Source organism: Phycisphaeraceae bacterium (assembly GCA_019454185.1).
Lineage (GTDB): Bacteria > Planctomycetota > Phycisphaerae > Phycisphaerales > UBA1924 > JAHBWV01.
In genome coordinates this window covers 1-57,671 of record CP075368.1, presented here as the reverse complement: position 1 = coordinate 57,671, position 57,671 = coordinate 1, and the positions used below count along the sequence as shown (strand labels likewise).

Annotated in this window: 51 protein-coding genes and 1 riboswitch (1 of these 52 running past the window's edge); of the genes, 29 read left to right on the top strand and 22 right to left on the bottom strand. The window is 65.2% G+C overall.

The annotated features are described in order from the left end of the window. Positions 1-239 carry the 5' portion of a hypothetical protein gene (locus tag KF838_00255; protein ID QYK48299.1) on the bottom strand. Its footprint begins 292 nt before the window's first position, so the window shows 239 of its 531 coding nt (coding positions 1-239); its start codon is at positions 237-239; the stop codon falls past the left edge of the window. Positions 240-652: 413 nt separating this feature from the next. Between KF838_00255 and KF838_00250 the strand changes: the two genes are divergently transcribed. Both KF838_00250 and neuC read left to right on the top strand, forming a co-directional pair. Beyond that, positions 653-1,681, top strand: a complete 1,029-nt coding sequence (locus KF838_00250; GenBank protein ID QYK48298.1) for a nicotinate-nicotinamide nucleotide adenylyltransferase — start codon at positions 653-655, stop codon at positions 1,679-1,681. Beyond that, on the top strand, positions 1,678-2,886 hold the full coding sequence (neuC, locus tag KF838_00245) for a UDP-N-acetylglucosamine 2-epimerase (hydrolyzing) (protein ID QYK48297.1): 1,209 nt from the start codon (positions 1,678-1,680) through the stop codon (positions 2,884-2,886). Before KF838_00250 ends, neuC begins: the two co-directional genes overlap by 4 nt. A gap of 6 nt (positions 2,887-2,892) precedes the next feature. Here neuC and KF838_00240 read toward each other — a convergent pair whose 3' ends face one another. Continuing rightward, a complete protein-coding gene (locus tag KF838_00240; GenBank protein QYK48296.1) occupies positions 2,893-4,464 on the bottom strand; it encodes a serine/threonine protein kinase in 1,572 nt (523 codons plus the stop codon). A 158-nt stretch (positions 4,465-4,622) separates the two neighbouring features. Here KF838_00240 and KF838_00235 point away from each other — a divergent pair, with 158 nt between their 5' ends. Further along, positions 4,623-5,372, top strand: a complete 750-nt coding sequence (locus KF838_00235; protein QYK48295.1) for a sigma-70 family RNA polymerase sigma factor — start codon at positions 4,623-4,625, stop codon at positions 5,370-5,372. Positions 5,373-5,423: 51 nt separating this feature from the next. On the opposite strand, the gene KF838_00230 is transcribed toward KF838_00235, so the two are convergent. Continuing rightward, positions 5,424-5,954, bottom strand: a complete 531-nt coding sequence (locus KF838_00230; GenBank protein QYK48294.1) for a carboxymuconolactone decarboxylase family protein — start codon at positions 5,952-5,954, stop codon at positions 5,424-5,426. A 139-nt stretch (positions 5,955-6,093) separates the two neighbouring features. Here KF838_00230 and KF838_00225 point away from each other — a divergent pair, with 139 nt between their 5' ends. From KF838_00225 to KF838_00205, 5 genes are all read left to right on the top strand, one after another. Further along, positions 6,094-6,852, top strand: coding sequence for a hypothetical protein (locus KF838_00225; protein ID QYK48293.1), 759 nt, complete (start codon positions 6,094-6,096; stop codon positions 6,850-6,852). 55 nt (positions 6,853-6,907) lie between these two features. Beyond that, entirely contained in the window at positions 6,908-7,177 is a 270-nt protein-coding gene (locus KF838_00220) for a ribosomal protein L7/L12 (protein ID QYK48292.1), read from the top strand. 253 nt (positions 7,178-7,430) lie between these two features. After that, positions 7,431-8,186, top strand: coding sequence for a glycosyltransferase family 2 protein (locus KF838_00215; GenBank protein ID QYK48291.1), 756 nt, complete (start codon positions 7,431-7,433; stop codon positions 8,184-8,186). Continuing rightward, positions 8,186-9,697: a hypothetical protein gene (locus tag KF838_00210; protein QYK48290.1), complete on the top strand. Its 1,512-nt coding sequence runs from the start codon at positions 8,186-8,188 to the stop codon at positions 9,695-9,697. The genes KF838_00215 and KF838_00210 overlap by 1 nt, the downstream gene beginning before the upstream one ends. Continuing rightward, entirely contained in the window at positions 9,694-10,644 is a 951-nt protein-coding gene (locus KF838_00205; protein ID QYK48289.1) for an ABC transporter substrate-binding protein, read from the top strand. The genes KF838_00210 and KF838_00205 overlap by 4 nt, the downstream gene beginning before the upstream one ends. A gap of 98 nt (positions 10,645-10,742) precedes the next feature. Here KF838_00205 and atpA read toward each other — a convergent pair whose 3' ends face one another. The 3 genes from atpA to KF838_00190 form a co-directional block, all read right to left on the bottom strand. Then, positions 10,743-12,299 carry a F0F1 ATP synthase subunit alpha gene (atpA, locus tag KF838_00200; GenBank protein ID QYK48288.1) on the bottom strand — a complete coding sequence of 519 codons (1,557 nt, stop codon included), beginning with the start codon at positions 12,297-12,299 and terminating at the stop codon, positions 10,743-10,745. A 228-nt stretch (positions 12,300-12,527) separates the two neighbouring features. Then, complete coding sequence (locus KF838_00195) at positions 12,528-13,601, bottom strand: hypothetical protein (GenBank protein QYK48287.1); 1,074 nt, start codon at positions 13,599-13,601, stop codon at positions 12,528-12,530. Continuing rightward, entirely contained in the window at positions 13,601-14,485 is an 885-nt protein-coding gene (locus tag KF838_00190; protein ID QYK48286.1) for a diadenylate cyclase, read from the bottom strand. Before KF838_00190 ends, KF838_00195 begins: the two co-directional genes overlap by 1 nt. 133 nt (positions 14,486-14,618) lie before the next feature. Here KF838_00190 and KF838_00185 point away from each other — a divergent pair, with 133 nt between their 5' ends. Beyond that, a complete protein-coding gene (locus tag KF838_00185) occupies positions 14,619-14,903 on the top strand; it encodes a NifU N-terminal domain-containing protein (protein ID QYK48285.1) in 285 nt (94 codons plus the stop codon). Next, on the top strand, positions 14,893-16,014 hold the full coding sequence (locus KF838_00180) for an A/G-specific adenine glycosylase (protein QYK48284.1): 1,122 nt from the start codon (positions 14,893-14,895) through the stop codon (positions 16,012-16,014). The genes KF838_00185 and KF838_00180 overlap by 11 nt, the downstream gene beginning before the upstream one ends. 18 nt (positions 16,015-16,032) lie before the next feature. Here the strand turns inward: KF838_00180 and KF838_00175 are convergent, their stop codons facing one another. Then, the gene (locus KF838_00175) at positions 16,033-16,434 is read right to left on the bottom strand and encodes a DUF3568 family protein (protein QYK48283.1); all 402 of its coding nucleotides are present in this window, start codon (positions 16,432-16,434) and stop codon (positions 16,033-16,035) included. A 64-nt stretch (positions 16,435-16,498) separates the two neighbouring features. Between KF838_00175 and KF838_00170 the strand changes: the two genes are divergently transcribed. After that, on the top strand, positions 16,499-17,260 hold the full coding sequence (locus tag KF838_00170; GenBank protein ID QYK48282.1) for a glycosyltransferase family 2 protein: 762 nt from the start codon (positions 16,499-16,501) through the stop codon (positions 17,258-17,260). On the opposite strand, the gene KF838_00165 is transcribed toward KF838_00170, so the two are convergent. After that, the gene (locus KF838_00165) at positions 17,242-18,117 is read right to left on the bottom strand and encodes a hypothetical protein (GenBank protein QYK48281.1); all 876 of its coding nucleotides are present in this window, start codon (positions 18,115-18,117) and stop codon (positions 17,242-17,244) included. The genes KF838_00170 and KF838_00165 overlap by 19 nt on opposite strands. Before the next feature lie 288 nt (positions 18,118-18,405). Between KF838_00165 and KF838_00160 the strand changes: the two genes are divergently transcribed. From KF838_00160 to KF838_00150, 3 genes are read left to right on the top strand one after another with little or no spacing between them, the layout of a single operon-like run. Continuing rightward, the gene (locus KF838_00160) at positions 18,406-20,847 is read left to right on the top strand and encodes a hypothetical protein (protein ID QYK48280.1); all 2,442 of its coding nucleotides are present in this window, start codon (positions 18,406-18,408) and stop codon (positions 20,845-20,847) included. Between the two features lies 1 nt (position 20,848). Further along, a complete protein-coding gene (locus KF838_00155) occupies positions 20,849-22,576 on the top strand; it encodes a type II/IV secretion system protein (protein QYK48279.1) in 1,728 nt (575 codons plus the stop codon). Between the two features lie 46 nt (positions 22,577-22,622). Next, a complete protein-coding gene (locus KF838_00150; protein QYK48278.1) occupies positions 22,623-24,128 on the top strand; it encodes a glycosyltransferase family 39 protein in 1,506 nt (501 codons plus the stop codon). 317 nt (positions 24,129-24,445) lie between these two features. Here KF838_00150 and KF838_00145 read toward each other — a convergent pair whose 3' ends face one another. Continuing rightward, positions 24,446-25,855: a hypothetical protein gene (locus KF838_00145; GenBank protein ID QYK48277.1), complete on the bottom strand. Its 1,410-nt coding sequence runs from the start codon at positions 25,853-25,855 to the stop codon at positions 24,446-24,448. Between the two features lie 197 nt (positions 25,856-26,052). On the opposite strand from KF838_00145, the gene KF838_00140 reads away from it, so the two are divergent. The 3 genes from KF838_00140 to KF838_00130 are packed head-to-tail and all read left to right on the top strand — an operon-like array spanning position 26,053 to position 28,513. Continuing rightward, positions 26,053-27,327: an aminotransferase class V-fold PLP-dependent enzyme gene (locus KF838_00140; protein ID QYK48276.1), complete on the top strand. Its 1,275-nt coding sequence runs from the start codon at positions 26,053-26,055 to the stop codon at positions 27,325-27,327. Continuing rightward, complete coding sequence (locus tag KF838_00135) at positions 27,324-27,953, top strand: GNAT family N-acetyltransferase (protein ID QYK48275.1); 630 nt, start codon at positions 27,324-27,326, stop codon at positions 27,951-27,953. Before KF838_00140 ends, KF838_00135 begins: the two co-directional genes overlap by 4 nt. Further along, positions 27,950-28,513, top strand: coding sequence for a hypothetical protein (locus KF838_00130; GenBank protein ID QYK48274.1), 564 nt, complete (start codon positions 27,950-27,952; stop codon positions 28,511-28,513). The genes KF838_00135 and KF838_00130 overlap by 4 nt, the downstream gene beginning before the upstream one ends. A gap of 52 nt (positions 28,514-28,565) precedes the next feature. Here KF838_00130 and aroC read toward each other — a convergent pair whose 3' ends face one another. After that, positions 28,566-29,759, bottom strand: coding sequence for a chorismate synthase (aroC, locus tag KF838_00125; GenBank protein ID QYK48273.1), 1,194 nt, complete (start codon positions 29,757-29,759; stop codon positions 28,566-28,568). Between the two features lie 310 nt (positions 29,760-30,069). Between aroC and KF838_00120 the strand changes: the two genes are divergently transcribed. Further along, a complete protein-coding gene (locus KF838_00120) occupies positions 30,070-30,663 on the top strand; it encodes a hypothetical protein (protein ID QYK48272.1) in 594 nt (197 codons plus the stop codon). A 124-nt stretch (positions 30,664-30,787) separates the two neighbouring features. Then, complete coding sequence (locus KF838_00115) at positions 30,788-31,432, top strand: hypothetical protein (GenBank protein QYK48271.1); 645 nt, start codon at positions 30,788-30,790, stop codon at positions 31,430-31,432. A gap of 580 nt (positions 31,433-32,012) precedes the next feature. Here the strand turns inward: KF838_00115 and KF838_00110 are convergent. Together KF838_00110 and KF838_00105 are read right to left on the bottom strand one after the other, a co-directional pair. Further along, complete coding sequence (locus KF838_00110; GenBank protein ID QYK48270.1) at positions 32,013-32,150, bottom strand: hypothetical protein; 138 nt, start codon at positions 32,148-32,150, stop codon at positions 32,013-32,015. Positions 32,151-32,270: 120 nt separating this feature from the next. Continuing rightward, positions 32,271-34,508: a fused MFS/spermidine synthase gene (locus KF838_00105; GenBank protein ID QYK48269.1), complete on the bottom strand. Its 2,238-nt coding sequence runs from the start codon at positions 34,506-34,508 to the stop codon at positions 32,271-32,273. Between the two features lie 94 nt (positions 34,509-34,602). Here KF838_00105 and KF838_00100 point away from each other — a divergent pair, with 94 nt between their 5' ends. After that, positions 34,603-35,391: an HAD family phosphatase gene (locus KF838_00100; GenBank protein QYK48268.1), complete on the top strand. Its 789-nt coding sequence runs from the start codon at positions 34,603-34,605 to the stop codon at positions 35,389-35,391. 38 nt (positions 35,392-35,429) lie between these two features. Next, positions 35,430-35,747 carry a (2Fe-2S)-binding protein gene (locus KF838_00095; protein QYK48267.1) on the top strand — a complete coding sequence of 106 codons (318 nt, stop codon included), beginning with the start codon at positions 35,430-35,432 and terminating at the stop codon, positions 35,745-35,747. Here the strand turns inward: KF838_00095 and KF838_00090 are convergent. The 7 genes from KF838_00090 to KF838_00060 form a co-directional block, all read right to left on the bottom strand. Continuing rightward, positions 35,729-36,817, bottom strand: coding sequence for a class I SAM-dependent methyltransferase (locus tag KF838_00090; GenBank protein QYK48266.1), 1,089 nt, complete (start codon positions 36,815-36,817; stop codon positions 35,729-35,731). The two genes, KF838_00095 and KF838_00090, sit on opposite strands and share 19 nt — an antisense overlap. A gap of 179 nt (positions 36,818-36,996) precedes the next feature. After that, positions 36,997-38,661, bottom strand: a complete 1,665-nt coding sequence (locus tag KF838_00085) for a hypothetical protein (protein QYK48265.1) — start codon at positions 38,659-38,661, stop codon at positions 36,997-36,999. 74 nt (positions 38,662-38,735) lie between these two features. Beyond that, the gene (locus KF838_00080) at positions 38,736-39,320 is read right to left on the bottom strand and encodes an NfeD family protein (protein ID QYK48264.1); all 585 of its coding nucleotides are present in this window, start codon (positions 39,318-39,320) and stop codon (positions 38,736-38,738) included. A gap of 155 nt (positions 39,321-39,475) precedes the next feature. Continuing rightward, positions 39,476-39,895: a VOC family protein gene (locus KF838_00075; protein ID QYK48263.1), complete on the bottom strand. Its 420-nt coding sequence runs from the start codon at positions 39,893-39,895 to the stop codon at positions 39,476-39,478. A 51-nt stretch (positions 39,896-39,946) separates the two neighbouring features. Then, positions 39,947-40,330 carry a hypothetical protein gene (locus KF838_00070; GenBank protein ID QYK48262.1) on the bottom strand — a complete coding sequence of 128 codons (384 nt, stop codon included), beginning with the start codon at positions 40,328-40,330 and terminating at the stop codon, positions 39,947-39,949. Next, complete coding sequence (locus tag KF838_00065; protein QYK48261.1) at positions 40,327-40,890, bottom strand: sigma-70 family RNA polymerase sigma factor; 564 nt, start codon at positions 40,888-40,890, stop codon at positions 40,327-40,329. Before KF838_00065 ends, KF838_00070 begins: the two co-directional genes overlap by 4 nt. Before the next feature lie 91 nt (positions 40,891-40,981). Next, the gene (locus KF838_00060; GenBank protein QYK48260.1) at positions 40,982-41,560 is read right to left on the bottom strand and encodes a carboxypeptidase regulatory-like domain-containing protein; all 579 of its coding nucleotides are present in this window, start codon (positions 41,558-41,560) and stop codon (positions 40,982-40,984) included. 51 nt (positions 41,561-41,611) lie between these two features. Continuing rightward, positions 41,612-41,717: riboswitch (TPP riboswitch) on the top strand. Between the two features lie 273 nt (positions 41,718-41,990). On the opposite strand from KF838_00060, the gene thiC reads away from it, so the two are divergent. The 6 genes from thiC to KF838_00030 all read left to right on the top strand — a co-directional run bounded on the left by thiC (position 41,991) and on the right by KF838_00030 (position 48,406). Further along, complete coding sequence (gene thiC, locus KF838_00055; GenBank protein ID QYK49798.1) at positions 41,991-43,880, top strand: phosphomethylpyrimidine synthase; 1,890 nt, start codon at positions 41,991-41,993, stop codon at positions 43,878-43,880. A gap of 51 nt (positions 43,881-43,931) precedes the next feature. Continuing rightward, on the top strand, positions 43,932-44,234 hold the full coding sequence (locus tag KF838_00050; protein ID QYK48259.1) for a DUF433 domain-containing protein: 303 nt from the start codon (positions 43,932-43,934) through the stop codon (positions 44,232-44,234). Between the two features lie 5 nt (positions 44,235-44,239). Next, positions 44,240-44,842, top strand: a complete 603-nt coding sequence (locus tag KF838_00045) for a hypothetical protein (GenBank protein ID QYK48258.1) — start codon at positions 44,240-44,242, stop codon at positions 44,840-44,842. Positions 44,843-44,903: 61 nt separating this feature from the next. After that, entirely contained in the window at positions 44,904-46,448 is a 1,545-nt protein-coding gene (locus KF838_00040; protein ID QYK48257.1) for a hypothetical protein, read from the top strand. A gap of 445 nt (positions 46,449-46,893) precedes the next feature. Beyond that, on the top strand, positions 46,894-47,862 hold the full coding sequence (locus KF838_00035) for a hypothetical protein (protein ID QYK48256.1): 969 nt from the start codon (positions 46,894-46,896) through the stop codon (positions 47,860-47,862). Further along, positions 47,762-48,406, top strand: coding sequence for a transposase (locus KF838_00030; GenBank protein QYK48255.1), 645 nt, complete (start codon positions 47,762-47,764; stop codon positions 48,404-48,406). Before KF838_00035 ends, KF838_00030 begins: the two co-directional genes overlap by 101 nt. A 280-nt stretch (positions 48,407-48,686) precedes the next feature. On the opposite strand, the gene KF838_00025 is transcribed toward KF838_00030, so the two are convergent. The 3 genes from KF838_00025 to KF838_00015 are packed head-to-tail and all read right to left on the bottom strand — an operon-like array spanning position 48,687 to position 52,662. Continuing rightward, the gene (locus KF838_00025) at positions 48,687-50,246 is read right to left on the bottom strand and encodes a SpoIIE family protein phosphatase (GenBank protein ID QYK48254.1); all 1,560 of its coding nucleotides are present in this window, start codon (positions 50,244-50,246) and stop codon (positions 48,687-48,689) included. Positions 50,247-50,295: 49 nt separating this feature from the next. Further along, on the bottom strand, positions 50,296-50,865 hold the full coding sequence (locus KF838_00020; GenBank protein ID QYK48253.1) for a methylated-DNA--[protein]-cysteine S-methyltransferase: 570 nt from the start codon (positions 50,863-50,865) through the stop codon (positions 50,296-50,298). A gap of 36 nt (positions 50,866-50,901) precedes the next feature. After that, positions 50,902-52,662 carry a hypothetical protein gene (locus KF838_00015; protein QYK48252.1) on the bottom strand — a complete coding sequence of 587 codons (1,761 nt, stop codon included), beginning with the start codon at positions 52,660-52,662 and terminating at the stop codon, positions 50,902-50,904. Between the two features lie 165 nt (positions 52,663-52,827). Between KF838_00015 and KF838_00010 the strand changes: the two genes are divergently transcribed. Both KF838_00010 and KF838_00005 read left to right on the top strand, forming a co-directional pair. Beyond that, a complete protein-coding gene (locus KF838_00010) occupies positions 52,828-55,950 on the top strand; it encodes a ThuA domain-containing protein (GenBank protein ID QYK48251.1) in 3,123 nt (1,040 codons plus the stop codon). Positions 55,951-56,061: 111 nt separating this feature from the next. Then, the gene (locus KF838_00005; protein ID QYK48250.1) at positions 56,062-57,612 is read left to right on the top strand and encodes an endonuclease/exonuclease/phosphatase family protein; all 1,551 of its coding nucleotides are present in this window, start codon (positions 56,062-56,064) and stop codon (positions 57,610-57,612) included. The last annotated feature ends 59 nt before the right edge of the window (positions 57,613-57,671 follow it).

Genomic DNA, 57,671 nt, shown 5'->3' with positions numbered 1-57,671 from the left:
TCGAAACCGGTCGCGGCGGCGATGATGTCGAAGATCACCGATGCGTTGATGTTGGTGTACATCGGAATGACTTCGTACCGCACGGCCGTTCCGACGCCGGAGAGGCCTGTCGGAGGGTTGCCCGCGAGAGCGCGGTTGAATGTCGAGCCGCCGGTCGTGTCACCGCTGTACTCCTCAACATCCGCCATCACTGAACCGGCGAGAAGCGCGAACGCGCACAGAGAAACCACCTTCTTCATGTTCAAGGCCTCCTCGTATGAGAGTGGATAGCTGTCTCGGACGGCTCTCAAGGAACACATGCCACTGCGCCCACCACGGACGCCACGAACCGACCGACCAGTCTCCCCTCAGAAATAACTTGCAGATTCTGAACGTCTTGCCCTCGGAACGAGCATACCCGACCAGCCATGCATGAAGAAGCCCAAATCTCACACGTACCTGCGATTGTCTGTGCATACCGCCCATAACCGGCACGCGGACTCAGCAATCACGCGTCGTGAACGTCTTGACCACCGTGGCATCCGTGTTTCCCTGGTGTGGGCGCACACGTCCGAGAATCACACGCGGCATCGGCCTTTCAGCAGCAGCTCTCACTGCGAGATCGTCGGGACGAGTACCACACAGCCGTTCCCGTTCCCCTAACATCAGTCGAGTGAGCAAACGATCCGCAAAGCCCGCTGCCTCCGCAACACGTCCCGCCCAACGTGGCACACCCGGCGAGGCCCCCATCACACCCCTCGAAATCCCCCGCAATGTGAAGACCCTCGTCGTCTTCGGCGGCTCGTTCGATCCCCCCCACTTCATGCACATCGCGGCACCGATCATGACCGTGGTCCGAATGTACGGGCCGAAGGAAGGGTGGCTCCTGTATGTGCCCGCAGCCCGCAGCCCACACAAACAGTCCGTCGTCGCCCCTGATGACCATCGGCTCGCGATGCTCCGCCTTGCCATCGACATCCCCGGGCCGCGCTCGATCTGGACCGACGAGCTCGATCGCGCCCGCTGGCAACGTGAGCACAAACGCAAGCCGTCTCCCTCCTACACCATCGACACGCTCCGGCGCCTGCACAGCATCGTTCCCGCTCGCGTCAAGCTCCGCTTGCTGATCGGCTCCGATCAGGTGTGGGAGTTCCACCGCTGGAAAGAGCCGCGCGAGATCATCCGGCTGGCCGAGCCGCTCGTGCTGGCGCGCGAGCCGACGGGAAGCGTCAGTTCGGTGTATGCCGCGCTCGACGACGAGTTCTGGACGCGTGAAGAGAAACGCGAGTGGTGCGCGCGGTTGGCTCCCAACTTCCCGCTTGAAGCGGCATCGACCTCAGTGCGGCTCGCGATTCCCGGCGCGCCCCACAACGCCGAAGCATGGAAGCGCCGGAAGGCCCTCCGCGATATCCCTACTCCCGTCGCTCGCCACATCATCGCTTCCAACCTCTACGGGTTTCGCGCCGGCACACCGCGCGACCTCGCGCCAGAAGAGATGCCGCAGACGCTGACGGGCGACACGCCCGGTACGATGGAGCGGGTGCGAAACTCGCTGATCCTGCAGCTCGCGAAGAACGTCGCATCGCCGACCGGCTCCAGGAAGCGAAAGCGGCGCCCGAAACCGACTTCAAAGCCCCATGGCGCACGCACGCCTCGCAACACACTCCAGAACAAGAAGTCCTTAAGGAGCAAGAACCGATGATCGGCGACGGCTGGGATGGCGAACCCTCGGTCCGACCCGGCGAGTACGCCGAGCCGCTCGGCGCGCCGAGCGCGGGCACCAAGCGAATCCTCGTGGTCACCGGCTCGCGCGCCGACTTCGGCCTCCTCGTCCCCGTCATGCGCGAGATCGAGACCAAGCCGGGGCTCGAACTCCTCGTCGTCGCCGCGGGCTCCCACCTCGTCACGCCCGCACTCACCTATCGCGACGTCAAGAAGCTCTTCCCCGTCGCCGACGCCGCGATCATGCAGACACCCGGGCGCACCACGCGTCTCGATGATGCCGAAGCCACCGGCCGGGGCGTCCACCGCTTCGCCCGCATCTACCGCCGTCTTCAGCCGACCTGGGTCCTCGTCCTCGGCGATCGCATCGAGGCCTTCGCCGCCGCGTCCGCCGCGGCGATCGCCGGCATCCCCATCGCGCACATCCACGGCGGCGACCGCGCCGAGGGAGTCGCCGACGAATCGCTCCGCCACGCCATCACCAAGCTCGCGCACCTGCACCTCGCGGCGACCGCCGCGTCGGCGCAGCGGATCGTCCGCATGGGCGAACGCCCCGAGACCGTTCACATCGTGGGTTCCCCGGCGATCGACGGCCTCTCGCGTGTCCAGCCGATGAGCGACGATGCGTCACGATCATTCGGCGATCCGGACACGCTCCTGCTCATGCATCCGATCGGCCGACCCGCGGAGCACGAAGAGGCGAGCGTGTGCGGCGTCATCGATGCCCTTTCCGGCAGGCGCGTCCTCGCCCTCGATCCAAACCTCGATCCAGGGCGCGACGGCATCATGCGGGCCCTCGACGCGAGCTCGACCTCTGCGATCGTGCATCGCCTGGCCCACATGGAGCGCCCGCTCTTTCTCTCGTTGCTGAAGCGGCTCGCGGTCTCGGGAGGGCTGATCGTCGGTAACTCATCCGCAGCATTGATCGAGGCCGCGGCCCTCAAACTCCCCGCGGTCAACGTCGGCCCGAGACAAGCGGGGCGGGAGCGTCCTCCGAATGTCGTGGATGCACCCTCGGAGACAACGCACGAGGTTCGCCAGGCGATCCAGCTCGCGATGTCGATCGATCGCGAGGCGATCACGCATCCGTACGGCGACGGCCACAGCGGCGCGAGAATCGCCGATCTGCTGGCCCAGGCACCGCTTCCCGATGAACGCACGCTCAGAAAGCGGAACGCGTACTGATCGCACTCACGGGCGCTCCTCGATCCTCTCGGCGAATGTCTTGGTGGGCGGCTCGGCGAGGATGTGCCCCTTGCCCGCCTCGCCCGGCTTGAAGACCAGCCGCTCGCGGATCATCTTGCGGAGCCGGGCGCGCAACGCCGGATCCGCCCTGGACTGCCGGAGCGCATCGTCCATGTCGCGGAGAAGCCGGCGCGTCATCCGCTTCAAGGCCATCAGTTCTTTCTCGACCGATGCCCGCTCGTTCTCCGCGCCGCGCCGCCGGGCACGCTCGCCCGCCAGAAGTTGCCCCGTGTGGTTCTGTTTCGCGCGGAGCTCGTCGCGTTCGCGCCGCAGCCCGAGCGCAGCCGCTCCGAGCCCCGCAGCAGGAAGCAGCATCGCCGCAACAACAGCCCCCGCGCGGACGACATCGGCAACCTGCACGATGAGCGAGACCGCCAGCATCACCGCCAGTCCGCCGAGGATCACCACAGGCAGCAGGGCACGGCGCTTGAAGACCTCACGAACCAGCCGCCCCGCCGCGCCCCCCGCGCTCGCGTGGACGGCATGCCCGGCGAGACAGCGGCGGATGTCCTCTGCCAGATCCTGCACGCTCTGGTACCGCTTCGAGGGATCCTTCTCGAGCGCACGCATCACGATCGCGTCCAGATCGCGGCTGATCGCCCTCGAAACACTGCGCGGGCGAGGCGGGACCTCATCGGTCACCACCTTCATCGCCTGGTGCACAGGCAACTCGGACACCTTGTATGGCAACTGCCCGCACACAAGCTCGTACAGCACCACGCCGAGCGCGTAGACATCCGCCCGGGCGTCGAGCATCAACGGATCGCCGTGGCACTGCTCCGGCGACATGTACTGGATCGTGCCGAGCACCTGCCCCATGTCCGTGCTGGTCGTCGCGGCGACATCCGCGTCGGTCGTCTTGGCGATGCCGAAATCGATGATCTTCGGCCAGCCCGTGTCGTCCACAAGGATGTTCGCCGGCTTGAGGTCGCGATGCACCACGCCCTGGCGGTTCCCGTGATGGACGCCGTCGCAGACATGCAGGAAGAGCCGCAGCTTCCGGTCGAGTTCGAGCCCGCGATCAGAGGCGTAGAGCGTGATCGGCCTTGCCAGCGGGATCAGCTCCATCGCGAAATAGGGCAGACTCGATCCTGTCGGCTCGTCTCGATGCACGCCCGCGCCGAAGATCGTCGCGATCGCCGGGTGACGCAGCTTCCCGAGGATCGCGCACTCGCTCTGGAAGCGACGCAGATTGGTCGGCGACATCGCGTTGGATTTGAGCACCTTGAGCGCGACGCTGCGGTGAGGGTTCTCCTGGCGCGCCTCGTACACGGTCCCCATGCCGCCGGAGGCGATCGTCCGCACGATCGAGTACTCACCGATCCGGGGCGAAGCCGAGAGCACAAGCCCCGGCGCATCCAGGTCCTCCGAGAACACATCCTCCATCAACTGCCCCGCGGCATCGGCGGTCAGTGCGCCCTCATCGCCCGGCCCGAACTCGGCGCGCACCGGCTCTTTCGGCGGCTCGTCACGCGACACCGGAAACCCGTTCCAGTCTTCTTCGCTTCGCTCGGACATTCGCTCCCGGTCCAAGCCCACCCGCCCCGCTACCCCTTCCGAACCGGCACCCACCGATTCGCACCCCGACGAGATCCGATCCACTCGCCCTGAGCATCTTACCACATACACTCCCTACCGATTGGCGAACCCGGTCAATCATGCGGGGAGATGCTGCCATGCCTGATTCGTCGGCCGCCGCCTTTCGCACCACACGATGGTCGCTGGTGCTGAGGGCCCAGGGGAGCGGGACCGAACTCGACCAGCTCCTTCGCCTCTACTGGCGGCCTGTCTACGCGTGGCTCCGACGTCAGCGCCGATCCAGGCACGACGCATCGGACCTCACACAGTCCTTCATCTGCGATGTTGTGCTCGCCCGCGATCTCTTGGCAAAGGCCGAGAAGGGAAGGGGACGGTTCCGGTCGTACCTGCTCACCGCGCTCTCCCGATTCCTGATAGACGAACACCGCCACCGGACGGCCTCGACCCGCGCGCCGGCCACGCCCGTGCGCTCGCTCGACGCGCCCGCCTTCGCGCACCCCGAGCGAGGCAGACCGCTCCTCGACGCCGCGGAGCCCTCTCCGACGGATGATCCTGTCAGAGCGTTCGAACGCCAATGGGCGACAACCGTGATCGAACTCGCGCTCGAACGCTTCGAGCGGAAGTGTGTCGAAGAAGGGCTGGATGCGCAGCACACGGCGTTCATGCTCAACGTCGTCGCGCCCGCGACGCGAGGGAGCAAGAGCCAGTCTCTCGAAGCCCTGGCCAAGTCTCTCGGCTTGAGCGATTGGACCAAGGCCGGATCGACGATCCAGACCGCCAAGCGACGCTTCCGCAGGGAACTCGAGCGCGTGGTCCTAGAGACGCTCGAAGACCCCCGCGATCTCGCAGACGAGTTGCGAGCGATCCGAGATGCGCTCAAGCAGTGAGGCCGTCGCGCGACTCGGTCTCACTCGTCGCAGCAAGATGGAGCGAGCGGTTCAGATGCTCGGAGCGGGCGGGAAATCGATCGGTGTCTGCGCGATGTGATTGAAGTAGTTGGTGTAGACCGCCAGCGCGTACCCGGCCACGACCTCGGCGATATGGCCATCGCCGTACCCGGCGCTCTTGAAGGCCCGGATGTCGTCGTCGCTGATGTGGCCGCGCTTCTCGTGGATCGCAACGGTGAACCGCGCGAGCGCGTTGAGTTTCGGATCGCTCATGGTGCCGCGCCGCGCTTCGATCGTCTGTGCCTCGGTCAGCCCGACGGACTTCCCGATCGCCGTGTGGGCCGCCTCGCAGTATCCGCAGCCGTTCAGCGAGCCGACAGCCAACTGAACCACTTCACGCTCCTTGCCGCTGAGCCCGCCATGGCCGAGCGCGCCGGACAACCCGAGATATGCCTGCAGGGCGGCCGGCGAGTTGGCCATGGCCTTGAAGATATTGAAGTGCTTCCCGGCCAGAGGCCCGTCCAGAATCTCCTTGACCTTGCCGGTGGACGAGGCGGGATCGATCAATGACAGGCGGGCCATGCGCGTGCTCCTCTCAACGTGTGGTGCTCATCGTAGAGTCGTGCGGCAAAGGCAACCTCTGCCGCACACCGCCTGAGATGCCGCCTGAGCCCCGGCGGTTCCCGGATTCTCCGCGTCGCACGGGACATATCCTCCGATTGTGGCACATCCGCAGCGTGTCCAACCCGTCATCCTCGCGATCGAGACCAGCAACCCGACCGCTGATCCCGGGCACTCGGCGTCGGTTGCGGTGGCCCAGCTCGAGGGGCCCGGCGCCGGCAACCCTCGACACCTCTCCAGCGTGACGCTCGGTCCGGACGAGTCACAGGGCCTCCTCCCGTCGATCGATCGCTGTTTCAGGGGGTGCTCGCTCACGCCCCATGCGCTGCGCGCGCCCGGCTCACGGATCGTCGTCTCCATCGGTCCTGGTGGTTACACATCCATCCGGCTCGCCGTCACCGCCGCCAAAATCCTGGCAGAATCGACCGGCGCACGCTGCATCCCCGTGCCGACCGCGCACGTCGCTGCGGCTCGCGTCAGCAACCCGCGCCCGTTCGCCGTCGCGCTCGCTTCCAAGCGGGAGACCGCGTGGGTCGCGGCGTTCAATCCCGACCGGACCGAGCATCGGGTGATCGGTATCAGCGATGAGCGTGTGATCGAGACCCTTGTCTCCATCGGTGTCGATCTCTTGGTGGTTGATCGATTCGCGCCGCCCGCGATGGTGGAGCGTGCGAGGGCGTGCGGCGTTCGGATCCAGCCGCCGACGTTCGATGCGATGGCATGCTGCGACCTCGGGGCGCGATACCAACCCCTTGACCCCATCGAACTCGAACCGCTCTATCCGAGGGAGCCGGAAGCCGTCACCAAGTGGCGCGTCCTGCATGCCGCAGCGAAGGGTCCGCCACCGCAGCCCGGGTGAGTGCGGCTCATATCAGTCATCCGAGTCGCCGCACAAAGAACGAAAGGACCGAAGCATGGGTCTCTTCGGCAGAAACAACGACGCCATCCTCAATGTTCGGCTCGCGCGCATCGAGCAGAAACTCGATGCCATCATCGAGTCGCTGGGGATCGAGGTCCCGGACCGAATGACCATGCCCGCAGGGGTCGCGCTGAACCCCGAGGCGGTCGAGGAGATACGAGCCCTCATCCTCTCGAACCGCAAGATCGAAGCGGTGAAGCGCGTGCGTGATCTGACCGGGCTCGGCCTGAAAGAGGCCCTGGACCTCGTCGAGGCCGGCCTCTGACACGCCACGCTCGACCCGCGCACCCTTCGCCTTCTCCCCGGCAGCCGTTCGCCGCTTCTGCGCCCCACCCCCCACCCCCCGCCACACCCACGATCCCGATCACGAACCGTCCGTTCGGTTGTCATAGAGTTGCGAGAGCGCGTGTCTTCTTGTCCCGATCCTTCATCCAACAAGGGTCTTGCAGCCGCTCTCACTCTCCGCTCGCCCAGTCCGGAAACCTGATTCGTTCGAGAACGCCTTTCGGAAGCCCCACATGCGAGTCCTCGTCGCGATACCCGTCTACAACGAGCAGCGATATGTCCAGCAGGTGCTCGAGCGAGTGCTCCGCCACGCCCCCGACGTGCTCGTCATCGACGACGGATCGACCGACGCAACGCCCCTCCTCCTCAGCCAGTTCCCGGTCGAGGTCATCCGCCACGCCAAGAACCGCGGCTACGGCCGCAGTCTCATGGATGCGTTCCGCTGGGCCTCCGTCGATGGCTTCGACTGGGTCATCACCATGGACTGCGATGAGCAGCACGAGCCCGCCTCCATCCCGAGTTTCATCGACGCGATCGCGCGGAACGACTCGGACATCGTGAGCGGCAGCCGATACCTCGCGCCCACACCCGAGGACGACCGCCCCCCGCCGGAGCGTCGGCGCATCAACGCGGAGATCACTGAAGAGCTGAACCGACGCCTCGGGCTTTCGATCACCGATGCGTTCTGCGGGTTCAAGGCGTACAGGATCGACGCCGTTCGGTCTCTGACGCTCACGGTCGATGGATACGCCTTCCCGCTCCAGTTCTGGGTGCAGGCAGTCGCTTCGGGGCTTCGCATCAGCGAGATCCCCGTCAAACTGATCTACAACGATCTGAATCGATCCTTCGGCGGACCGCTCGACAACCAGCAGATCCGTCTGGCCCATTACCGCACGGTGCTCTACAAAGAGCTCGAACGCTGCGCAGACAGACTCCTGCCGTCCGCGCTGCTCGGGCTCGCCCACCCCGCCCCTGGAGCATCCGCCTGATGGAGATCAGGACCCGTCAGTCCGACGACGAGAGCGCGCCGGCGGACGATGCGTGTACCCCGTCGCTCATCGACCACGTCCGCTTCGAACCCCACGCCGACAAGTGGCACACCCTCGTCGTGCGTCGCCCCCTGACGACATACCAATCGACCCTCCGTGCCCAGCTCGGACTCCCCCTGGATCGACCGATCATCATGTCCGGGCATCAATGCGAGTTCTGGCACCCCGGAATCCTCGCCAAGTGGTTCGCCGGTGTGGCACTCGCCCGGCGCGTCGGAGGCGCCTTCGTCTGGCTCCACGTCGATCAGGACACCAACGACCCGGGACGCATCTTCGTTCCCGCCATCGACGCCGCACAAAGACTCATCAGGCAGGACATCACGCTCGTCCCTCCGGTCACCGATGTGCCGACCGGGTCTCGGCGAGCCGTCCGAGTCGATCTCGCATCCTCGCTCGCCGCCGTCGCTGCAACGCATCGACTCGATCCCTCTTGGCTGGACGGGCTGGGCCGGATCGCCGACTCGTTGAACCACTTCGCGGGCGAGCCCACGCTCGCCACCCAGTTCGGCCTCGCGTCACAGTCGCTCATTCCCGGCGCAGCACTCGCCACACATGATGCCGCGAATCCGCACATTCACACCATCACGACCAGTCACCTCTCCTCCACCGATGGTTTCGCGGCACTGGTCGCCGCGCTGCGGCGCGACGCGGTGAGAGCCGTGGACTCACACAACCACGCCGCGGCCCGCAGGCCTGAAGCGGGTATCCGCCCGCTCGGCCTTAAGGTCTCTGCGGATCATCCGGCGCGTGTTGAGCTCCCGCTCTGGAGAGTTCGCCCCGGCACGCCTCGGGTCGGCGTCATGCTCTCTCATCTCGTCGAGATCCCGCCCCATGAGCTCCGCCCCCGCGCCCTTCTCATGACGGGCCTCGCACGCCTCGGCGCATGCGACCTCTTCATCCACGGCACCGGAGGCGGCACGTACGACCGGATCACGGACGAGTGGCTGCACGACTGGCTCCGCGGTTCGACCGATCCCGAGACGAACGAGCTCGCGCACGCGCTGCCGCTCGCGCCGACCGTTGTGTGCACGGCGACCGCACGCCTGGCGTTCGACAGCGACCGAGGGGGCGTCAACATCGCCGAGGCCCGAGCGGCACGCCACCTCGCGCACCGTGCGCGCCACGATCCGCAGCTCCTGGGCGACAAGGACGCGGGCCTCACCAAACGCGAATTGGTCGCCCGCATCGATCGCTCGAGAGACAGGGCCGAGCGGGCCATGCTCTTCCAGAGTCTGCACGCCATGCTCGATCGCTCCCGTGCCGAGCACGCAGATCGCCTCGCGTCTCTCGATCACGAATCACGTGTGCTCGCACGAAAGGCCGCAGAAGAACCGATCGTGCGCGAGCGCACATGGCCATTCCCGCTCTATCCTGAGACAACGCTGCGGTCACTCCGGCGTCGGATCGAGGACCAGATCATGCACGATGCGCCGACGGGATCGCCAGCATGATGCGCCGGCGAGAATTCATCGCTGATTCGCTGCGGAGCTCGACGATCCTCACCGGAATCGGCACGGTATGCTCCGCGCTCTGCGCCTGCACGCGTTCCCCCAACAGTGCGCCAAAGGTCCCCGGAATCGGCCCGCCGCGGCTCGCCGCCCTCAGCCCCGCGCTCGCGATCACCCTCCGCGATCTCGGCCTCACCGAGAGCATCGTTGCACGCCACGCCTGGGACATGGCCCTTGATATTTCGCTTCCGATCGCGGGCGATCAGTCCTCGCTGGACTACGAGGCGTTGATCACGACACGCCCGACACACGTGCTGCTTGAATGGGGCGAGCGGCCCGTGCCCGATCGCCTGCTGCGTCTCGCCACAACGCACGACTGGAAAGTCCGGAGCTGGTCGCTCCTCTCATACACACAGGTGCGCAGCAGTCTGGCGGAGATCGCGGGCTTCATCGCCTCGGACATGCCCACAGCTCAATCACTCGCTCTCAGCAGCCGCGCCGAGGAACTGGCATCCAGACTCGATCTGGCGTGCGGGCGACGCGAGGCGTCCGCACGCGCGGGCCGGGTGCTGCTCCTTCACTCGGTCCTGCCGCCCGCGGCCCTCGGACCCGGCTCGTTCCACCATGAGATCCTTGAGCGACTGGGAGGCATCCCCGCGCTCACAACCGGCAACCCGTACGTCCAGTTGCACATGGAGGACCTGCTCGACATCGCGCCCGACGCGATCGTGCTGATCCAGCCCAGAGACCCCCGTGAGACGGCTTCGGAGCCCGCGCCGAGCACCTGGATCGAGATCGAGCAGCGTCTGGGTGCGATCTCGCGTCTCTCGATCCCCGCCGTTCGCGAGCGGCGCGTCGCGATCATCTCGGATCCCTTCTCACTCACGCCGAGCACGGCGATGATCGGCTTTGCCGAAGAGTTCGCATCGATCCTCGCGCGATGGGCCTGATCCTTCGTTGGTCCGCGCTCAGCCACGAAGGCACAAACGCGAACGCGGCGTCGCTCGATGAGCAACGCCGCGTGAACGAATCGCTTGTGTGCCCTGACTCAGGCCTTGGGCTTCCAACCCGCCTTGAAGTTGGCGATGGCGTCGGTGAGACGCTTCTCAAGGTCGGCGTCCAGCGCCTTCTTGGCGTCGAGATCGTTCCAGATCGGCTTGCCCGCCGCCTGGAAGTGGTCGAGCATCGCACGCTCGAACTCGCGAACCTGGGGCACGGGGATGTCGTCGAGGAAGCCCTTGGTGCCCGCGTAGATCGAGATCACCTGGTCCACGACGTTGAACGGCGTGTACTGGCCCTGCTTGAGCAACTCAACCATGCGCCGGCCTCGATCGAGCTGACGCTGCGTCGCCTTGTCGAGCTCGGTGCCGAGCTGGGCGAAGGCCTCAAGCTCGCGTGCGGATGCAAGGTCGAGACGGAGCGAGCCGGCGATCTTCTTCATCGCCTTGATCTGGGCGTTGCCGCCGACTCGGGAGACCGAGATACCGACGTTGATCGCCGGACGAACGCCGGAGAAGAAGAGCTCGGGTTCGAGGTAGATCTGTCCGTCGGTGATCGAGATCACGTTGGTCGGGATGTACGCCGAGACGTCGCCCTCCTGCGTCTCGATCACGGGGAGGGACGTGATGCTGCCGCCGCCGTTCTCGTCGGAGAGCTTGGTTGCACGCTCGAGCAGACGAGAGTGCAGATAGAAGACGTCGCCGGGGTACGCCTCGCGGCCCGGGGGACGCTTGAGGAGCAGCGACAACTGGCGATACGCGACCGCCTGCTTGGAAAGGTCGTCATAGATGCAGAGGGCGTGCTTGGGCGTCTTGCCGCTCTTGCCCTGCCACATGAAGTACTCGGCCATCGCGGTGCCCGAGTAGGGCGCGACATACTGCATGGGGGCCGGGTCGGACGCGCCGGCAACCACCACGATCGTGTAGTCCATCGCGCCGGCCTTGCGGAGTGTCTCGACGACGCCCGCAACCGTGGATTCCTTCTGACCGACGGCGACGTAGATGCAGACGACCGCATCCGGCGTGCCCCAGTACTGCTTCTGGTTGATGATCGTGTCGATGGCGACGGCCGTCTTGCCCGTCTTGCGGTCGCCGATGATCAGCTCGCGCTGTCCCTTGCCGATCGGGATCATGGCGTCGATCGCCTTGATGCCCGTCTGCACCGGCTCGGTCACGGGCTGACGCTCGGCGATGCCCGGAGCGATGATGTCGACCTTGCGGTACGTGTCAGTCCGGATCGCGGGGCCGTCATCCACGGGCCGACCCAGCGGATCGACCACGCGTCCGAGCAGCGCCTCGCCGACGGGCACCTCGAGCAGGCGACCGGTCGCCTTCACGAGGTCGCCCTCCTTCACGGAGAGGTAGTCGCCGTAGATGACCGCGCCGACCGTGTCGAGTTCCAGGTTGAAGACCTGGCCCATGACCGCGCCCTCGCTGGTCTGGAACTCGAGCAGCTCGCCCGCCATCGCGTTCGAGAGCCCGTAGATCCGCGCGATGCCGTCGCCGATCTCAACCACCCGCCCGACTTCCGAAACCTCAAGGTTCGCGGAATACTGCTCGATCTCGTGTTTGATGACGCTGGCGATCTCGTCGGTCTTGATCTTCACGATCAGGTCCTCTGCGAAGCCCGGAGAGCCGGGGCTCGGCCGGTGAGTTGGGGCACGAGACGTGTCGATCACGGCTCGTTGACAAGGGTTCCCACATCCGAACCCGCTGGCCGGGTCCGGGGGGGTGGAAGGTTAGGTCAGCTCGCCCGCGAAGAGAAGGGACAACGCCCGCAACCCGAGCTCAACCGATAGGCCACCCGCCAGGGGGCACCCCGGGCCACCCGGCATCTATTCACCCGGGTCCGGGGCCTCGGCACCAGATCCGGATAGTCCTGTCCTCGAAGGAGTTGCGCCATTCTCCCCGATCGGGCGGATCTCCAGCGACACGATGGGGTCCTCAACCTGGAACTGCAATGTCGAGGGAAGATCCGAGAAACTGACCGCCTTGCTCGTGATCGCCGCCTGAAGCTCCTGCGAAGAGAGCGCGACCATGGCGATGATCCGAAGCTCTCCCTTGCGGATCCGTTCGATCTCCTCGCTCGGCCCCGTCACGCGAACGTCGCGCAGAAACTGGTCATTCTCAGGAATCGTGATCTGCCACTTGGCAAGCTGCCCGGGTGCAACACGGATATGCACCGGCACAGACGGAACCAGTTCCGTCACCGTCCGCTCACGCAGCGTCAGCGAAACCCTTGTCGTCGGCGACGAGAGTCGCACCCCGCGCACACCCTGCAGCTCGGGCGGCAGTTCGAGCACCACCGACGGCAACGTCTCACGACGCCCGCGACCCAGCCCGCGCACCGCGTCCGTCCCGATCCGCGCGAGCAACGCCGCATCCGGAGCCAGGCGGCCCTTCGCAAGACTCGGCACCTGCACGGAAATCCGCGCCGGGTTCGCCTCCGCCAGCCCTTCCACCTCAGCATCCGCGACGTCCACCCGCACCGGCAGCTCGATCGTCTCGACCACATCCACATGCGCGACGATCGTCCGCGGCTCACACTCCTCGATCGACACGCCCGTCTCGCGGATCTCGGGAAACTGGCGCAACAAGGACCGAAGGTCGAGGGTCTGGTTCCCGGGCGCGAGACTGAAACCCTCCGTCCCCGGCGAGATCAACACCGGCTGGCGCAACCTGTCACGCAGGCGATCGATGCCGACTGTGGCACCAGACGCCCTCAAGAGAACCCGACCGTCCCAGAGTGTGTCCGACTCCACCCAGGTGATCAGCCCAGGCGTCGAACCCGGAACGACCTGCATCGAGGCCACGATCTCCGCACGCTGGACGTTCTCACCCTCGGCAAAGAGCCAGATCACCGCCGTCACGATTGTCACAATGATCAGCGTCGGAGCATGCTTCAGCATCACGCACTCTCCCGCTTCTCGTGGGTGTCCAGGAGTTCCTCGCCGACATCCGCGCGGCTTGCCTCGTCCTCGGCAGCGGACCTTCCAAGCCGCTTGGCCAACTCGATGCGCAACGCCGCCGGCGTCATCGGCTGCGACAGCCGACCGCGCTCGGCGATCCGGACCGCGCCCGTCTCCTCGCTCACAACAACAACCACGACGTCCTGGTCCTTGCTCACGCCGACCGCGGCCCGGTGGCGCGACCCCAGCGATGGGTCGGGCATCTCCGACGGATCCGCGAGCGGAAGCTGCACGCCCGCCGCGATGATCGTCTGCCCCCGGACCACCACCGCCAGATCGTGCAGCGCGGAGCCCGGGAAGAAAATCGTCTGCAACAGACGCGCCGACAACGACGCGTTCATCACCGTGCCGCCGCCCGTCTCCAGAATCGCCTTCGCACCCTCCTGACGCTGCACAACGATGATCGCGCCGAAACGCGCCTTGCTCAGATATCCCGCGGCATCGGAGATCTCTCTCGCCACCGCAGCAATCTCCGACGGGGTCCCTCGGAATCCGATCTGCGTCTCACCAAGTTTCATCAGCGCACGCCGCAGTTCCGGCTGGAAGACCACGATCAGGCCCAGCGCGATCACGCCGAGCACGCGCTCAAACAGAAAGCCGATCCGGGGAAAGGCGTCAGACCCAGCCAGGATCTTCGCACCCAGCGTCAGCAGCAGGAAGAGCACCAGCACGCCCTTGAGCGCGCCCGCCGCCCGGGTACCCTGCACGAACCTCGCAATCGCGTACACGAAGATCCAGATAAAGGCGAACTCGAGCGCGACCTCCCACCACACATAGGAGGAGAGCCGATCAAGGAGATTGCCCAGCCGCTCGAAGGGGAACACGCCCACAATCCTCGCTCAACGCTTCCACGCGATGCGACCGACATCGACCCGACGCCGCTCGACCCACCGCTTCCAACAGTCTACGTTCTCGCCGGCCACTTGTTGTCACCCCCTCCATCGGATTGAGAGAAACATGGCCTCCAAAGTCGTCAGATTCGACGCGACCCCCAACCCCAACGCGATCAAGTGCTCGCTCGACGCCCGGATCTCGGACACGCCCCGCTCCTATTTCAAGCCCGAAGAAGCACAGGCCGCCTCCGATACGCTCGCCATGGCCCTCTTCTCGATCCCGAACGTGACAAACGTCCTGATCCATACCGATTGGATCACGGTCTGCAAGTCTCCAGACGGGCAGTGGGAGCCGATCAAGGCCGCCGTTCGCGCCGCCCTCGCTCGAATCGAGACCCATGGCCCGTAAGCCCTCGAAGCCCCAGCCCGGCACCCAGGCCAAGGCCCCGGCCCAAGCCCTTGTCCGCTGGTTCAAGGCAAACGCCCGCGACATGCCCTGGAGGCCGCGCCCTCTCGGGATCAAGCGCGACCCCTACGCCGTCCTCGTCAGCGAGATCATGCTCCAGCAGACGCAGGTCTCCCGCGTCGCGCCCGCCTTCGAGCGGTTCATCGCCAGATTCCCCACGATCCAGTCCCTCGCCAACGCACCCGAGCCCGACATGCTCGCACTCTGGTCAGGGCTCGGCTACTACCGGCGCGCAAAGATGCTCCACGCTGCGGCACGAGCCGTCGTCTCCGACCACGCCGGCACCATGCCCTCCACCTCGCAGACGCTCAAGACGCTCCCCGGCATCGGTCCATACACAGCCGCAGCGGTCGCCTCCCTCGCCTTCCACGAGCCCATCGCGATGGTCGATGGAAACGTCACGCGGGTCCTACTGCGTCTCGAAGCCCGGCGCGCCGGCGCATCGGATCCGAAGGCCATCGCCTGGGCTCGATCGCATGCCGACACGATGATCCGGCACGCGGGGCCCGCCCCTGCCCCGACGCTCGCGGGCGAAGCCCTCATGGAACTCGGTGCCACGGTCTGCACGCCGAGATCCCCTCGCTGCGATGCCTGCCCGCTCAGCACATGGTGTGTCGCGCGTGCCACGCGGCTGACAGACACAATCCCCACACCCAAGCGAACAAAGAAGACCCCGACTGTCTGCGCGGTCAGCATCGTGCTGGAGGATCATGCCGGACGACTCGCGATCGAGACGCGGCCCGCAAAGGGGATGTGGGCGTCAATGGTGCAGGCGCCGACCATCGAGTGGGCCGGGCACTCTCGCGATGCCACAGATGTCGCCCTCGAAGCCCTCGGGCTCGGCCACACAGCAAAGCTCCGTGAGCGCGAACGTTTCATGCACCAGACGACGCACCGGCGATTCGAGTTCACCGTGCTCACGCTCCGCGTCACCGATCGCATGAAACGCTCGATCGAGCGCCAAAGACCGGGCCTCTCGTGGGCAACTCGCGATGAGATCACGGGCATGGGCGTGTCGAGCGTGCAGGCGCGGGTGCTGCTCAACGGCAACTGAACGCACGATCCATTCGCATCACAGCCGCAACCTGATCTCATCCAGAATCCGCTTCGACTCGGCCCGATCACCCACCACGCCCACGCGAACCTGGATCCGGACCTGATCCAAGCCGCGCCTCTCCAGCGTTACCTGCACCGTCTGGCCCTCGCCGCGCTGCGCCGAGATCTGTCCCTTCTCATCGTCACGCGTCATCGAGCCGACTCGATACCCGCTCGATTCCAGCACCGTGCGTGCTGCCTCGAACGCCCGCGGCAATCGCGTCTCCTCGGTCGTGTACATATCCCCCATCACATACGAATACGAATCGCCCGAACCCGACGACGAGACCGCGCCCACCGTCTCGCACCCAGAGCCGATCCAGAGCACGCCCGCCGCCAGCACCCCCGCCGCTCTCGCACGCCTCGACACCCTCTGCATGGTGTTGCCCTTCCGATTCCGGCCCCGCACGCCCGAGCGACAAGCTCGTTACATTCTTGGGTCGATGAAACTCGCGATCCTCATCCCGATCTACAACGAGGAGAAACTGCTGCGGGACGCCGTCGCGCGCCTCGACGCCGTGCCCCCGCCCACCGACCCCGCGAGCAACGAGCGTCTGGTCCGACGCCTTATCCTCGTGGACGACGGCTCGACCGACGGCACCGGGGCGATCCTCGACGAACTCGCCCCGCGAACCGACGTGCTCATCGTGCGCCACCCATCCAACAAGGGCAAGGGGGCTGCGCTCAAGTCCGCGCTCCACGCCGCCCTCGCCGACGGCGCGGACATCCTTCTCATCCACGATGCCGATCTTGAATACGACCCCGCCGACCATGCCTCCGTGCTCGAACCGATCTTGAACGGGCGCGCCGACGCCGTCATCGGCACGCGTTTCCTCGGGCGCTCCCATCGCGTGCTCTACTTCTGGCACTACGCCGCGAACCGCCTGATCACCCTCTTCAGCAACATGCTGACCAATCTCAACCTCTCCGACATCGAGTGCTGCACCAAGGCATTCACGCGCCGCGTCGCGCAGCAACTGACCATCACCGAGCCCCGCTTCGGCGTCGAGCCCGAACTGATCGCCAAGCTCGCGAGCATCCGGATCTCCACCTCCGATCACTCGAGCGAAAGCCCTCGCCCCGCACGGATCTACGAGGTCGCGGTCACATACGCCGGACGAACCTACGCCGAGGGAAAGAAAATCACCTGGCGAGACGGCATCTCCGCGCTCCGTTGCATCATCGTCTACAACCTGCTCCGCTGAACACCCCACGCACGCCACGGAAACCCGTCAGGCATCAACTCCGGCCTTCCCTGCACCCACCCCACCAGCCACTCGAAAGCGTCGATCAATCTCGGCCCGGGCCGATTGAACATCTGGTTCCCATCCACAACCGCGACGCGCCCTCGCTTCACGGCTGGCAACTCCCCCCACCACTCCCGCATCGCCAGTTCCTCCGTGCAAGCCCACGCCTGATCCAGCGAGAACCCGCACGGCGCAACCACCAGGAACTCCGGACGAGCGTTCACCAACTCCTCCGACGACACAACCCGCGATGCCCCAGCGACACGTGCCCCCCGCTGAGGCCCCGCCGCGGCACCCGAGTCCGCCCGCGCGACCGACTCATTCCACGGATGGCGCCCACCGGCCCGCTCGATCAACTCGACCGTCCAGTGCCCGGCACAGAACAACGGGTCTGTCCACTCCAACAAGGCAACAACCCGCCCGTCCTCATACGGATTGACGTACTCCTCGGCCCTGAAGAGCCGCTCGCGCAGCCCGACCATCGCCCTATCGCCGCGTGCCGCCCACTCCGGTCCCAGAGCCGCCGCCACCCGCAGCAGATCATCCAGAACATCCTCGATGGTCGATGGATTGAGCGACAACACCCGAGGCGGACCGGGGAGGGTGCGCGCCACCCGCTCGACCGACGCAAGATCGATGGAACAGACACTGCACACATCCTGCGTCAGAATCACATCCGGGTTGAGAGCCGCCAGAGCCGCCTCGTCCACCTCATACAGGGACTGTCCGGACCCCAGCGAATCGCGCACCGCCCGGTCGATCGCCGCAGGGTCCTTCGAGGGATCGATCTCCCCCCCCGGCTCTACCCGGGGCATCACGCGTGCCCTCGTCAGCGCCGGGACCGAGCGAACCTCCAGGGGGAAGTCACATTCATGTGACCTTCCGACCAGCAACCCCTCGGTACAAATCACCGAAAGCAACTCTGTCGCAGAGGGCAACAGACTCACCACCCGAGGTTTCCCCGTTCGATCGGTCTCACTCATGGCTTCATTCCGAGTCGTCAGCGCAGCAATCCCGGCGGACGGGATGCGTTCGGAGAGGGTATAACTCAAACGCCCCGCGCGCTCCCCGCGCAGGGCTCACAGGTTCACGCGGAGATCAGCATGGCCACCAACTCATCACCCATCTTCAGACGCTCACACCGATCGGCCGTGCTGGCTCTGGTGCTCGCCTGCGGCGCGATCGCCCCCGGACACCACGCCCGCGCCCAGGACCTGCCCCCCATCACGCCACCCGGCGAAGCCCGGAACGACTTTGAGTCCGATGACCAGTTCGTCACTCTCGACGCCTTCAGCGAGGGTGTCGAACTCAACGCCCTCATCGAGTACCTCGTCAACGCGCTCGAGATCAACGTCAGCGTCGATCCCTCCCTCTCCGGCACCGTCATGCTCAACGCGCCCCTTCGCGTCCACAAAGACGACCTGCTCGGCCTTGTCAACTCCCTCCTCGAGCAGCACGGCTTCGGCATGACCCGCACCCCGAGCGGCTTCTACAACGTCCTCAGAATCGAGAACCTCCCCTCCACACTCGCCGACAGCGCGGGCCCGCTCGCCACAACCCGAATCATCCCCACCCCCAACATCGTCCCAAGCATCCTCAAGGACACCATCGAAGCCGCCATGCGCGGGCGCGGCACCACCGGAAGCGGAGGCGGCGTCCGCGTCACATACCTCGACGATCTCGGCGTCATCGTCGCAACCGACACGCCCGGAAACATCCGCGCCATCGAGAACCTCGTCGCCGAGATCGCACGCGAACGCGCCAAGGTCGCTTTCACACGCCTCGAACTCCGCCACCTCTCCGCACCCGTCGCCCGCGAACGCGCCATCGCGCTCGTTGGGCAGGAGACCTCCGCCGGCGGCCCTCGCCAGTTCGTCGACCCGAACAACCCGCAGGGCGCGACGCGATTCCTCGACAACCTCTCGTCACGCCTCTCGGTCGATCCCCTCGGCAACGCCCTCATCTTCAGGGGTCGCCCCGACGAGGTCGAGCAGATCCGCTCCCTGCTGAACGTCATCGACGCCACCAGCACCCTCGCCGCCAAACGCTACTTCACCGGCTCCGCAACCAACCAGATCGCCGACTTCGCCAAGCAGCGAGGGCTCGGCGAGGTCACCAAGATCCAGACCGGACCGACCGATCCCTTCCAGAACCAGATGCAGTTTCAGATCGACCCCAACACGGGACAACTCCTCCAGAACTCCCGCACCGTCGGCGGCACCGTTATCGTCGCCGACGAGTACCGAGGCCAGATCGTCTACTTCGCAACACCCGAGCAGCAGGCCCAACTCGAACAACTCATCAAGCAGTTCGACACCGAGGGCGAACGCATCGTCATCCGCGAGTACAAACTCCACCACGCCAATGCAGAGACCGTCGCCGAGATCCTCCTCGGGCTCCTCCAGAGTTCCACGCCCGCCGCGAACTCGCCGCTCCTCAACACCGGAACCGGCCAGTTCCGCCAGAACCAGAACAACCGCAACCGGAACTTCCAGAGGCCCGAGTCCCAGGGCTCAGACAGCGAAGGCACCTCGCTCGATTCCGACAACGCCTTCGTCATCGCCGACATCGACAACAACCAGGTTCTCGTCAAGGCCCCCTTCGCCCAGCAGTCCGACTTCGCCAAGATCATCTCCAAACTCGACCTCCGAAGGCCGCAGGTCTATATCGAGGCCAAGATCGTCTCCCTCACCACGAGCGACTCGCTGCGCCTCGCGTTCGAGACCCAGCTCATCAACGCCAACGGCACCGGAGGCGTCGTCAACACCAACTTCGGCCTCTCAACATTCCCGACCGGCTCCGGACTCAACGATCCCAAGAACGTCTCCACCGCCCTCGGCGGGCTCACCGCCGCGATCATCAAGTCCGATCAGGTGCCCATCATCATCACCGCGCTGCAGAACGTCGCAGAGACCCGCATCCTCTCCAACCCCCAGCTCCTCGTCAACGACAACGAAGAAGCAGAGATCGCCAGCATCCGCCAGGAACCCACCACCACCACAAGTCTCGGCGGGGGCGGCACCGGCTCGCGCGATGTCACCTCATTCGGCGGATACGAAGACGCCGGCACAACCCTCACCGTCACGCCGCGCATCAGCGAGGGCGGCTACCTCCGACTCGAATACGCCGTCCAGCTCTCCGCCTTCGACGGCACCGGCTCCGAGGGCATCCCCCCGCCCAGGATCGAGAACAACGTCCGCTCCAGCGCGAGTCTCCCCACCGACTTCACCATCGTCGTCGGCGGCATCGAAGTAGACACAAAGCGCAAAACCGTCGTCAAGGTCCCGCTCCTCGGCGACATCCCCCTCGTCGGCCATCTCTTCAGAGACACGAACAAGAACAACGCCTCGACACGCCTCTATGTCTTCATCACGCCCAGGATCATGCGCGACGAGACCTTCGCCGATCTCCGACTCCTCACACGCGGCCCCTACGAGGTCTCCGAACTCGAAGAAGAACTCCCCGACTTCGAGCCCTCGGTCATCCCGCTGATCGATCCACGCCCCGCCGCCGCAACGCCCGCGGCACCCATCGGGAGCCGCTGACATGGCAGAACGCCGATCGCCATCACGGGCCCCCGCGCAAACCAAGCAGCTCGCGCGACGCGACGCCGCGCCCGAGCAGCCCTCCACCGTCGTGAACGACGAGTGGACCCGCCTCGCACGCTCGTTTGACGGCTTCGATCTCACGCCCGATCAACTCCGCTCCTTCGCCCGCGCGACCGGCTCCGACGATGAACCGTGGGATGTACTGCTCTCCATGCTCGCGATCGACGAGCACCAGGCGCTCGCCGCGCTCGCCAAGCGCACCGGGCTCCCCTTCGATCAGGAACCGAAGCTCGACGACTCGGCCAGCCGCTACTACGAACTCGTCCCCGGCACGATCTCACGCGCCCACCACGTCGCCGGCATCGCCTCGGACGATCACGGATTCACCGTCGCAACCGCCCAGCCCATGCAGCCGGCGATCTTCTCCCTCCTCGAAGACATCCTCCAGGCACCGGTCCGCATCGTCCTCGCACCCCGCGCCGCGGTCCAGAATCTCATCAACCGCGGCTACGAGCAGCGCGGCGACCTCGTCACCGAGATCATCGACGAGATGCCCCTCGACGAGCGCGCCATCGAGACCGCCGCCGGCTCCATCGGCCAGTCCACCGACCTCCTCCAACTCGCCCGCCAGACACCCGTCATCCGCCTTGTCAACATGATCCTCTTCGAGGCACTGCGCCGGCGCGCCAGCGACATCCACGTCCACCCGCAGGAGAGCCGCCTCGTCATCCGCTTCCGCATCGACGGCATCCTCCACGATGTCTTCACGCCTCCTCCCACGCTCGCCCCGGCCATCAGCTCACGCATGAAGGTCATGACCGAGCTCGACATCGCCAACCGCCACGCGCCCCAGGACGGACACACCTCCGTCCGCGTCGGACAGCGAAAGGTCGACATCCGACTCTCATGCATCCCCACCGTCTACGGCGAACGCCTCGTTCTCCGCCTGCTCGACCAGACCCAGACCCAGCTCTCGCTCGACGACATCGGCATGACCAAGCAGATGCAGGGCCAGCTGATGGATGTCATCGATCGCCCCACCGGCATGGTTCTCGTCACCGGCCCCACCGGCTCCGGCAAGACCACCACCCTCTACGCCGCACTCGGACGCATCGACCGCGCCACGCGCAACGTCATGACCATCGAAGATCCCGTCGAGTACCACCTCGACGGCATCAGCCAGATGCAGGTCAACCCCAAGCGCGGCGTCACCTTCGCGACCGGCCTGCGCGCCCTGCTCCGTCAGGACCCCGACGTGATCCTCGTCGGCGAGATCCGCGACAAAGAGACCGCCCAGCTCGCCGTACAGGCCTCGCTCACCGGCCACTTCGTGCTCGCCACGCTCCACACCAACGACGCCCCCGGCGCGATCCCGCGACTGATCGACATCGGCATCGAGCCCTACCTCATCACGTCCTCGCTCCTGGGCGTCCTCGCCCAGCGCCTCCTCAGGCGCACCTGCACCGCGTGCGCCGGCAAGGGCACGATCAACGACCACCAGCGCTGCGAACGCTGCTTCGGCACCGGCTACCGGGGCCGCCTGGCCGTCTACGAGTTCATGCACATCGACGACACCCTCCGCCGACTCACCGAATCCCGCGCCGACGGCGTCTCGCTCCGCGAGGCCGCGATCGACGCCGGCTTCAAGCCCATGCGCGAGGACGCCATGCTCAAGGTCGCCAACGGCGTCACCGACCAGTCAGAGGTCTACCGAGTGCTACACTGACGTACCAATAGGTCGGTTACCACAGTGAAGCGTTGCGAGGGTTTACATGGATTCGGATTCGAATGCCCACGAACTGAAGAACCCGACTGCCAGTGCCGCGATCTCCAAGGTTTGGATTTGGCGAATCATAATTGTACTAGCCATAGCCGCAGCCCTAAGGGTGGTGCATCTTGACTCGGACTTCATCGGTTTCCATTCATGGCGACAAACCGACACGGCAGGCGTCGCCCGTAACATGCTCCGTGGCGACGGTAACATTTTGTCACCCAGAATCGACTGGAGAGGTGATGGAGATGGTCGCGTAGAGATGGAGTTTCCGCTTTACTCGTGGCTGGTCTCGTCTGTATGGCGAATCACTGGCATAGCCCCGTGGGCCGCGCGTGGCATCTCAGTGCTTGCTTCGCTCGTGACACTCGTTCTCTTTGCGGATCTTGTAAGGCGTATCTCAGGCGAGAGGGTATCGATCGCATCCGCGATAGTTGCGGCAATCGCGCCTCTTGCGGTCTACTACGGTCGGACAGCGATGCCAGAGTCGCTCATGCTCTGCCTAACCATGTCCGGACTTTACATGTTCTGGCTGCACCTTGTGCGTCGCAGCAGCATCTTATTGATTGTATCTTGCGTGCTTATCGCCGGAGCAGGGCTTGTCAAACTGCCTTCATTATATATAGGCCTACCTCTTGTGTATCTTGTAGTAAGCACTCGGGGTTGGCGAGCCGCTATGAGTCCAGCCTATATTCTTGGCGCGATCGGCGTACTTGGCGTCAACGCGATGTGGTACATACATGCCGCTCGCATAGGGCAGGAGACTGGGAATAGTTTCGGCGTGCTTGGTTCGTGGAAGTATGGTACCGCAGCCGCGATAGCAGACGTAGGGTTCTGGAATGAGATTGTCTTTCGAAGACTCGGGGAGCGAGTATTCACATGGATCGGCTTGCCGGTCATGCTACTCGGACTGCTGTTCGCACGCCGGAATGGACAAGAACGACTATTTGACTTCTGGATGATAAGCGTCTTCATATACCTCGTCATTGCCGCTCCAGGCAATCGAGAACACGAGTATTACCAGTTGCCATTTGTATTGCCCGGGTCATACTTTGCTGGAAGGGCAATCTCTGATTGGTGGCAATCGCCAAGACTCAGAGCATTAGTTCCATTTCTTGTTGTCGGCATCTTGTTGCTGAGTCTGTATCGAATGAACGCCTACTGGCGTCTAGAGTTATCAAATCGATCGGCAGAAGTCGCACTTGCGAGTGATACACAAGCATTATCCACGCCGACCGATCTGATAATCGTCGTCAGCCCTCGCTGGTCTGGTGACCCGACCTTACTCTATCTCGCTGATCGTAAGGGCTGGGTTCTACACCCCTCCGAGCTAGACACGATAGGTATCAAAGAGCTTACTGACCGTGGAGCGTTCGCCATCATTGGGTTAGAGTCCAAGTTCAGAACCGATCAGGAGCGCGTCTGGCTGACGAATCTCCGATCGCTTCTTGCTTCAGCACAAGCACCCGAGGGTACATTCATTCTCCGCTTGAACTCCGAGCCGTAATGCACTTGTACTCAGGTCGGCGCATATTACGACATATCCGAGAACTCCGTGCCAGATTAACTATGACTCACCGAATCCCGCACCGACGGCGTCTCGCTCCGCGAGGCCGCGATCGACGCCGGCTTCAAGCCCATGCGCGAGGACGCCATGCTCAAGGTCGCCAACGGCGTCACCGACCAGTCAGAGGTCTATCGCGTCCTGCACTGATGGCCTCCGCGACTCCGCTCCTGATCGCGCCGCTCCGGGTTGCACAGCTCCGGGTTGCGAAGTTCACCAGAGCGGTGTTCCTTTCTCACGCTTCGGATCGCCGCGTCACTTCATCGCCGACGCCGGGGAGCGATCAGCGACGCGACCGCAAAGAGCCCGACCGCACCCGGCGCGGGGATGATGTCCACGTAGAAGTGGAAGAGCCCGTCGCCGATGTTCAGCCCCGTGACACTGTTGGCGACACGCCCGATCACGTAGAGGTCCCCGTTGTCGCCCAGTGATACGTCGCTGATCGTGCTCAGAAACGCGTTGTCGTTGATCAGCCCATCGCCGTTGATATCGATCCCCTGCGCAAACGGGCTGCTCGGCCCGGATGTGAGGAAGACATAGGGCTCGGCCGCACCGCGCGGATCGATCGTGATCACATACTGGCCCGTCGTCGAGATCCGCGACACGATCACCACATCGCCATTCCCGTTGATGCCGACATCCTCGATGCCGGTGAACGTCCCCGCCAGACCGGACGGAAGAGGCGTGGTGTTCGTGAGGACCACCTCGCCGTTCACCATCAGAAATGTCTCCAAGGCGGTGGTCGACGACCAGACAAACCAGTCCCCCTTCTCGTTCATACCGATGTTGTCCGACGATGCGATCGTCGAGAGGCCCAACCCGCTGAGGCCGGGAATCGGGGCGCCCGCCTGAAGCTGCACACGCCCGTCCACGACGATCACAGAACTGTTGGATGAGAGCGCGAGCGAACCACGCGTGATGTAGTTGGCCCCGTCGTCAGACACATGGAACGTCCGGGTCGTCAGCCCGGTCAGAAGCGCGTTCGTTCCGCCCAACTGCCCGCTCGGCGCAAACGTCCCGCCCTGCAGATACGGCGTCACGCTCGACGCGTCGAACCCCCGGAAGATGAACTCGTCCTTATCCGATGGAATCGAGCCGCTCGTGCCCCCGTCCCGGAAGTACACGCGCCCGAGGTTGTCGATCGCCGCGGCGTCGTTCGTAGACCCGTACCGCTCTCCACCCAGACCCGGAATCAGATCCCCCTCACGCGCCACGATCGAGTACAGGCCGCTCGAAGCCGTGTACTTCACGACCATCTCGTCTGTGGAAGATGTCGCCGGGCTGAACTGTCCCGAGAACGCGAAATCGCCCCGATCATTGATGAACATGGTGCGTTCGGCCGTGGTGTTGAACCACCCAAGCCCCAAGCCGGGCAGGATGTCATTCTCCGGAACCAGCGTTGTGATCCCGTTCCTGTTGCCCGTCACAAAGAAGGTGTCACGAGTGGTCGGCGCGGTCGTGGCATTGGCTCGGATCGCCCAGAGCGAGCCGTTCTGGCTCACCGTGAACCCGTCAAGGAAGCTCGTGAACGTCACACCCGGTGTGCCCGGAACTTGCGAGGCCGGAAACGCCGGATTGCTGAAAAGCAGCGTCGTGGCCGGAAGCTCCGCACACGCCAGAGCCGCAGGCAGACCGACGATCGCGATCATCACACATGTACGGATCTTCATCTGACATCCCCTCTCTGATGTACCTCACACACACAACTGAACACAACGCTGGACTAGGTGAAGACAGACCATAGCCGATGCACGATTGTGTAGCAAGACAAATGTTTGCACACAAACGTCCTATAATCACGCTCCTAATCGTTCACGATTGTTGTTTCTCCTCGAATGACTCCATCGTGACCGCCGTAGCATGCTCCATGCTCTCCAACCCGCTTCAAGGCCACGAGCTCCCCAACTCACCCCTGCCCTCTCCCCTCGCTGTCCACTGGCAGCACGACCCCAGCGTCTGCTTTCTCAACCACGGCAGCTTCGGCGCATGCCCCACGCGCGTCCTCCAGGCCCAGGTACGCTACCGGAACCGCATGGAAGCCGAGCCCATCCGCTTCTTCGTTGAAGACTCGTGGGACCTGCTCGATCGCGCCCGCGCCGCCCTCGCGACCTTCGTCGGCGCACACGCCACCGACCTCGTTCCGATCCCCAACGCCACCATCGCCGTCGCCACGGTCCTCCACCACCTCGCCCGCACCGGCTTCCTCGGCGCGGGCGATGAAGTTCTCGCCAACGACCACGAATACCCCGCCTGTCTGAACAACCTTCGCGCTGTCTGCGCCATGGTCGGAGCCGCCCCCGTCATCGCGCCGATCCCCTTCCCGATCCGCTCCGCCGATCAGGCCTTCGACGCCATCATGTCGAGGGTCACGCCCCGCACCAAGGCCGCCCTCATCAGCCATGTTACGAGTTCCAGCGGGCTCATCCTCCCCGTCGAGCGCCTCGTCGCCGCGCTCGAAGCCCGAGGTGTCCGAACCATCATCGACGGAGCCCACGCCATCGGCATGCTCCCCGATCTCAACCTCAACACCCTCAACGCCTCGTACTACACGAGCAACTGCCACAAGTGGCTCTGCACGCCCAAGGGGTGCGCCTTCCTCTGGATCCGCGGCGACCTCCAGCACAACTTCCGCCCACTCGTCCTCTCAAACTTCGCCGAGAAGCCCAAGCCCGGCCGCCCCCCGCTCCACACCGAGTTCGACTTTGTCGGCACCAACGACATCACGCCCTTCCTCACCATCCCCGACGCCATCGAGTTCCTCTCCACGCTCATTTCAGGCGGCATTCCCGCCCTCCAATCGCACAACCGCGCCATGACGCTCCGAGGGCGCGACGCGATCTGCACTCGGCTCTCCATCCAACCGCCGGCCCCCGACGACATGATCGGCAGCATCTGCACGCTCATCCTGCCGCCGCACGACCCCGCGCGCCGCGCATCGCTGTCAACACGCCCGAGCGCGTACCACGATGCGCTCCAGGACTCGCTCCTCTCCCGTTGGCGCATCCAGGTCCCCATCTGGTCAGTCGCCGACGGGCCGCGCACTGTCCGCATCAGCGCGCATGCGTACAACGCACCCGGGCAATTCGAGTACCTCGCCGCCGCACTCGAAGCCGAGCTTGCGCGGGAAAGGTCATCACTATGACAGCCGCTGATGCACGGCCCTCAGAACAGGCATGGATCCGACCCGTCACGCTCGCGGGCCGGCACGTGCGTCTCGAACCCCTCACTCCCGCGCACGCCCATGACCTCCACGCCGGCACACCCCTCGACACCTTCCGCTACTTCACCTTCGGACCCGAGAACCACACCGAAGCCGCCATGCGCGCCTTCATCGAGCGCCTCATCGCCGATCCGGGCCGACTCCACTTCGCAGTCATTGATCTGGCCTCCTCCCGCGCTGTCGGCTCCACATCCTTCTACGACATCAGGCCCGCGCACCGCGGAGCCGAGATCGGCTTTACCTGGTATGCCGAAACCTCCCGCGGCACAGCCGTCAACCCCGAATCCAAACGCCTGCTTCTCTCACACGCCTTCGACACGCTCGGTGCCGAACGCATCGCGTTCAGGACCGACGCCCGCAACCTGCGCAGCCGCGCCGCACTCGCCAAACTCGGCGCGACGCAGGAAGGCATCTTTCGTCGCCACCTCATCATGCCCGACGGCGCATGGCGCGACAGCGTCTACTTCAGCATCCTGCGCGACGAATGGCCCGCGGTCCGCGACGCGCTCGACGCCCGACTCGCCCGCTCCACCGAGGCCTCTCCATGAAACCCGCAAGAACTCCGCATGACCTCGCCTCCCGCGCCACCATCAAGATCCGCCTCAAGAACATCTCCCAACTCTTCAACTCTCTTGACCCCTCCCCCTTCATCGAGAAAGACCTCGACGCCGACGCCGAGGCCTTTATCGAGGGGTGGGCCGCAGAGTCCCACCACGATGCGCAGCTCCGACTCGTCCTTCACATCGAAACACCCGTCGAAGATCCGGCCGCCCGTGAAGGCATCATCGATGCCATCCACAACTTCTTCGCGTACAAAGCCGAGAACACCCGACGCGAACTCCGACACCTCCTTGGCGTCGGACGTCTCTCACTCCTGATCGGGCTGCTCTTCGTGGCCATCTGCATCGCCGCCGCACAGGGCATCAGCGGCCTGTGGCAGGGCACCATCGCCGAGATCGTCGGCCAGAGTCTCATCATCGTCGGCTGGGTCGCCATGTGGAGACCCCTTGAGATCTTCCTGTACGACTGGTGGCCCATCGCGCGCCGAGCCCGCCTCCACCGCCGCCTCAGCACTATGCCCATCGACTTCGCGTCCACCGGACACTGATCACAACTCTCGTTGTGCATCGCCGAATGCCCAATGCCTCACGCCCACCCTCTCACGCGATCGTCATCGTCGGCGGATCGAGCGGCAGCGACCTCGCGTATTCAAGATACGACTCGATCCCACGCTTGAGCTCGATCATCGAGTCCGACGGGAATTTCTCGGTCAACGCCCGCGCGACCTCGAACGCCGCGACGCATTCGACCACCACGCTCGCCGCCGAGACCGCGCAGATATCCGACCGCTCGTACTGGCTCATCTCCGGCTGCTTGGTGTTGAGATCGACCGAGGGCAGCCCGCGCAGGAGCGTCGAGATCGGCTTCATCGTCGCCTTGACCACCACCGGCTGGCCGTTGGTGATCCCACCCTCTGTCCCGCCCGCGTTGTTGGTATCCCGCGTGAATCCCAGCGTGTGATCCCCGCGTCGCGCCGGATCGAAACGGATCGGATCGTGCACCGCCGACCCAGGCCTCGACGCGCACGCACGCCCGAGCCCGATCTCCACCGCCTTCATCGCCTGCACGCCCATCACCGCGTACGCCAGACGCGCATCCAGTCTCGTCCGCCAATCCATGCACGAGCCGAGCCCCGGCGGACACCCGAAAATGTGTGCCTCGACGATCCCGCCGATCGTGTCCTTGTCGATCTTCGCCTGCCGGATGATCGCGCACTGACGCTCCGTCACGCGCTCGTCGGGGCAATACGTCTCCGAGGCGTCCCGCCTTTCGCGCAGCGACCTCCAGTTCTCCTCCGTCACATCCACTTCAGTCCCAGCGTCCAGAATCTGGCGAACAAACCCGAACACCTCGATCCCCACCTCGCGCAACAGACACTTCGCCACCGCGCCCGCCGCCACCCGTGCCGCCGTCTCACGCGCACTCGCCCGCTCCAGCGTCTCGCGGCAGTCCGTCGTCAGCCACTTGATGCTCCCCGCAAGATCCGCGTGCCCGGGCCTGGGACGATACACAGGGGGCGTCCTCGCCCCGTCGTCCATCCGCGAGTCCTTATTCACCACCCGCATGCAGAGGGGCGAAGCGATCGTCTTCCCCTGCCGCGTCCCGGCAAGGAACTCGACCACGTCACGCTCGATCCGTTGCCTCCCGCCCCGCCCGTACCCCCCCTGACGACGCAGCAGCTCGCCGTTGATCAGGTCCAGATCGAGCGTCAGACCCCGCGGCAATCCCGTGAGGATGGTGATGAGGGCGGCTCCGTGTGATTCCCCGGCAGTCTGGTAGTCAAGTATCGGCATGGGCTTAGGGTACGGCAGTTTCCCCAGCATCACCCGACCAGCACCCCTTTCGATGCTCAGCCCAACTGCCCAGTTCCAGACCGCCCATTGCCGCGTGCCCAATCTTCTTTCCAAGATCACTGGCACGACCCGAAATCGTGTGGCATACTTCTCCTTGATGTTGGGGGGGGGTTAGGGCCTGTTGGTTGTAAGTGGTGTATCCACTCACGGCGGGCGGCTGCTGATGCTGCCGGGCTCTGGCTTTCGATGCTGACAGCCGCGCACTCGCCTGCTTCTTGGTAATGGCGGGGTGCGGGCGCGGGAGGATGGAATGGCCCTCACGATCTCCGCCTTAGGAACAAACGTCAACGACTGGGCACCGGGGGAGTTCACCGGATCGTCGTACTTCAGCACCGTGACAGCGGCCCACACGGCGATTGATGCTGTCGCGCTCCAGGCAACGACTCCACAGGCCAGAACGAATCGCCGCGTGGTCCTCGGGGGCGACGATCTCGCTACTGAGTTGGGAAACTCTGTCGAACTGGCGTTTTATGGGAGAGTTGTGGGTAGCGAAACCGGGCCGCACGCATCCGCGCGGGTCTGGGGCATCCGCCGGTTGACGAGGCCTGACGCCTCGAAGTGGTTCGTTGGACAGATTCTGGGCGACATCTCGATCACGTTGGGGTTGACGAAGGGCGCGTTCCTGGTTGGTGACGCGGTCGAGTACAACCTTGGGTGTGACCTGAAGATCGTCGCGCCGGATCGATCGTTGACACCACCGGGGATGCGGGTGACTGGTCAGGACTCGCAGCGGGGGCTCGCGTCGGTGCTCTTCGATGGGAAAGGGTACCGGCAGTTCGTTATCGAACTGAGATGCTTGACGGGAAAGTCGGATCGCATGGGTGTGATGACGTGCATGTTATGACTGACCACCCAATGGAGATCATGGCCGCACATGCGGCGGAGGGTACTTCTTGAACGCATACATAACACAGAACGTGTGCCGAGCACTCGCCGTGGCGGCGGCCTGCTTGACGACGGAGAATGCCATGGCAGCACCAACCACATGGGTGTATACCAATCCCAATGATCGACCGGTGATCAGCGATGACAGCGTGTATATCAGACTGTGGGAGCCGACGCCAGTACTCGTGCCAAATGTAAACCAAGCGACACTTCCGTTTGAAGCGATTCGCATGGGTACGTATGGTGACGACATCTTTGGGGCGACCATTGTGGGAAACAACGCTGTGGGTGTCTTCCCGCCTCCGAGCCCATCACTCTATGTGCCCGGCGGGCTCCGGCTCGAAGGCACGACACTCGAGTCTCATGGTTCCGACTTCTGGCAGTATTGGTATGTGCCGGTTTTCAACCCTAATACTGGAAGCACTCAGGCTGCGGATATCTATCAAGGCGGTTCCGACGGCGACTTCGATCTGACGTCGTTCAGCTACGGAATGGAAGAGTATGCTTATATCGGCTTCGCGAACTACCAGTTGACGCGCTTCGGCTATCTCCAGATCGAGCGCAGCGACGCGATCGATCCTCATCACTGGCGACTCGTGGGGTACGCGTATGGCGAGGTCGGCGAGACGATCGAGGTCGTGGATCTGACAGTTGTGCCGCCCGCTCCATCTGCGGCGGTACTCGTGTTGTTCATGGCAGGTATGCCACGCTCCAGACCCGAAAGCTGAGGCATGAGGGGCGACCGGTTATGACTGTTCGCGTGCCAACGATCGTCAGTGCTGTAGGACCCACAGGCGAAGGGTTCTATTTGCAAGTCGAGATCGACGGACTGCCTGCAGGATTTGTGATCTCAATCCGTCGATCTACGGTACGAGCGCACCTTTCGCGGGCGATCGTCGGATGGCGAGCAAACCTCCCGAATCGGCGAATGTTGAAGCGGAACACGCTTGTGCTCGAAGATGGGGCAACGGGTCGATTGGTCGCCGTGCAGCAAGACGGATCGGCAAGAGCAATAGTTCGTGTGTTTATCCGGCCACCTCGAGACGCTTCGATCGCAATCGGATCTCCGTTCCGAAACGTCGCACCGGTTTCGGATCTCGCTCCTCTATACGTTCAGAGTCTTGCACAGGAAGTGGACCCGGATGATGTCGTTTGGGGTTTCTTGAACCTTGTTGATGATGCGAACCCGAGCGTACACATTCCTACGCCGCACGTTGATTTCACACTCGTGTCGGCTGGCGGGGCCAACCTTGCAGTCGCGGGGATGAATCTTGGGGCATCGGCCTTTGGTGTCGGGTCGTTTCCCGGTTACAACCGGAACTGCTCGCCCGATGGAAGCAAGCCGCGCCTCCAGTTCCACTGGGATTCCCAGTCGGAGCGTTGCTGGATGTTCTCGCAGAACGCCTTCCCCACGACCCCACCCGCGATCCCGATCCTGCATGACATCCGCCTCAACTCGACGAACATGGCGGCGGCCGCATCCCCGTCGGACGCGTGCCGATGCTCTCGCCACGGATCTCTCGCACATGGCGGTAGCACGCACCACCCTGCCCCCTCACATCCGCCTCACCACTTGAACATCTGCAGCACGTTCGCGTGATCGTCCGTCCACACTGGTGTCCGCTCGTTCGGCTCGAACACCCACCAGTCGCGCCGATCCGCTCCCTTCGCCAGCAGCGGCTCTAAATCGCCTGGCTCACGCCCGATCGCCACCCACACGCTCGTCCACGCGTCCGTCGCCAGTTGCTTCGGAGACTGGTGCGCGCACGACACCACCTTCAAACCCAGCGACGCCGCGATCCCCACCAGCGGCGGATTCAGATTCACGTGCCTGTTCGAGATGTGCAGCGTCAGCACCCCCCCCGGCGCGAGCTTCTTCATGTACAACTCGATCGCCTCGCGCGTGATCAGGTGAACCGGGATCGCGTCCGAACTGAACGCATCCACCACGATCAACCCGTACGAGCCGTCCGGGGCCTCCGCGATCTCACGCCGCCCGTCGCCGATGATCACGTTCACCGTCGCCTTTGAATCGCTCAGATACCTGAACCACTTGGTGTTCCGCGCGATGCGGTCCACCGCCGGGTCGATCTCATAAAAATCGTGAACGTCCCCCGGCCTCCCGTACGCCGCGATCGCTCCCGTGCCCATCCCGATCACCGCCACGCGCTGCAGCATCGGCCCCTCTCGGTACACAAACAACAGATCCCCGAGCGGCCCATCCGGGTGGTAATACGTTGTCGGGAGGTCCCGATACTCCGGAATCATGAACTGCGTGCCGTGCGTCGTCGTCCCGTGACGCAGCGTGTGCATCGCCCCGTCCATCGACTCCAGCACCCGCAGCACGCCGAAGAATGTCCGCTCCTTGTGAAGAACCTTGAACGTCGGCTCGATCGACACGAACGCGTACACCAGGATCGCCACCGCGCACAGCGAGAACCGCAGGGGCCTCCCCACCGCAAGGAAGCACGCGATGCAAGGCAGACCCACCGTCAACGCCTTCACCAGCCACCCCCCCTGCAGCTCCATACCGCCCAAACGGAACACCCACTGCATCGCCGGCAGCGTCCCCGCCGCGATCAAGAGCACCGCGAGCGGCACCGCCACATCCAGCATCCGCGAGCGCGCCGACCGCGCAACCCCGCCCGGCGCGATCCTCGACATGCACGCCAGCCCGATCGCGATCGGGTACTCGTACACGTCGTTGAACGCCAGCGGCGCGACCAGCGCGTTGAAGATCCCGCCCAGCACGCCACCCACCGCGATCCAGAGATAAAACTCCGTCAGACGCGAAACCTCCGGGCGCGCATCCGCCAGACGCTTGTGGCACAACAGCGACCCCAGCGTCATCAGCAGCACGTGCAGCCCGATCAGCATCGCGATCGGCTCCCGCGCATGCATCAGGAACGCCACGCCGATCGCCACCACGATGAACGGCAGCAACTTCGACAAAGACTCCGTCGGCACCAGCTCACGCTTCGAGAACGCGATGATGAACGTCAGCAGGTAGATCGCCAGCGGGATCACCCACAACAGCGGGATCGCCGCGATATCCGTCGAAAGATACTGCGTCGTCCCCAGCGTCAGACTCGAAGGCACGAACGCCAGGAAGACCCACCACCCGCGCCGCTTCCACGTCACCGGCGAGGCATCCAGCGTCGGTGCCGCGGGAACCTTCCCCGCCCGACGCGCCTGACGCGTCGGCGCACGCACCACCGCCTGCGCCATCACCACGCCGCACACGATCAGCAGCGGCGCGAGCGCGCCGAACCCAACCGCCCACCACACCCCCTGCTCGCGAAGCCCCATCAGGGGCTCGATCGCCAGCGGAAACCCCAGCAACCCGATGAAACTCCCCGCGTTGCTCGCCCCATACAAAAAGTACGGATCCGACGCGCTCGGATGCCCCGTCCTCGCAAACCACGACTGCACCAACGGACCCGTCGTCGACAACAGAAAGAACGGACCACCCACCATCGACGCCAGAAGCCCCAGCAGCCACAGCGTCTCCCCACCCTCCGAAGGCAACGCCACGCCACGCGGCACAACAATCGGCAGCGTCGCCGATGCCAGCACGATCACCGCCCCGTGAATCCCCACCTGCGCCCACTTCGACTTCAGACGCGACAACGCGTGCGCATACGCATACCCGCACAGCAGCAACGCCTGAAAGAACACCATGCAGGTGTTCCACACCGCCGGGCTGCCCCCCAGGAGAGGCAGAATCCCCTTCGCGGCCATGGGCTGCACCATGAACAAAAGGAGTGCGCTCAGAAAGATCGTCATCGCAAAGAGGAAGAGCATGGGCCAAGAGACTACACGCCACAGGCCCCGACGCCAAGTGTTCGGGCGATTTCCGGGCGGAGAACCTACACTCTCCTCCCCAGAACCACCCCGAATGACGACCGACACACACCCAGAGAACCCGGGCACGCCCCCACACCCCGCTCGACGCTACGACGCCGTGATCTGCGACATCGACGGGTGCCTCAGCCCGGAACACTCCGGCCCGATGGATGCCCCCTCGCTCGCGAAGATCGCCGCCCACAACCACATCGCCCAGCACCGGCACGACCGCCCGGTCGTCACGCTCTGCTCCGGTCGCCCGCTACCATTCGCAGAGGCGATGTGCCGCCTGATCGGAAACCGGACCCTCCCGATCATCTGCGAGAACGGCGTCTGGATGTACGACCCCATCACCAACGAGTATCTGATGGACCCCGCCATCACCGAGCGCCACCTCGAGATGGTCGCCGAGGCATCCCGCTGGGTCCGCACCGACCTCGGGCCCAAAGGCGCGACGATCCAGCCCGGCAAGGCGGCATCCATCTCCCTCTACCACACCGATACCGACACCCTCCGCCTCCTCGTCCCCGACCTCGAACGCACCTTCGCGCGCGAAGCGTGGACCTTCCGCGTCTCCATGACGTGGCTCTACATCAACTGCGACCTCGCACACGTCAGCAAAGCCACCGGGCTCGCCCGCCTGAAACAGCGAACCGGCCTCACCCGAGATCGGCTCGCCGGCATCGGCGACACCACCAGCGACCTCGCCATCCGAGAGCACGTCGCCTGGTTCGCCTGCCCCGCCAACGCGCAGGACCAGATCAAACGCCACGCAGACTTCATCGCCCCACACCCCGAGGCCGAGGGTGCGGTGGACATACTCTCGATGCTGAGTCCCTGACTTCAGCATCTCCTCTCATCCACTTATAATCCTCTCATATGGACCCCGACGACAAGGTCTGCCTCTGCTTCCACGTCTCGCTCCGCAAGCTCCGCACCTATCTCCGCGTCCACAACCCCACCGTCCCCTCACTCCTCTCAGAGTGCTTCGGCGCGGGCACCGGCTGCCAGTGGTGCGTCCCCTTCCTCAAGCACCTCCACGCCCAGCACCAGCAGGGCATCGAGCCCGACCTCAACGTCTCGCCCGAGCAGTACACAAAGGCCCGCCTCTCATTCCACAAGTCCGGCGAGCGCGACGCGCAGACCGTCCGCGAAGCCACCCAGGAACCCGGCAGCGATCACCCCGCGCACACGTAGTACAGATTGATGATGTCGTGCGCAAGCTGATGCACCCGAACGTCCTCGAATCCCGCATCCGCGAGCATCGAGATCGCCAGCTCCCGGCCCCACGCCGCCCCGAGCCCCGGCCCCCCACCAGCCAGCGACACGCTCATGCAATGCATGCACGAGATCGTGTACGTAAACGGGCCAAGCGGAAGGTCCATGTTGTCCGCCACCGCGCTGCGCGCGCTGATGTCCTGCATCAGGAACGTCCCGCCCGGACGCAGGATCCGCCGGATGTTCGCCAGCACCTCCGCCGGACGTGACTGATCGTGGATCGCGTCGAACGCCGTCACGAGATCGAACTCACTCGACTCGCCGAAACTCGTCACATCCCCCGCCGCAAGACGCACATTCCCCAGCCCGCGCGCCCTCGCCTCGCGCATCCCCGCCTCGATCGCCACACGCGACAGATCGACGCCCACGAACTCGCTCCGCGGGAACCTCGCCGCGAGATGGACCATCGCAAGACCCTTCCCGCACCCCACATCGACAACCCTCGCGCCGCGCTCCAGACGCTCAACCAGCCCCGGCACCAGCGGCAGGATGTGCTCGTCCAGCCCTCCGATCGTGGTCTGGTTGCTCTCCTCGGCCATCACATCGTGAAAGCGCTCCCCATACGCCTCGTACGGAATCCCCTTCCCGTGCCGAAATGCCTCGACCACAAGACCCTCGACGCTCCCCAGCACCGCAAGCCACTGCGCTGTCCCCGCCAGATTGTTCGGAGACGATGCACGCGTGAGCAATGCCGCATGCGCGGCGGGCAGCACATACGTCCCATCCTCTCGCTTGTGCAGCACGACGCCCCCGGTCACCATCGCACCCAGCCATTCACGCACATATCGCTCGCTCAGCCCCGCCGCCGAAGCGATCTCGGCCGATGTCGCGGGCGTTCCCCCCAACCGACCCATCGCATCCAGAAGCCCCGTCCGATGACCGACGGAGATCATCAGCATCAACGCCCCGCCGTTCAGCCATCCGAGAAACCTCGCACCGAACTCATCCGTCGACATCGCGCCATTCGCGCCCGCATGCTGCATGCACATCGCAAGACCCTCCTTTCGCTCATCCGTCCCGCGGCACGCGTTCTCGCAATCACGCCAAACGCCGGGACCACACCGGATGCGCCATTCGCACATCCCCGTCTTCACTTTCAAAGAGAAAGACGCCGCCGGACTCGTCCGAGAGCGTCCATTCACACCATTTCACGATTCATCCGCGCTGCTTACGTCGGCTCGCCACCCTCACCCCCGCCGGAACCGCCGCCCGCGCCGCGATCCCCGCCGCCACCGCCGCCTCCCCCCCCGCGCCGCGGCATCGGCTTCGAGTCCCGCTCCGCCAGCTTCCCGAGCGCGGAAGGCAACTCGATCCCCGCCTGCTTCGCTAGCTCATGCAGGCGAGGCAGCGAACCGACAAGCCCCGACAGGAAGTCCGCCGTCGTGTTGCGGCCATCGCCACCGCTGCCCGTGTCCCACACGGTGATCTTGTCGATCTTGAGCCCCTGGATCGCCTTCACCTGGTGCTCGACAAGATTCGGCAACTGCTCGATCAGCAGCAGCGTCGGCCCCACCGCCGGGTCGCTCCCGCACGCCTCGATCAACTTCCGGTATCCCTCCGCCTTCGCCTCCATCACCTGCTTCACACCCTTCGCCTCGGCCTCATACTTCGCGAGGATGGCGTCCGCCTCGCCCTGCGCCTCACGACGCACCTTCTCCGCCTCGGCCTCGGCCGCGATCTCGATCCGCCGCTTCTCGATCTCCTGCGGCGCGATCTGATCCCTCGCCAAACGTGCCAACTCCTCGTCGCGCTGCGCCAGCATGACCGCTTCCTGCGCCTTGGCCTGCGCCACCTGCGCCCGCTTGCTCGCCTCCGCCTGGATCTCCGCCAGTTTCGCGTTGCTCTCCGCGATCGTCGCTCGCGATCCGTTCTCGCCCGTCGTCGCCGTCGCCTCCGCCTCCGCGACGCGGATGCGCTGCTCCTGCTCCGCGAGCTTCTTCGCCGCGACTGTCTCCGCCTCGCGCTGCGCCACCGCGATCTCGCGGTTCCGCTGCGCCTCGACCTCGCCCTTCACGGCCTCGGCCTCGTACGCCGCCACCTTGACGCGCTGCTCCTGCTCAAGGTTCTTCTGCGCCTGGATCGCCGTGGTCTGCTCACGCGTCACGTTCACGGTCTTCTCGCGAACCGCGATCGCCTCGCCCGTCGCGCCCGACTGCTCCTGCTGCGCAACCTCCACCTTCGCGCGGTTGATCGCCTCCGCCGCCGCTCGCTTGCCGATCGCCTGGATATACCCCGACTCGTCCGTGATGTCCCGCACGTTCACGTTGATCAGCACAAGACCGATCTTGTTGATCTCCTGCTCGACGTTCTCGTTGATCAGCGTCATGAACTTCTCGCGATCCTTGTTGATCTCTTCGATCGTCAGGGTCGCGATCACCAGACGCAACTGCCCCAGGATGATGTCCTGCGCCTGATCCCTCACCTGCTGGGGCGAGAGCATCAGCAACCGCTCCGCCGCGAGATTCATCAGCATCGGATCCGTCGAGATACCCACCGTGAACGTCGAGGGCACGTTCACGCGGATGTTGTTCAATGACAGCGCGCCCTCCAGCGGGATATCAATGACCATCGGCTCCAGCGACAGATACGCAAAGTCCTGGATCAGCGGCCACACGAACGCGCCGCCGCCGTGCAGACACCGCGACGCCTTGTTCGTCCCCACCTTGCCGTAGATCACCAGAATCCGGTTCGACGGACACCTGCGATACCTCGTCGCCAGCAGGATCACCACAAACAGGAACAGTAGCAGAATGGCGCCGATGATCCCGAAGAACCAGGCCGGGTTCGCGCTCCGCGCCGGAACCGCCGCAATCACGCTCAGAATCTCGTTCATCCGTCCAGACCTCCCTCATCAGCGCTCGCGCGCCGTGCCGATTCAATTCCGCACATCTCACGCCCGCGCCGGACTTACCCGGCCGGAACCACGAGCACCGTGTTATCCCCGTTGACCTTCACAACCCTGACACGCGCCGATGTCGGCAACGCCTCACCCTCGGTGATCGCGTTCACGATCCGCTGACGCCCGCTCACCACGATCCTCACCTGGCCGCGCCCCGCACCCGCGCTCGGAACCGTCACATACACATCACCCTCCACCCCCATCGCGCTCCGCATCGATGCCGTCCCGTCGCTCTGAAGCGCCAGCAGCCCCCGCAGCAGCATCGCCAGCACCCACACCATCAGCACACCGCCGCCGATCGCACCGACGACGCTCATCATGATCCCCGCGTTCAACCCGTGATACACACCCAGCCCGCCCCACCCGAATCCCATGCAGAACGCCGCGATGCTCTGCAGCGACAACGCCTTGAACGCCCCCGTGCTCTCGCTCCCGTCGAGCGCACCATCAGACGGAGCGTCGATGTCCGTGTCGAGCTCCATCGTCTCACCGCCCACGAACATCAGCACCAACTTCAAAATGAAAATCAGCGTCCCCGCAACCGCGGGAACACCGAACCACGCCGCCTGACCCGAGATAAACATGTCGAGCATGGCCGACCTCCGGTGCCGCATCGTACCAAGAGCGGCCCCGGAGCCGCCAACCGCACCCACGCGGCCGCCCAGCCCGGTCACCTTCCGCTCGCCCCATTACTCGGAGACCCCCCACCACGGTTTCAACGCGCAACCACCCCCACGCCCTCTCCACCTCACGCCGGCCACACTTCCCCCTCGATGAACTCCACCGAATTCCCCGCAGGATCGCGCACGTACAGCGACCTCCCCCGCTCCACGCCGTCCAACGGCTCCCACTTCACTTCCCTCTCAATCGCCACACCCGCGCCCTCCAGCCGCCCCCGCCACGCCTCATACGTCCCACGCTCGATCGTGAACGCCACATGCCCCTCGCCCGTCGCCCCGTGCGTCGGCACCATCGGATGGCCCAGCCCCGTCACACTCGCCCGGAACACGAGCAAGACCTGCGATGCACTCACCCGAAACCCGCGGCTGCGCTCCTCCACCCTGCTCACCATCCGCAGCCCCACCACCTCCCGATAGAACCGCTCCATCGCATCAAGATCCTCGCCGTACAGAATCGTCTCATGGATGCCGGTGGGGTGCATGCTCATATCCCTCTCAGATGCCGACGCCCGCCCGGTTGTCACGCCCGAGGATCGCGCTCATGAAGCCGATCCCCGCTCGACCAGCCGCGCCACCTGCAACTCCAGCCGCTTCACCTCGCGCGTCACCGCGTTGCGATTCATCAGCATCCAGTACCAGAGTTTCAGCATCGCGATGCTCTGCGTGCTGAACAGAAACACGACAGCCCACATGATCTGCTCGCGTGTCTGCGTCTCGCCGAAGAACCGCACCGCCGACCAGACGCACACACCGAAGAACGCGAACATCAACGGCACCGCGAGCAGGTTGAGCCACCAGGAACGTCCGGCCATCGCCTCGGCCACCTGCGTGAGCAGCGGCGGCTCGGTCGCCCCCGATCGCATCGCCCGGTGGATCGCCTCGTCCATCTCCCGCTCGTTCATGTTGCCCTGATTCGCGTTCATGTTGTTCTCCTTTCGAGAATCGTCCTGAGTTCGCTCCGAGCCGCGTGCAACCGAGACTTCACCGTTCCCTCCGGCACACCGAGCATCGACGCGATCGCCGACACCGATATCCCCGCGCCGTGATGCAGCCCGAGGATCTCCCGCTGGGCGTTCCCCAGCGTGCGGATCGCCCGCCTCACGCGCTCGCTCTCGTCACTGTCGCCAGCCACTTCCTCCGGGTTCGTGATTCGGCGATCGCTCTCGAATGCCCGCGCCCGCTCGGTGCGACGCCGACGCGACTCTCGCCGAGCAAGATCCGCGCATCGATTCCCCACCACCCGAAGCATCCATGACGCGAATCGCGCCGGGTCCCGCAGCTTCCCGATATCCCGCGCCGCCACCAGCCACGCCCCCTGCACCGCGTCCAGCGCTGCCGCCTCTTCACCCGTCAACCCCATCGCAAAGCCGATGAGCCGCCCGTTCCAGCGTGACACCAGTTCCGTGAGCGCGGCGACCTCTCCGTCCTGCGAACGAATGACGAGCCACTCGTCATAGATCTGGTCGGGCGTCCGGTCGGGCATGCGATCCATGGTCCCCATTCTGGATCACCAGTCGCTACCGAGCCGGGCGAGGTTCACGAATCCGAGACACTTTCCCTTTGACCCGGGCGCCTCAGTCTCGCTTCATCACGATGGTCACCCGCGCAAACGCAAGGCCCTCGATGCTTTCGGCCGGCACAACCCGCGTCTCCTCGTCTTGCTCCTCCCACGCCTTCCGCTCCGCCGTGATCAGCGGATCACCCTCGATCCAGATCGTCGCCCATGCCTGCTTGAAACGCCGCGCTGTCGCGCCGAAATGAACATGGGCGGGCTCGGCGATCTCCGGATACGGGCCCGGATAGACCGTCAGGAACTGGAACCGCCCCTGCGCATCGCTCTTGACCTCCCCGCTGATGCGTGGCTCGCGCGTGTCCGAGTTTCTCGGGTTGTAAAGGCCTGACGCGTCTGTGTTGTACGCGCTCACCGTCGCCCCCCGCACCGGCCTCCCCGACTCATCCACCACCACGCCCGAAACCAGCAACCGTCGACCCGGCTCCGACGCGTGACAGATGATCGCCGTCGAGCCCGCCTCCGGTGGCGGCACCCTCTCCTCCGCCACCAACGCCGCCCCGCCCAGAACACCTCCTAACCCAACGAAGCCCAACAAACCGAACGCCGCGGAGACTCGGAAACGGAGCAACTGGTCCGACATATCCACCTCCAACGCACGCCACCGCTCGCACGCACTCGACCTACTCTTACCACTCAACGCTCGGGGCGCGGCAGCCGAACCCACGGCCGCCGCTGAGACGCACCCGTTGAACCTGATCCGGTTCGCACCGGCGGAGGGAAAGCGACGACTTGGACCCATCCACCCTCCAAGCCGACCCGCATCCGAAACTTCTCTCCGAGAATCGACGCACCACCCCACGCGCTCACGCAAGGAGCCGCACATGACCGCATACACCCACCCACACACACCCGCACCCACCGCCGACTCCCGACCCATCTCCCGCTTCTCCGCCCCCCTCCGAGGCGGCCTCAACCCCGGCAACACACCCGGCGTCACCACCCCCGGCTCCTTCGCCAACAAGCCCGACCTCGGCGGCCCCCTCATGTTCTCCTCCCCCGACGCCCCCGGCATGCCCGCGCCCTCAACCAAGACCGCCTGGGACTTCCTCCCAGACGGCTGGACACTCCGCACCGTCACCAACATGTGCGCCGCGACCGACGCTGCCGCATGCGTCCCCCCCGGCTGCAAGGCCGCCTCGTTCCTCGACACACGCCGCGTCATGCGCATCGTCTACTACCCCGAGACCTTCAAGCCCATCACGCAGCTCGAGCACGCGCGCCTCGGCATCGTCACCCCCGAGATGAAGCGCGTCGCAGAGCGCGAGCCCCACTTCGCCCTCCTCGCAGAAGGCCGCGGCCCCGAGGCCGTGCGCGACGAGGTCGCCGCAGGACGCCTCGTCATTCCCGCCAACATCAACCACCTCAAGCACAACCTCGACCCCATGGCGATCGGCCGCGCCAGCAAAACCAAGGTCAACGCCAACATGGGTGCGTCCCCCGTCTCCTCGGGCACACACGAAGAAGTCGAGAAACTCAAGTGGGCCGAAAAATGGGGCGCGGACACCGTCATGGACCTCTCCACTGGCGGCAACCTCGACGAGTGCCGACAGGCCATTATCGAGAACGCCACAGTCCCCATCGGCACCGTCCCGATCTACTCCATGATCATCGGAAAGAAGATCGAAGACCTCGACTGGCCCACCATCGAGGCCTCCCTCCACCACCAGGCCCAGCAGGGCGTCGACTACTTCACCATCCACGCCGGCGTCCGCCGCGCGCACCTCAAGTACGTCAAGAACCGCCTCATCGGCATCGTCTCCCGAGGCGGCTCGCTCCTGGCCAAGTGGATGCTCGTCCACAACGAAGAAAACATCATGTACACCCACTGGGAGGACATCTGCGACATCCTCCGCCAGTACGACGTGACCTTCTCCATCGGCGATGGACTCCGCCCCGGCGGCCTCGCCGACGCCACCGACGACGCCCAGATCGCCGAACTCGAAACCCTCGGCGAACTCACCGAGCGCGCCTGGCGCAAGGGCGTCCAAGTCATGATCGAAGGCCCCGGCCACGTCCCCTTCGATCAGATCGAGTGGAACGCCAAGATCCAGCGCACGCTCTGCCACGGCGCGCCGTTCTATGTGCTCGGGCCGCTCGTGACCGACATGTTCCCCGGCTACGACCACATCACCAGTTGCATCGGCGCAACCGCCATGGCCTACCACGGCGCGGCCATGCTCTGCTACGTCACACCCAAGGAACACCTCGGCCTCCCAAAGAAAGACGACGTGAAGCAGGGGTGCATCGCCTACAAGATCGCGGCACACGCCGCCGACATCGCCCTCGGCATCCCCGGCTCACGCGACCGCGACGATGAACTCACCAAGGCCCGCGCCGCGCTCAACTGGGAGAAGCACTTCGAGCTCTCCTTCGACCCCGACACGGCCCGCGCGTACCACGATGAGGACCTCGACGTCGATACCGACTTCTGCGCCATGTGCGGCCACGATTGGTGTTCCGTCCGCATCTCGAAAGAAATCCAGGAATTCGCCTCCGGCAAGGCCGACGGCTTCGAACGCGTCGGCGCCAACGGCCGCGCCGGCGCACCCGTCAAGTCCGCCGCGCTCACGCCCGAACAGCAGGAAATCCTCGCCAAACGCGGCGTCCTCTCCCCCGACGAAATCCACAAACTTGCGTCGAAGACCAAGAAGGCGATGGCTGGGCACTCGGCATCAGGAACCGGGCATTCGGCATTGGGCATCGGGCATTCGACAGGCCATGCTGCGAATGCCGAATCCCGAGTGGCGAATGCCGAATCCCCCAAACTCTCCTGCCACTCCGACTACGTCGATCCCGACACCGCCAAGTCACTCCAGCGCGACAAGGCCGGCCGCGAGGTCGTCGTGCAGGTCGACATCCGCCCCGCTCTCGGCATCGCGAAAGAAGATCGGGTGATCTAAGTCCTTTCGCAGGCCGCTCCGTTCGAGTATGCTGTCTCGCGAGACCCTCCCATGACTCCACCAACCGCACAACCCTGGCGTGCACGCATCGTCTGTGATCCCGCCATCCACCACGGTGAGCCCACGATCAAGGGCACCCGTATTGCCGTCTCCACGCTCGTCGCCAGTCTCGTTGACTACTCGGTCGACGATATCCTCAAGCAGTTCCAACAACTCACACGCGACGACATCCACGCCGCGATCCTCTACGCGGCGGAGTCCGCACAGCACGCTGGTCGCGTGAACGATCCATGCGTGCCAATTCGATGTGATCAACGTCCGTCCTCGGCATCACGGCGAAACGTCTGGCGATGAGATCCATGCGCCGCATCCTCCTCATTTCCGGCATTGCGACGCTGCTGCTGGGATTGGTTTGGTGGCCACTGGGCATCGGCGAGTATGCCACAGTGACAGCTCGCGTAGATGCGTGGTATCGCTCACTTGTAGCGCAAGGCGTAGCGAAGGGCGAGACCTCCGGCACCTCCACGATGATCCAAGGGCTCGAGCAGCACATGGCGAAGAAGCGCCTGTGGGAGACGGCTTTCCTGCTCGGGACCGGGTGCTTGCAAACCGCTGCCTGCTTCTGCTGGCGGCGAATCGCGCTCACGTCGGGCAGACTACTCCTTATCATCGGCGCATTCACACTCTTGTTGTGCCTTGCTCTGCCCGCGTTCGGTGTTGGCGAGATGGGAGTCACGGGAATGCTGCTTCACGAGGGCTACACCACGCTGATTGAGCTGAACATCGCGGAAGACGACCCATCGGCGGTACCAGCGCTATGGAGCCAGTTCGACCATCAGATTACGAGCCACAACCTGATTCGAGGACTCTTCCTCCTCACCGCCGGCACGATCGAGATCGCCGCGGGAGTGGCGTTGCTGTCGGTTCGAAAGCGAACCGCACCAGTACCGCGCGCCGCCTGAACCCGCCCCGCACTCGGCATCGCGAAGGAAGATCGGGTCACCTGAGTAGAGGAGTCTCCCGATGTTCGAGTGGACGCCGCCTCCGAGATCGATTGCCGTCTTGTGCATTGACGCGTTCGACGGTCCGTACCACGAGTCGCTGGCCGCCCCCGGTCGGATGACCGTGACGCAGCGCGACGTCGCACTGGCCGAGTTCCTGGCTCAATTCGGGCTCAAGATAGCCGAGAGTTTCTACAGGATCCCCCTCGATGATTCGCGCCTGCCGTCCCTTCTTGCGGCGCTCGCGGAGTCCCAGCTCACACGCACCCTGGCTCTCAAGGCGGCATGGATCGAGGAGCCCCCGCCCCGCGTCGACGACCCCGCAGCGTGGTTCGAGCTTCAGACCGGACCCGGCGAGTTCAAGTCGCCCAGACGCCCCGCCACATCATCACACTTCGGCTGGCGCGAGGGGCAGCGTGTCGCATCCGAGACATTCCGTCGCGCGGCGGTCGATTGCGGTTTGACGGGGCTGGCGTGGCTTCCCCTTGAGGACGCGCGTCCCGAGGACCCGATGCCATGGTACGAGATGTACGCGGAGCGTCCGATCGGCCGCGGCCTTGACCATCCGCTCATCGATCCGGTCAAACTCGACGCCGCAAAGGTGAAGCAGGGGTTCGATCTCTCCCGTCGCTGGGGCGAGCCGATCGCGTGGCTTCCGCATCTCCGCGACGATACCGTGTTGCGCTCCGACGCCGCGACGGCTCTCGCTCGCCCGACCACGCCCCACTTCCGCGTCGCCGGTCCGACTCGCTTCGTGCGCGAGCACTTGCCGCCCACCGATTTCGCGTACAGCGGCTGGGGATTCAAGCCCGACACCGGACCGGGGCACAAGGGAAGGCCCGTCAGGTCCATCTGCTGCAACGCGAGAGCAAGACTGGCTCTCATCGAGTCGGGGGCAATGAAGCCGCGTCGGTTTCTGCCGATCGCAACTCTTCCCGCGGCGAAATCCGTTTCCGCGATTCTCGATCGCATGATCGCCGGTCCGCTGCCCCCTCCCGTCTACACACCAGACGAAGCGTCGACAGAGTTGCTGAGACGGCAGCGATCGATCGGCTCTCGATCGCCCGTTTCTCAACCCATGAGGTTTGCGAGCGTGGAGGCCGCGATCGATCACCTCTCGACTCGTCACGCCGCCGGCTCGCTCCCGTGGGACGTGGCCCGCGGAAGCGGCGAGTTTGAGGAGATCGCCGCATCCCCACTGTTCTCAGAGACTCCTCTCTCGTGGCAGCGTCTGGCCCCATTCCTGCCACTGGAGACGTCGTTCGCCGACCCGGACACCGGCGAGTCCTTCGATTTCTCCATGCAGCCCCCGGAATGGAATACATGGCTCGCGTATGAACCCGGCGCGGGGACGCCGGAGGATGAGCCGAGCACGGACGATCTGGTGGTCGCGTGCACACCCTACGGGGACTGGTACGCCTTCCGGCGACAGGACCCCCTGATGCCCGACGACGCCAGACTCGTCCGCTGGGACCATGAAACGACACAGATCGGTGACGAGTGGGCGTCGACCGTTCTGTTCGTCTCTCACCTCCTCGACATCTGCGACCGCGCCACGCGAGCGTAATCATCGGACGCGAGCAACCCGCATCTGTTCCGGCGGACCCTCGCGCTGCGCGCATCGCTGTGCGCTCGACCATCGCTTGTCATCGACTCGCGCCGCGATGGTGAAGGTCGCTTCGCGTCAATCAACCCTCGATCCGCTCCCGCTACCTCCTCGTCCGCGATGTGAGGGCGAGCATGCGGCGATACTGCTCGGCAGCACCAAGTGTTGATCGACAGTGACGGGGCGAGGAGCACCCTCGCGTCATGTGGGGGGCGACAACCGACGCCCCCGGCACAGCTCCCCTCGCAGCGGCCTCCTTGGTGGAGTGGCCCGCACCGGCCCCACCCACTCCCTCCGCCCCTTCCTGCCTTCGTGCCTTCCTGCCTCCGTCCCTTTTTCCTCCCTCCCCTATCCCCTTCTCCCCCAACGACTTCCATTATCTGTTCCAACAGACACTGACAGACGTATGTCAGTGACGAACACACGCCGCGCTTGCATCCACGTCGCCGCGTCGTACATTCCACGCATGATCGCCTCACCCGACCTCGCACACGAATCGCCCCACAACGCCGCCACCGCCGACCCCATCTCCCCGCGCCAGCGCTGGGCCCACCTCCTCGTCCTCGACATGCTCAGGGCCAACCTCCCGCTCGACCGGCTCGCGGCACACCTCAACATCCCCTTCCTCACCCTCATCGACTACATCAACACCCCCGAAGTCCAGGCCGAGATCGACGCCTACGACCAGCTCCTCACCATCCGCGCCCGCCTCCTCGGCCAGACCGCGCGTCCCATCTCACTCCGCAAACTCCTCGACGTCCTTGAGAGCCCCGCGCCGCAGCCCACCGGCCGCGACCCCGAGTCCGACCAGCGCACCCTCCACCGCCACGCCGAACTCATCCGCCGCACCGCGACCACCATCGCCCGCGAATCGCGAGCATTAGCACCGAAGCCCGCCACTAAACCCGCCCACACACCCACTCCAGATCAACGCCCGCAAAAGGGAGCCCCGTGCGCAAGAGCATTTTGCGCCATGTGTTCCAAGTGTTTCCATTGTGGAGACTTGCGCGATCTGATGGCTCATGCCATGCTCGGTCCCACTGGTGGAGCTGCCAGACAGGAGACCGAGCATGGACAACGCGAGTTGGAGGGTGTTGGCGGCGAGCGTGCGGAAGCTGGATCGGAGCCCGCGTGGCGGTCGCTTCACCTTCACCGATGCGGACATCGTGCTGACCTTTCTCTGGGCCGTCTTGCACCGACGACCCACCTCCTGGGCGTGCCGACGCGATGCATGGCCGTTGTGGCGGCGTGGTCGATTGCCCTCGCCAAGCAGGATGAGCCGGCGGCTGAGAACCACCAGCGTCCAGGCGTTACTTGCCGCGGCGGAGGCGGAGAATCTGGTCTCTGCATCGGGAGCGTTGGTGCTGGCTCTTGACGGCAAGGCCCTGCGCGTCGCCTCGCACTCCGGAGACCGGACCGCGACCTTCGGCGCATGGGGACTGCGCGGCTACAAGCTCCATGCGATCTGCGATCTCGCGGGCTCGATCGTCTCCTGGCGTCTCACGCCCATGCACTGCCATGAAGCAGTGATGGCCAAGCGGATGATGCGAGACATGGAGTTGAACGGGTATGTGCTGGCCGACTCGAACTACGACAGCGTGAAGCTCTATGAACTCTGCGCGTGCAAGGGCGGACAACTGGTGGTTCCGCGGAAGGACTGCCGCGTGGGTCGCGGCGTGCGGCGGTCCGGAACGCATCCGGACCGCCGTCGAGCCATCGACATGCTGGAGCAGAGCATGACGGGCTTCGGCAGGGGCCTGCTGTCACTCCGGCGCGTGATCGAGCGTGTGTTTGCACGCCTGGAAATGACCCACCATGTGGGGCTTATCCCGCCGCACGTGCGCGGCATCGAGCGAGTCCGTCGATGGATCCAAGCCATCATCATCCTTGATCGACACACACAGGCAATGAAGCGATGACGCAAAAAGCTCGCGAGCTCGGGGTCTTCTTCCAACTTATCGCGAGCACCCGACTCCCACACAATCACCCCCGATCGTGCACGCCGCGGCTCTGTTTCACCCGTCGTCGCGCCCAGCCCGCCCTCCCTCCGCGCCGCCGCGGGCTCCACACGCGCCGCGCACGACCCTTCACACCGCGCCCGCGACCGCCCCGCGGCGTAACCACAAACCAACCACTCACCATTCCGCCCATCTGGCCCGCCCGCCCGCCCGCTCAGCCGGGCCCGCTGTCGCGCGCGCATCACACCCGCGCAACCCCTTCCGCCGCAGTCACACGCACCAGCAGCGTGTCGTCTCGCTTGCCCGACCTCGTCCGCAGTGGCTCAATCTCACGCATCAGCCGGTCGCACAACCCCTCGCCCGACGCCTCACTCCGGCGGCACGCCTCCACCATCCGCGTGAAGCCCTCGACACCAAGCAACTCGCCCCCCTCACCCTCCAACTCAATCGCCCCATCCGAGTACGCAAGAATGGAATCGCCCGGAGCCAATCTCACACGCTGCTCCCCGGGATCAAACACCGGCGGATCAAGCATGCCCAGGATCGGAGCCGTCGCATCCAGGCGGCGCGCGAACCCCGCGCGAGGCAGCAGCAACGCCGCCGGATGCCCCGCGTTCGCCCAACTCACCTCCACACCCACCACCACACCCGCCTCCACCACCGGCTCCGCCCTCATGCAGATCGCCGTCGCGTAGATCCCCTTCGTCGCCAGCAGCGCGCCCGTGAAGTGATTCAGCGTCGCGAGCACCTGACCCGGCTTCGACTCCGGCGCGAGCGCAAACGTCCGCTCCAACTCACCGAACAGCCGGTTCACCGCCAGCGCCGCCGTGAACCCATGACCCGTCACGTCGATCAGCACGATCGAGATCGGCCGAAAGCCCACGCGAGCCCCGCTCTCAGAAGCAACCGGCGGCTCCTGCTCCGGCAGATCGGAGAGCGTCGTGAGCCGCAGCGGCACACCCGCATCAGCGTTGGGCGTCGGCACAGGGGGCACAGGATGAATGAAGACAAAGTCCCCGCCGATCTGCTGCGCCGGCTCGTAGCGATACTCCACCCGCACCGGACCGGTGGTGATCGGCCTCGGGAAGAGCGCCTCATGGACGGTCCGCGCATCGGTCAGCTCGCGCGTGACATCCGCGTACCGGCGCGACGCCTCGCGCGCCACGAATCGCTCGTTGAACGATCGATGCAGCCACCACGACCACACAAACCCCGGCAGCCCCGCCAGCGGGGCCATCCCGATCAGCGTCAGCTTGAGCATGAACGTCGTGTCGGTGATGAAGAGCGTCACGCCCGCGAACACCGCCAGGATCGGCAGGATCAGCTCGAGCCCCTCCTTCGGAGAGAGGTTGACGAGCCACGTCGATACAAAGTGGATGAAGAAGACGGCGACCAGCGTGGCGATCCCCTGCAGGAACGCCGCACGCGGCTCCGAGACCGGCAGCGCATCCTTGATCAGGTTCGTGTTGTCGGACAGCGGCGTGGCGATGATGGCGATGATGCACGCACCGACGATCACCCAGCTCATCACGTGGACGAGCGACTCGCGCGTCCGCGCACGCCACGCGAGGTAGACCAGCGTCCCGGCGTGCAGCAGCAGGATCGCCGCATCCGAAACAACCTGGGCCCAGGGGCCGATGAACCGCTCCGACGCCAGCGCGCTCATGATCCCCCGAGGCAGCTTCAGCAGCAGATATCCGACGGCGATCGCGCAGTACCAGATCGCGCGGGTTCGAAGCGTCCGTGCGCGTTCGCTCTCGTACAGCGAGACGAACTCTTTGGGGATGGTGTCGGGTGGCATGGCCGTCGGGCGCGTGCTCGGTTCCGCGCCGGTTCGGAGTCAGATGGGTTCAGAGAGCAAGACCGGAGAACAGTAGGGACTCCCCGCCCTCCCGCCCCGATGCCACACGCCGCTCGTGCTCGATCAACCACTTCTTCCGCTCGATCCCCCCACCGAAGCCGGTGAGCCCGCCGTCGGCCCCGATCACTCGATGGCAGGGCACGATGATGGGAATCGGGTTGCTCCCGTTGGCCAACCCGACCGCGCGCGAGGCGTTGGCATCGCCGAGCGACCGAGCGATCTCGCCGTAGGTCGTCGTCGAGCCGTAGGGGATCAAGCCGAGTCGCTTCCAGACCCGTTTCTGAAAGTCCGTTCCGACCGGGGCAAGAGGGAGAGCAAAGTGCGTCAGAGTTCCCTTGAAGTATCGTTCGATCTGGTCGATCGCTGCGCGGAGAACCTTCGCCGCGCCTGGGTCTGTCCCATGCACGGTCCGGTCCTCCGCTTCCGATGCATCAAACTCAACGGATGCCACCCCCTCGGCCGTCGCCGACAACCGAAGGGGGCCGATCGCCGTCCGGACGATGGCGACCGCCGATGGGTTCGATGGCGACGGAACCGCTCCATGGGTGCGCGGGCTCATGCCCGATCTTACCGCCCGAGTGTCCCTCGTATGCACTCAATCGGGACGATGCGGCACTGGCACATACGCACGGACCGCGCGTGGCGGGGAGACGGCCTCGTACTCAAAGGTAATCTCGTCTCCGGAATCGGACTTGATGGTCGCGACGGCCTTCGGCGGGGCACCCGAGCCGTTGTTCATCGTGAAACTCACGAGCTTCATGCCGTCCATGAGTCCCGCGTCGGCCGCTCCCGAGCCCGGGACAACGCCGGAGATGACCCTGCTCACTCGCGTGGCTTCCATGTCGAAACCGGGATCCGAGGACCGCATCTGCCGCGTTGTGAGCTCGAGCGCGGGGACCGTGGTCCGCTCGGGGATCGGGATCTCGCCCCCGTCGTTGATGCTCGCGCGAGCGCGGGACGCGAAGTCCGAGTCGGTGTAGGCCTCGATGAGGGCGAGGATCTTGTCGGTCGTCGCATGCTCGCCGTTCTCGATCGCGCGCGTGAGGAGATCGCGGATCAGGTGCTCAAGCGTCCGTGTGCCCTCATCGGATGCGTTCGCAGCACGGATACGCTCATCGATCGCCAACGCGAGCAGGTCGCCGCGCCGATACGGCAGATCGCGAACGGTCGGATCGGACCAGAACCCCTCGGCGATCGCGTTGTTGCCCGCGCTCCGCGCCGGGCTCGCGTCGTAGCGACCGAGCGCGTCAGAAAGGTCCGCGGCGTACTCCGCGTCGTTCCACAAACCCGCCTTGTGCAGCACGCGCCGCGCGAGAAAGTCCGTGAAGCCCTCGGAGAACCAGTAGCCGAGGGGCTCGGGCGTGTCGCGCACGGAGATCTTGCCCCCGATCCACGTGTGCATGTACTCATGGGCGAGCAGACGCTGGACGCTGCGGAGCTGATGGCTCCCCGGCTCCAGAGACATATTGGGCGTGCAGAAGAGCGCGAAGGCGTTGGTGAGGCCGGTCCCGCCGAGGGAGTAGCCGCCGGGCGCGGCGTTGCCCTGCGGCACCAGACTGATGAGGAACCACGGATCGGAATGGTCCGCGAAGAAGTCTCGCTCCGCCCGGACGATCGTGGCGCAAAGGTCGGCGAACGTCTCGTCGCTGAAGGACCACACGTCGGAATGGATGTAGACGCCGAGCCGGTTGCGGCCGATCTGCTTCTCGAGCATGCGCCCGTTGCCCGCGATGAATGCCGCGTGAAGGAACTTCTCACCGGGCATGCGGACGACGCGCCGGCTCGGGCCGGGTCCGTGCGACGAAACAACCTGCCAACCGGGCATCGCAAGGCCCGTAAGGTCGAGCGCGATGTCTCGCAGCTCGGGCGTTCGCATGTGGTCGGGATATGCGAGGGCGAGGTTGCCGATCGCGTGGACCAGCTCCGGCGAGACGACGGTGCGGTAGTCGTTGCCCCGCCTCCACGGCTCACGCTTGCCCGGGGCGATCCGGTACTCGCACGTGATGCGTGCGCCGGGCGCGTGAGAAATGGTCCAGGTGCGCGGCCCGTCGCGGCTCACCTTGATCGGTGTGCCATCGTCCGCCGATGCCGCTATCGATGCGATGTCGTTGCCCGGCTCGTCGATCCCGCCCCACTGCTCTGGGAGCGAGAGGGTGCTCACGCCGTCTCCCGAGCCCTTGAAGGAGAGACCAACCGAGAGCGCGGGGAGTTCCCCCGGCTCGTATGCGAGCGTGTATGCCAGGTCGGGCATGTCGCCGGGTGTGTGGATCACCCCGTCGGAACCAGCCGCGGCACGAACGGCGATGCTCACGAGCGCGACGAGAAGAACGCGGATGAGTTCGATGAGTGCGGTCATGGTGTGTGGAGCGGGATCCAAAGATGTGGGTGCGGGAAGGACCTGGCACGGTCGATGAGCACCGGATGCGCATCGACGGGGATCCCGTCAGCCGAACGGCCAATCCGGGCCGACATTGCGGCTGGATTCGGGGCATGGTCGCCCGCGGGTGTGTACGCTGCGAGCATGAGCGTGCTCTCTCAACGAGTCAGGATACTGGCGGTGTCGCGTGTTCGGTCCATGTTGCTGTGTGTGCTCGCCATTCTTGGGATCGGCAGCCCGGTGATTGCCGCACCACCTTCGGGGATGCTGATCTTCAGCCGCACCGCGGGCTTCAGGCACGACTCCATTGCCGTCGGGGCGGAGTCTCTCATTCGGATCGGCCGAGAGATGGGGCTTGAGGTCGATTGGTCTCAGGAGAGCGAGGTCTTCACCGACGAGCAATTGAGTCGGTACGGCGTGATCGTGTTCCTCAGCACGACCGGCGACGTGCTGAACGATGAGCAGCAGGGCGCGATGGAGCGGTTTGTGAGGTCGGGGCGGGGATGGGTGGGGATCCACGCCGCGGCGGACACGGAGTACGACTGGGCGTGGTACATGGGCCTTGTCGGCGCTGCGTTCAAGACGCACCCGGCGACGCAGCGGGCGACGATCAACGTGGTGGACCGGACTCACCCGGCGACTCGTCACCTGCCGGCTCGCTGGATCAGAACGGACGAGTGGTACGACTACCAGAAGAGCCCTCGCGGCATGGTCCATGTGTTGATGACCATGGACGAGTCGAGTTATGAGGGCGGGATCATGTCGAAGGAGCCCCCATTCGATCATCCGATCGCGTGGTGCCATCTCTACGACGGCGGTCGATCGTTCTACACGGGGCTTGGGCACACCAAAGAGTCGTTCGCGGAGCCGGCGTTCCTTGAGCATCTGAAGGGGGGTATCGCGTGGGCTCTGGGCATCGATGCATCGGCTTCGCATGATGCCGGGGGCACGATCGATGAGAACTACGAGGTGGTGACCATCGACGACGCGACGCTCGACCCGATGGAACTCGCGGTGGCGGGTGATGGGCGTGTGGTCTACATCGAGCGAGGCGGCCTCGTGAAGGTCTGGTCGGAAGAACTCGGCGTGCGCATCGCGGGCGCGCTGAACGTGACGACAGAGCTCGAAGACGGCCTGCTCGGCATGACGCTGGACCCTGACTTTCTTGAGAACGGGTGGATCTACATTTATTACTCGCCGGTCGGGACGAAGTCGCTCAACCGGCTCTCACGATTCACGCTGCTGGACGACGTGCTCGACCCGACGAGCGAGCGCGTCCTGCTGGACGTGCCGACGCAGCGGCTCGAGTGCTGCCACAGCGGGGGCTCGGTCGCGTTCGGCCCCGATGGCCTTCTGTATCTCTCGACGGGTGACAACACCAATCCGTTCGCATCCGACGGTTTCGCGCCGATCGATCAGCGCGAGGGCCGTATGCCGTGGGATGCGCAGAAGAGCAGCGCGAGCACCTCGGATCTGCGGGGGAAGATCCTGCGTATCCGGCCGCTTCGGGAGGGGGGATATGAGATCCCCGAGGGCAACCTGTTCCCGCGCGACGGTACGGAGGGCAGGCCGGAGATCTATGTCATGGGTTGCCGCAATCCGTTCCGGATCGGCATCGATCCCGTCAGGAACTGGCTGTACTTCGGCGATGTCGGCCCGGACTCGGACTCTGAGAGCGCCGAACGCGGACCGCGCGGGCACGACGAGTTCAACCAAGCGCGACGCGCGGGGAACTTCGGGTGGCCGTATGTCATCGCGAACAACAAGCCCTACCGCGCGTACGACTTCGCCACCAAGAAGTCGGGTGAGCACTTCGATGTCGCGGCGCCCATCAATGACTCACCCAATCGCTCGGGGGCGCGCATCCTCCCGCCTGCCGTACCGGCGTGGGTCTGGTATCCCTACGGCCGATCGGCGGAGTTCCCGGTCATGGGCTCGGGCGGGCGGTGCGCGATGGGAGGTCCGACGTATCGTGCGTCATGGCTGCGCGAGCGGCACGGCGCGCTGAGCCCGCACGCGCTGCCCCCATCGATGGACGGCGCGACCTTCATGTATGAGTGGGCGAGAGGGCGGTTGTACGCGGTGCGCACGGACGATGACGGGGGTGTGCTGGAGATCGAGCCGTTCTTGTCCAGCGTCCCGTTCCTGAGGCCGCACGATCTCGAGATGGGACCGGATGGGCGGCTGTATCTGATCGAGTGGGGAAGCGAGTTCGGGGGCCTGAACACCGACTCGCGGATCTCTCGCATCGACTATCACGCGTCGGGGAATCGCCCGCCGCGTGTGGTGGCGAGCGCGAGTGTGACCAACGGCGCGGTGCCGCTGCGGGTCGAGTTCGACGCCTCTGCGAGCGTGGCGAGATCGCGAGCGGGCGGGAACGGCCCTCTCTCGATCGAGTGGGACTTTGACGGGGACGGCGCGACTGACGCGAAGGGGATACGCGCGGCGCACACGTTCACCGAGCCAGGCGTGAGGCGTGTTCGGGTTCGTGCGACCGACAGTGGTGGGATCGCGGGCGAGGGGCACATCACGATCCACGCGGGGAACACTGCGCCGCGGCTGCGATTCGAGTCTCCCGCGCAGGGAACGCTGGTGCGCGAGGGCGAGCGTGTTCGCTATCGGCTTCGCGTCGAGGACCAGGAGGACGGTTCAAAGATCGATCTCGCGCGCGTCTCGGTTGAGCTCGGATTGAAGCGGGGCAATCTCGTGACGGTGATCGATCGTGCGAGCGACCTCTCGGGTGAGCTCTTGCTCGGTCCGGAGCCGGAGGGCGATCCGAACACGAAGCCGCAGATCGTGCTGCGGGCCTCGTACACCGATGGCGGTGCGCCCGGGGTCGGCGCGCTGACCGGCCGGGCCGATGTGACGCTCCAGTTGCGGCGCATCGAGGCGGAGCGAGCGACGACATCGAAGGGAACACAGGTCGAGACCAAGAGCGACAGCACCGGCGCACAGACGACCGCTCTGGCCTTCATCGAGAACGAGGACAACGCATCGTTCAGCCCGGTACGCATGGACGGTGTGCGCGCGATCCGCGTGCGCATCGCTTCGGCGACACGGGGCGGCGTGATCGAGGCACGCCTTGGCGGCGTCAAGGGGCAGCTGATCGGCATCATCGAGGTGCCGACAACCGGCGGGTGGACGACGTGGCAGGAGATCGAGGCGCCCGTCGTCTCGCCCGGAGGAACGCACGATTTGTGGCTGGTTTTCCGGGGCGGCCCGGGCTATTTGTTCAATCTTGACTGGATCGAACTCGTGACCGAGTAAATCCCCGGATGCGTGGGCGCGAGCATCCAACAATGCCAGCCCGGCTCCCTCGGATCGGACGGCCCAGGTCACCGGGCGGGTGCTCCATCCCTCTCCGCGGAGGCAGTGCGTATGAGATCGTGTGCGAATCGTTCCTTCCTGCGTTCTCGTGCCGCGTTGCTTGTGCTCATCGCGGGCTCCTTTGCATCGCTCGCTGGGTGTGAGTCGGGCGGATCGAGTTCAGAGCCGCGCGCCGGCTCTGGCGTGCTCGGGCTGATGGGAGGGCGCACGTCGAATCAGCCGTGGTCCGGCCCCGTCGTGATGGATGGCGACATCTCGGAGTGGCCTCGCGAGACGGTGGCATTTGCTGACGATCAGTATTTCTATCTGAGATTCAGTGTTGAAGGAGAGCCGCGCGCGCTGCAGGCCTCCGATCAGACCGTGACGATCCATCTGGATATTGACGGCAACGGCGGGACCGGCGCAACGCTGCTCGACCCGATCGATGCCGCGGGAATGGGCGTGGATCTTGAGATCGCCTTCTCGCCTCGCAAGCCGGACGGAACGCTGGCGAGCGGCGCGGCGGCTGCGATCGTTGACGCATCCGGCACAAGGACCCGCATCCCGACGGCGGCTCTCGATCTGCTCTTCACGCCGACGTATGCCTCGGGTTGGTACGAGGTGCGCATCTCGCGCCATGTCGCGACAGGCACGGATACGAGCACGTTCGAAGAGGCCGGGCCGTGGGAGGGCGTCATCACGCTCGCGGACAAAGACGGGCAGATCCGTGGTTGGTCGGACGCGTTCCTTGCAACGAAGCCCGCTGCCGCTGATCAGCCCGCGTTGTCGGACGTAGTGCTGCCGGGCAAGCCGGAGGGCTCGATCCGCGTGCTGAACTGGAACGTGCTCTGGAACTCTCCGGAGAAGAACCCTGCGAGCTTCGTGCGGGTGATCGAGTCGGTTCGACCGGATGTGGTGCTCATCCAGGAATGGGTCGCCGACGAGCCGGCGCAGATCGCTCGCTGGTTCACGGAGCGGATCGACAGCCCGACGGGATCGTGGCACGCCCTGCACGGCAAGTCGCGCGGGATCGCGATCGTTGCGCCGCACCCGATCACGCCGCTGATCAAGGATGGCGTGGAGTTTCCGCACAACGGGCGCGATCATGGCGCGCGGTTTGTGGCGGGTATTGTGCCGCTGCCGATCGGCGACATCGTCGTTGGTAGCACGCACCTGAAGTGCTGCGGCTCTGCCGGCAGCCCCGAGGATGTCACGCGTATCGCCGAGGCCCGAGCGATCGCCACGACACTCGGCGCGGCCATGGCCTCAGACCCGACGTGGGTGCGTGTGATCGGCGGCGATATGAACCTGGTCGGCACGCGCGCACCACTCGACGAGATCGGCAGAGGGCTGGATGTGGACGGATCGGGCCTCGCGGCGGCTCCGGTGCGTGTGCTGGGTGATCGCTCGACCTACACGTGGGTGGACTGGAACACGCAGTTCACGCCGGGGCGGCTGGACTGGGTGCTTTATAGCGATGCGGGGAGCGAGGTGCTGAACGCGTTCGCGATCGATACGAGACGGCTGAGCGATGCCGCACTGGCGCGGATGGGGCTTGATCGCATGGACTCGGCAGGAAGCGACCACCTGCCGATCGTGGTGGATGTGAGGATCAGGAAGTAGGGGCAGAGGGGCAGAGGGGCAGAGGGGCAGAGGGGCAGAGGGGCAGAGGGGCAGAGGGG

What these genes read in the sequence shown, in the direction of transcription:
- neuC (QYK48297.1), top strand. Translation starts at nt 1,678, where the DNA reads ATGATCGGCGACGGCTGGGATGGCGAACCCTCGGTCCGACCCGGCGAG.
- KF838_00240 (QYK48296.1), bottom strand. Translation starts at nt 4,464, where the DNA reads ATGTCCGAGCGAAGCGAAGAAGACTGGAACGGGTTTCCGGTGTCGCGT.
- KF838_00235 (QYK48295.1), top strand. Translation starts at nt 4,623, where the DNA reads ATGCCTGATTCGTCGGCCGCCGCCTTTCGCACCACACGATGGTCGCTG.
- KF838_00230 (QYK48294.1), bottom strand. Translation starts at nt 5,954, where the DNA reads ATGGCCCGCCTGTCATTGATCGATCCCGCCTCGTCCACCGGCAAGGTC.
- KF838_00220 (QYK48292.1), top strand. Translation starts at nt 6,908, where the DNA reads ATGGGTCTCTTCGGCAGAAACAACGACGCCATCCTCAATGTTCGGCTC.
- KF838_00215 (QYK48291.1), top strand. Translation starts at nt 7,431, where the DNA reads ATGCGAGTCCTCGTCGCGATACCCGTCTACAACGAGCAGCGATATGTC.
- KF838_00210 (QYK48290.1), top strand. Translation starts at nt 8,186, where the DNA reads ATGGAGATCAGGACCCGTCAGTCCGACGACGAGAGCGCGCCGGCGGAC.
- KF838_00205 (QYK48289.1), top strand. Translation starts at nt 9,694, where the DNA reads ATGATGCGCCGGCGAGAATTCATCGCTGATTCGCTGCGGAGCTCGACG.
- KF838_00195 (QYK48287.1), bottom strand. Translation starts at nt 13,601, where the DNA reads ATGCTGAAGCATGCTCCGACGCTGATCATTGTGACAATCGTGACGGCG.
- KF838_00185 (QYK48285.1), top strand. Translation starts at nt 14,619, where the DNA reads ATGGCCTCCAAAGTCGTCAGATTCGACGCGACCCCCAACCCCAACGCG.
- KF838_00180 (QYK48284.1), top strand. Translation starts at nt 14,893, where the DNA reads ATGGCCCGTAAGCCCTCGAAGCCCCAGCCCGGCACCCAGGCCAAGGCC.
- KF838_00175 (QYK48283.1), bottom strand. Translation starts at nt 16,434, where the DNA reads ATGCAGAGGGTGTCGAGGCGTGCGAGAGCGGCGGGGGTGCTGGCGGCG.
- KF838_00170 (QYK48282.1), top strand. Translation starts at nt 16,499, where the DNA reads ATGAAACTCGCGATCCTCATCCCGATCTACAACGAGGAGAAACTGCTG.
- KF838_00165 (QYK48281.1), bottom strand. Translation starts at nt 18,117, where the DNA reads ATGCCCCGGGTAGAGCCGGGGGGGGAGATCGATCCCTCGAAGGACCCT.
- KF838_00160 (QYK48280.1), top strand. Translation starts at nt 18,406, where the DNA reads ATGGCCACCAACTCATCACCCATCTTCAGACGCTCACACCGATCGGCC.
- KF838_00155 (QYK48279.1), top strand. Translation starts at nt 20,849, where the DNA reads ATGGCAGAACGCCGATCGCCATCACGGGCCCCCGCGCAAACCAAGCAG.
- KF838_00150 (QYK48278.1), top strand. Translation starts at nt 22,623, where the DNA reads ATGGATTCGGATTCGAATGCCCACGAACTGAAGAACCCGACTGCCAGT.
- KF838_00145 (QYK48277.1), bottom strand. Translation starts at nt 25,855, where the DNA reads ATGAAGATCCGTACATGTGTGATGATCGCGATCGTCGGTCTGCCTGCG.
- KF838_00140 (QYK48276.1), top strand. Translation starts at nt 26,053, where the DNA reads ATGCTCTCCAACCCGCTTCAAGGCCACGAGCTCCCCAACTCACCCCTG.
- KF838_00135 (QYK48275.1), top strand. Translation starts at nt 27,324, where the DNA reads ATGACAGCCGCTGATGCACGGCCCTCAGAACAGGCATGGATCCGACCC.
- KF838_00130 (QYK48274.1), top strand. Translation starts at nt 27,950, where the DNA reads ATGAAACCCGCAAGAACTCCGCATGACCTCGCCTCCCGCGCCACCATC.
- aroC (QYK48273.1), bottom strand. Translation starts at nt 29,759, where the DNA reads ATGCCGATACTTGACTACCAGACTGCCGGGGAATCACACGGAGCCGCC.
- KF838_00120 (QYK48272.1), top strand. Translation starts at nt 30,070, where the DNA reads ATGGCCCTCACGATCTCCGCCTTAGGAACAAACGTCAACGACTGGGCA.
- KF838_00115 (QYK48271.1), top strand. Translation starts at nt 30,788, where the DNA reads ATGGCAGCACCAACCACATGGGTGTATACCAATCCCAATGATCGACCG.
- KF838_00110 (QYK48270.1), bottom strand. Translation starts at nt 32,150, where the DNA reads ATGTCATGCAGGATCGGGATCGCGGGTGGGGTCGTGGGGAAGGCGTTC.
- KF838_00105 (QYK48269.1), bottom strand. Translation starts at nt 34,508, where the DNA reads ATGCTCTTCCTCTTTGCGATGACGATCTTTCTGAGCGCACTCCTTTTG.
- KF838_00100 (QYK48268.1), top strand. Translation starts at nt 34,603, where the DNA reads ATGACGACCGACACACACCCAGAGAACCCGGGCACGCCCCCACACCCC.
- KF838_00095 (QYK48267.1), top strand. Translation starts at nt 35,430, where the DNA reads ATGGACCCCGACGACAAGGTCTGCCTCTGCTTCCACGTCTCGCTCCGC.
- KF838_00090 (QYK48266.1), bottom strand. Translation starts at nt 36,817, where the DNA reads ATGTGCATGCAGCATGCGGGCGCGAATGGCGCGATGTCGACGGATGAG.
- KF838_00085 (QYK48265.1), bottom strand. Translation starts at nt 38,661, where the DNA reads ATGAACGAGATTCTGAGCGTGATTGCGGCGGTTCCGGCGCGGAGCGCG.
- KF838_00080 (QYK48264.1), bottom strand. Translation starts at nt 39,320, where the DNA reads ATGCTCGACATGTTTATCTCGGGTCAGGCGGCGTGGTTCGGTGTTCCC.
- KF838_00075 (QYK48263.1), bottom strand. Translation starts at nt 39,895, where the DNA reads ATGAGCATGCACCCCACCGGCATCCATGAGACGATTCTGTACGGCGAG.
- KF838_00070 (QYK48262.1), bottom strand. Translation starts at nt 40,330, where the DNA reads ATGAACGCGAATCAGGGCAACATGAACGAGCGGGAGATGGACGAGGCG.
- KF838_00065 (QYK48261.1), bottom strand. Translation starts at nt 40,890, where the DNA reads ATGCCCGACCGGACGCCCGACCAGATCTATGACGAGTGGCTCGTCATT.
- KF838_00060 (QYK48260.1), bottom strand. Translation starts at nt 41,560, where the DNA reads ATGTCGGACCAGTTGCTCCGTTTCCGAGTCTCCGCGGCGTTCGGTTTG.
- thiC (QYK49798.1), top strand. Translation starts at nt 41,991, where the DNA reads ATGCCCGCGCCCTCAACCAAGACCGCCTGGGACTTCCTCCCAGACGGC.
- KF838_00050 (QYK48259.1), top strand. Translation starts at nt 43,932, where the DNA reads ATGACTCCACCAACCGCACAACCCTGGCGTGCACGCATCGTCTGTGAT.
- KF838_00045 (QYK48258.1), top strand. Translation starts at nt 44,240, where the DNA reads ATGCGCCGCATCCTCCTCATTTCCGGCATTGCGACGCTGCTGCTGGGA.
- KF838_00040 (QYK48257.1), top strand. Translation starts at nt 44,904, where the DNA reads ATGTTCGAGTGGACGCCGCCTCCGAGATCGATTGCCGTCTTGTGCATT.
- KF838_00035 (QYK48256.1), top strand. Translation starts at nt 46,894, where the DNA reads ATGTCAGTGACGAACACACGCCGCGCTTGCATCCACGTCGCCGCGTCG.
- KF838_00030 (QYK48255.1), top strand. Translation starts at nt 47,762, where the DNA reads ATGAGCCGGCGGCTGAGAACCACCAGCGTCCAGGCGTTACTTGCCGCG.
- KF838_00025 (QYK48254.1), bottom strand. Translation starts at nt 50,246, where the DNA reads ATGCCACCCGACACCATCCCCAAAGAGTTCGTCTCGCTGTACGAGAGC.
- KF838_00020 (QYK48253.1), bottom strand. Translation starts at nt 50,865, where the DNA reads ATGAGCCCGCGCACCCATGGAGCGGTTCCGTCGCCATCGAACCCATCG.
- KF838_00015 (QYK48252.1), bottom strand. Translation starts at nt 52,662, where the DNA reads ATGACCGCACTCATCGAACTCATCCGCGTTCTTCTCGTCGCGCTCGTG.
- KF838_00010 (QYK48251.1), top strand. Translation starts at nt 52,828, where the DNA reads ATGAGCGTGCTCTCTCAACGAGTCAGGATACTGGCGGTGTCGCGTGTT.
- KF838_00005 (QYK48250.1), top strand. Translation starts at nt 56,062, where the DNA reads ATGAGATCGTGTGCGAATCGTTCCTTCCTGCGTTCTCGTGCCGCGTTG.